This window comes from Ruicaihuangia caeni (assembly GCF_040536845.1).
Lineage (GTDB): Bacteria > Actinomycetota > Actinomycetes > Actinomycetales > Microbacteriaceae > Ruicaihuangia > Ruicaihuangia caeni.
Map to the genome: position 1 here is coordinate 115217 of NZ_CP159582.1, position 56658 is coordinate 171874.

General features: G+C 67.8%; 54 protein-coding genes (2 of these 54 only partly in view). 12 read left to right on the plus strand and 42 right to left on the minus strand.

Annotation, left to right across the window (positions count from 1 at the left end; all coding sequences use genetic code 11):
- Both recO and leuA read right to left on the minus strand, forming a co-directional pair.
- Positions 1-317 carry the 5' portion of a DNA repair protein RecO gene (recO, locus tag ABV606_RS00520; RefSeq protein WP_353987954.1) on the minus strand. It extends 445 nt beyond the left edge of the window, so 317 of the gene's 762 nt are visible here — the first part of the coding sequence; it begins with the start codon at positions 315-317; the stop codon falls past the left edge of the window.
- Between the two features lie 109 nt (positions 318-426).
- Positions 427-2193 carry a 2-isopropylmalate synthase gene (leuA, locus tag ABV606_RS00525; RefSeq protein WP_353987955.1) on the minus strand — a complete coding sequence of 589 codons (1767 nt, stop codon included), beginning with the start codon at positions 2191-2193 and terminating at the stop codon, positions 427-429.
- Positions 2194-2467: 274 nt separating this feature from the next.
- Between leuA and ABV606_RS00530 the strand changes: the two genes are divergently transcribed.
- Complete coding sequence (locus ABV606_RS00530; RefSeq protein WP_281487711.1) at positions 2468-3133, plus strand: hypothetical protein; 666 nt, start codon at positions 2468-2470, stop codon at positions 3131-3133.
- Positions 3134-3159: 26 nt separating this feature from the next.
- Here the strand turns inward: ABV606_RS00530 and era are convergent, their stop codons facing one another.
- Genes era through hrcA form a run of 8 tightly spaced genes read right to left on the minus strand, consistent with a single transcriptional unit; the run spans position 3160 to position 10179 of the window.
- Complete coding sequence (era, locus tag ABV606_RS00535; protein ID WP_281487710.1) at positions 3160-4047, minus strand: GTPase Era; 888 nt, start codon at positions 4045-4047, stop codon at positions 3160-3162.
- On the minus strand, positions 4044-5363 hold the full coding sequence (locus tag ABV606_RS00540; protein ID WP_353987956.1) for a hemolysin family protein: 1320 nt from the start codon (positions 5361-5363) through the stop codon (positions 4044-4046). Before ABV606_RS00540 ends, era begins: the two co-directional genes overlap by 4 nt.
- On the minus strand, positions 5363-5824 hold the full coding sequence (gene ybeY / locus ABV606_RS00545; RefSeq protein ID WP_281487708.1) for an rRNA maturation RNase YbeY: 462 nt from the start codon (positions 5822-5824) through the stop codon (positions 5363-5365). The genes ABV606_RS00540 and ybeY overlap by 1 nt, the downstream gene beginning before the upstream one ends.
- Positions 5821-6942 carry a PhoH family protein gene (locus ABV606_RS00550; protein WP_435415164.1) on the minus strand — a complete coding sequence of 374 codons (1122 nt, stop codon included), beginning with the start codon at positions 6940-6942 and terminating at the stop codon, positions 5821-5823. Before ABV606_RS00550 ends, ybeY begins: the two co-directional genes overlap by 4 nt.
- Positions 6932-7276, minus strand: a complete 345-nt coding sequence (locus ABV606_RS00555) for a histidine triad nucleotide-binding protein (protein ID WP_281487707.1) — start codon at positions 7274-7276, stop codon at positions 6932-6934. The genes ABV606_RS00550 and ABV606_RS00555 overlap by 11 nt, the downstream gene beginning before the upstream one ends.
- A gap of 51 nt (positions 7277-7327) precedes the next feature.
- Positions 7328-8050, minus strand: a complete 723-nt coding sequence (locus tag ABV606_RS00560) for a 16S rRNA (uracil(1498)-N(3))-methyltransferase (RefSeq protein ID WP_353987957.1) — start codon at positions 8048-8050, stop codon at positions 7328-7330.
- A gap of 3 nt (positions 8051-8053) precedes the next feature.
- Positions 8054-9151 carry a molecular chaperone DnaJ gene (dnaJ, locus tag ABV606_RS00565; RefSeq protein ID WP_353987958.1) on the minus strand — a complete coding sequence of 366 codons (1098 nt, stop codon included), beginning with the start codon at positions 9149-9151 and terminating at the stop codon, positions 8054-8056.
- The gene (hrcA, locus tag ABV606_RS00570; protein ID WP_281487704.1) at positions 9151-10179 is read right to left on the minus strand and encodes a heat-inducible transcriptional repressor HrcA; all 1029 of its coding nucleotides are present in this window, start codon (positions 10177-10179) and stop codon (positions 9151-9153) included. Before hrcA ends, dnaJ begins: the two co-directional genes overlap by 1 nt.
- Positions 10180-10496: 317 nt before the next feature.
- Here hrcA and ABV606_RS00575 point away from each other — a divergent pair, with 317 nt between their 5' ends.
- Both ABV606_RS00575 and ABV606_RS00580 read left to right on the plus strand, forming a co-directional pair.
- A complete protein-coding gene (locus tag ABV606_RS00575; protein WP_281487703.1) occupies positions 10497-10892 on the plus strand; it encodes a DUF4870 domain-containing protein in 396 nt (131 codons plus the stop codon).
- Positions 10893-10996: 104 nt separating this feature from the next.
- Positions 10997-11359 carry a DUF4870 domain-containing protein gene (locus ABV606_RS00580; protein ID WP_281487702.1) on the plus strand — a complete coding sequence of 121 codons (363 nt, stop codon included), beginning with the start codon at positions 10997-10999 and terminating at the stop codon, positions 11357-11359.
- A 35-nt stretch (positions 11360-11394) separates the two neighbouring features.
- Here ABV606_RS00580 and hemW read toward each other — a convergent pair whose 3' ends face one another.
- Genes hemW through tkt form a run of 4 tightly spaced genes read right to left on the minus strand, consistent with a single transcriptional unit; the run spans position 11395 to position 18420 of the window.
- Positions 11395-12621, minus strand: a complete 1227-nt coding sequence (gene hemW, locus ABV606_RS00585; RefSeq protein ID WP_353987959.1) for a radical SAM family heme chaperone HemW — start codon at positions 12619-12621, stop codon at positions 11395-11397.
- Between the two features lie 2 nt (positions 12622-12623).
- On the minus strand, positions 12624-14447 hold the full coding sequence (locus ABV606_RS00590; RefSeq protein ID WP_353987960.1) for a DUF1990 family protein: 1824 nt from the start codon (positions 14445-14447) through the stop codon (positions 12624-12626).
- Positions 14448-14449: 2 nt separating this feature from the next.
- The gene (gene lepA, locus ABV606_RS00595; protein WP_281487699.1) at positions 14450-16303 is read right to left on the minus strand and encodes a translation elongation factor 4; all 1854 of its coding nucleotides are present in this window, start codon (positions 16301-16303) and stop codon (positions 14450-14452) included.
- Between the two features lie 59 nt (positions 16304-16362).
- Positions 16363-18420 carry a transketolase gene (gene tkt, locus ABV606_RS00600; protein ID WP_353987961.1) on the minus strand — a complete coding sequence of 686 codons (2058 nt, stop codon included), beginning with the start codon at positions 18418-18420 and terminating at the stop codon, positions 16363-16365.
- Positions 18421-18556: 136 nt separating this feature from the next.
- On the opposite strand from tkt, the gene ABV606_RS00605 reads away from it, so the two are divergent.
- The 4 genes from ABV606_RS00605 to rpsT all read left to right on the plus strand — a co-directional run bounded on the left by ABV606_RS00605 (position 18557) and on the right by rpsT (position 21532).
- Positions 18557-19006 (plus strand): PTS sugar transporter subunit IIA, encoded by a 450-nt coding sequence (locus ABV606_RS00605; RefSeq protein WP_281487697.1) that lies wholly within the window; start codon positions 18557-18559, stop codon positions 19004-19006.
- 15 nt (positions 19007-19021) lie between these two features.
- Positions 19022-19291, plus strand: a complete 270-nt coding sequence (locus tag ABV606_RS00610) for a PTS sugar transporter subunit IIB (protein ID WP_281487696.1) — start codon at positions 19022-19024, stop codon at positions 19289-19291.
- 84 nt (positions 19292-19375) lie between these two features.
- Positions 19376-20974: a PTS ascorbate transporter subunit IIC gene (locus ABV606_RS00615; RefSeq protein WP_353987962.1), complete on the plus strand. Its 1599-nt coding sequence runs from the start codon at positions 19376-19378 to the stop codon at positions 20972-20974.
- 297 nt (positions 20975-21271) lie between these two features.
- Entirely contained in the window at positions 21272-21532 is a 261-nt protein-coding gene (gene rpsT, locus ABV606_RS00620; protein ID WP_353987963.1) for a 30S ribosomal protein S20, read from the plus strand.
- Between the two features lie 104 nt (positions 21533-21636).
- On the opposite strand, the gene holA is transcribed toward rpsT, so the two are convergent.
- The 5 genes from holA to ABV606_RS00645 form a co-directional block, all read right to left on the minus strand.
- Positions 21637-22713, minus strand: coding sequence for a DNA polymerase III subunit delta (holA, locus tag ABV606_RS00625; RefSeq protein WP_353987964.1), 1077 nt, complete (start codon positions 22711-22713; stop codon positions 21637-21639).
- Between the two features lie 82 nt (positions 22714-22795).
- Positions 22796-25180 carry a ComEC/Rec2 family competence protein gene (locus tag ABV606_RS00630; protein WP_353987965.1) on the minus strand — a complete coding sequence of 795 codons (2385 nt, stop codon included), beginning with the start codon at positions 25178-25180 and terminating at the stop codon, positions 22796-22798.
- Between the two features lie 13 nt (positions 25181-25193).
- Positions 25194-25853, minus strand: coding sequence for a ComEA family DNA-binding protein (locus ABV606_RS00635; RefSeq protein ID WP_353987966.1), 660 nt, complete (start codon positions 25851-25853; stop codon positions 25194-25196).
- A gap of 62 nt (positions 25854-25915) precedes the next feature.
- Complete coding sequence (gene leuS, locus ABV606_RS00640) at positions 25916-28420, minus strand: leucine--tRNA ligase (protein ID WP_353988748.1); 2505 nt, start codon at positions 28418-28420, stop codon at positions 25916-25918.
- A 115-nt stretch (positions 28421-28535) separates the two neighbouring features.
- Positions 28536-29909, minus strand: a complete 1374-nt coding sequence (locus ABV606_RS00645; RefSeq protein ID WP_353987967.1) for an anthranilate synthase component I family protein — start codon at positions 29907-29909, stop codon at positions 28536-28538.
- Positions 29910-29920: 11 nt separating this feature from the next.
- Between ABV606_RS00645 and ABV606_RS00650 the strand changes: the two genes are divergently transcribed.
- Entirely contained in the window at positions 29921-30817 is an 897-nt protein-coding gene (locus ABV606_RS00650) for an aminotransferase class IV (RefSeq protein ID WP_353987968.1), read from the plus strand.
- 165 nt (positions 30818-30982) lie between these two features.
- On the opposite strand, the gene ABV606_RS00655 is transcribed toward ABV606_RS00650, so the two are convergent.
- From ABV606_RS00655 to ABV606_RS00665, 3 genes are all read right to left on the minus strand, one after another.
- Positions 30983-31885 (minus strand): glycine betaine ABC transporter substrate-binding protein, encoded by a 903-nt coding sequence (locus tag ABV606_RS00655; RefSeq protein WP_353987969.1) that lies wholly within the window; start codon positions 31883-31885, stop codon positions 30983-30985.
- Between the two features lie 97 nt (positions 31886-31982).
- The gene (locus ABV606_RS00660) at positions 31983-32966 is read right to left on the minus strand and encodes an ABC transporter permease (protein ID WP_353987970.1); all 984 of its coding nucleotides are present in this window, start codon (positions 32964-32966) and stop codon (positions 31983-31985) included.
- Positions 32963-34258: a quaternary amine ABC transporter ATP-binding protein gene (locus tag ABV606_RS00665; RefSeq protein ID WP_353987971.1), complete on the minus strand. Its 1296-nt coding sequence runs from the start codon at positions 34256-34258 to the stop codon at positions 32963-32965. The genes ABV606_RS00660 and ABV606_RS00665 overlap by 4 nt, the downstream gene beginning before the upstream one ends.
- 443 nt (positions 34259-34701) lie before the next feature.
- On the opposite strand from ABV606_RS00665, the gene ABV606_RS00670 reads away from it, so the two are divergent.
- Positions 34702-35469, plus strand: coding sequence for a DedA family protein (locus tag ABV606_RS00670; RefSeq protein ID WP_353987972.1), 768 nt, complete (start codon positions 34702-34704; stop codon positions 35467-35469).
- 37 nt (positions 35470-35506) lie between these two features.
- Here the strand turns inward: ABV606_RS00670 and ABV606_RS00675 are convergent, their stop codons facing one another.
- On the minus strand, positions 35507-36184 hold the full coding sequence (locus ABV606_RS00675; RefSeq protein ID WP_353987973.1) for a TetR/AcrR family transcriptional regulator: 678 nt from the start codon (positions 36182-36184) through the stop codon (positions 35507-35509).
- Positions 36185-36312: 128 nt separating this feature from the next.
- On the opposite strand from ABV606_RS00675, the gene ABV606_RS00680 reads away from it, so the two are divergent.
- Positions 36313-37383 (plus strand): App1 family protein, encoded by a 1071-nt coding sequence (locus ABV606_RS00680; RefSeq protein WP_353987974.1) that lies wholly within the window; start codon positions 36313-36315, stop codon positions 37381-37383.
- 27 nt (positions 37384-37410) lie between these two features.
- On the opposite strand, the gene ABV606_RS00685 is transcribed toward ABV606_RS00680, so the two are convergent.
- Entirely contained in the window at positions 37411-38694 is a 1284-nt protein-coding gene (locus tag ABV606_RS00685) for a phosphotransferase family protein (RefSeq protein WP_353987975.1), read from the minus strand.
- A gap of 133 nt (positions 38695-38827) precedes the next feature.
- Between ABV606_RS00685 and ABV606_RS00690 the strand changes: the two genes are divergently transcribed.
- On the plus strand, positions 38828-39871 hold the full coding sequence (locus ABV606_RS00690; protein WP_353987976.1) for an FUSC family protein: 1044 nt from the start codon (positions 38828-38830) through the stop codon (positions 39869-39871).
- 4 nt (positions 39872-39875) lie between these two features.
- Here the strand turns inward: ABV606_RS00690 and ABV606_RS00695 are convergent, their stop codons facing one another.
- The 3 genes from ABV606_RS00695 to ABV606_RS00705 are packed head-to-tail and all read right to left on the minus strand — an operon-like array spanning position 39876 to position 44240.
- Positions 39876-41117, minus strand: coding sequence for a glycoside hydrolase family 3 N-terminal domain-containing protein (locus ABV606_RS00695; RefSeq protein ID WP_353987977.1), 1242 nt, complete (start codon positions 41115-41117; stop codon positions 39876-39878).
- A 16-nt stretch (positions 41118-41133) separates the two neighbouring features.
- A complete protein-coding gene (locus ABV606_RS00700; protein ID WP_281487679.1) occupies positions 41134-41598 on the minus strand; it encodes a hypothetical protein in 465 nt (154 codons plus the stop codon).
- Positions 41599-41654: 56 nt separating this feature from the next.
- The gene (locus tag ABV606_RS00705) at positions 41655-44240 is read right to left on the minus strand and encodes a DEAD/DEAH box helicase (RefSeq protein WP_353987978.1); all 2586 of its coding nucleotides are present in this window, start codon (positions 44238-44240) and stop codon (positions 41655-41657) included.
- 35 nt (positions 44241-44275) lie between these two features.
- Here ABV606_RS00705 and ABV606_RS00710 point away from each other — a divergent pair, with 35 nt between their 5' ends.
- Positions 44276-44515 carry a hypothetical protein gene (locus ABV606_RS00710; RefSeq protein WP_281487677.1) on the plus strand — a complete coding sequence of 80 codons (240 nt, stop codon included), beginning with the start codon at positions 44276-44278 and terminating at the stop codon, positions 44513-44515.
- A gap of 31 nt (positions 44516-44546) precedes the next feature.
- Here the strand turns inward: ABV606_RS00710 and ABV606_RS00715 are convergent, their stop codons facing one another.
- From ABV606_RS00715 to ABV606_RS00785, 15 genes are all read right to left on the minus strand, one after another.
- Positions 44547-45188 carry a vitamin K epoxide reductase family protein gene (locus ABV606_RS00715; RefSeq protein ID WP_281487676.1) on the minus strand — a complete coding sequence of 214 codons (642 nt, stop codon included), beginning with the start codon at positions 45186-45188 and terminating at the stop codon, positions 44547-44549.
- 2 nt (positions 45189-45190) lie between these two features.
- Positions 45191-45955, minus strand: a complete 765-nt coding sequence (locus tag ABV606_RS00720) for a DsbA family protein (protein ID WP_281487675.1) — start codon at positions 45953-45955, stop codon at positions 45191-45193.
- A gap of 74 nt (positions 45956-46029) precedes the next feature.
- On the minus strand, positions 46030-46260 hold the full coding sequence (locus ABV606_RS00725) for a carbon storage regulator (protein ID WP_281487674.1): 231 nt from the start codon (positions 46258-46260) through the stop codon (positions 46030-46032).
- Between the two features lie 9 nt (positions 46261-46269).
- The gene (locus tag ABV606_RS00730; protein ID WP_422785353.1) at positions 46270-48348 is read right to left on the minus strand and encodes a flagellar biosynthesis protein FlhA; all 2079 of its coding nucleotides are present in this window, start codon (positions 48346-48348) and stop codon (positions 46270-46272) included.
- A 50-nt stretch (positions 48349-48398) separates the two neighbouring features.
- Entirely contained in the window at positions 48399-49580 is a 1182-nt protein-coding gene (locus ABV606_RS00735; protein ID WP_353987979.1) for an EscU/YscU/HrcU family type III secretion system export apparatus switch protein, read from the minus strand.
- Entirely contained in the window at positions 49577-50338 is a 762-nt protein-coding gene (locus ABV606_RS00740; RefSeq protein ID WP_353987980.1) for a flagellar biosynthetic protein FliR, read from the minus strand. Before ABV606_RS00740 ends, ABV606_RS00735 begins: the two co-directional genes overlap by 4 nt.
- Position 50339: 1 nt before the next feature.
- A complete protein-coding gene (gene fliQ, locus ABV606_RS00745; RefSeq protein WP_281487670.1) occupies positions 50340-50612 on the minus strand; it encodes a flagellar biosynthesis protein FliQ in 273 nt (90 codons plus the stop codon).
- A complete protein-coding gene (gene fliP, locus ABV606_RS00750) occupies positions 50612-51445 on the minus strand; it encodes a flagellar type III secretion system pore protein FliP (protein WP_281487669.1) in 834 nt (277 codons plus the stop codon). The genes fliQ and fliP overlap by 1 nt, the downstream gene beginning before the upstream one ends.
- Positions 51446-51471: 26 nt before the next feature.
- Positions 51472-52077, minus strand: coding sequence for a flagellar biosynthetic protein FliO (locus tag ABV606_RS00755; protein WP_353987981.1), 606 nt, complete (start codon positions 52075-52077; stop codon positions 51472-51474).
- Positions 52078-52083: 6 nt separating this feature from the next.
- Positions 52084-52782: a flagellar motor switch protein FliN gene (gene fliN, locus ABV606_RS00760; protein ID WP_353987982.1), complete on the minus strand. Its 699-nt coding sequence runs from the start codon at positions 52780-52782 to the stop codon at positions 52084-52086.
- Positions 52779-53702, minus strand: a complete 924-nt coding sequence (locus ABV606_RS00765; protein ID WP_353987983.1) for a flagellar motor switch protein FliM — start codon at positions 53700-53702, stop codon at positions 52779-52781. Before ABV606_RS00765 ends, fliN begins: the two co-directional genes overlap by 4 nt.
- Before the next feature lie 111 nt (positions 53703-53813).
- Positions 53814-54629 (minus strand): flagellar motor protein MotB, encoded by an 816-nt coding sequence (locus ABV606_RS00770; protein ID WP_353987984.1) that lies wholly within the window; start codon positions 54627-54629, stop codon positions 53814-53816.
- Positions 54626-55417 carry a motility protein A gene (locus tag ABV606_RS00775; protein ID WP_353987985.1) on the minus strand — a complete coding sequence of 264 codons (792 nt, stop codon included), beginning with the start codon at positions 55415-55417 and terminating at the stop codon, positions 54626-54628. Before ABV606_RS00775 ends, ABV606_RS00770 begins: the two co-directional genes overlap by 4 nt.
- A complete protein-coding gene (locus tag ABV606_RS00780; RefSeq protein WP_353987986.1) occupies positions 55417-55689 on the minus strand; it encodes a flagellar FlbD family protein in 273 nt (90 codons plus the stop codon). Before ABV606_RS00780 ends, ABV606_RS00775 begins: the two co-directional genes overlap by 1 nt.
- A 718-nt stretch (positions 55690-56407) precedes the next feature.
- Positions 56408-56658: the 3' portion of a DUF4383 domain-containing protein gene (locus tag ABV606_RS00785; protein ID WP_281487661.1), read on the minus strand. 205 nt of this gene lie beyond the right edge of the window; the window shows 251 of its 456 coding nt (coding positions 206-456); its start codon lies beyond the right edge, outside the window; its stop codon occupies positions 56408-56410.

Here is a 56658-nt window from a genome sequence, read left to right on the forward strand (position 1 = left end):
GCATCCGAGAGCCGATCAGCGGTCTCGACAATGGCGCATGCTGCGGTGTAGCCGGCATAGTCGGTGGCGATCTCGGCACCGTACGAGGCGAGCGATTCCGCTTGCGTCACGGTGTCGAGCGACCGCCCTTCGTAGAGCTGCACATCGGCCACCATGAAGGGCTCGAGTCGTGCCCCGAACTTCGAGGCGGTGCGGCGAACGCCTTTGGCGACGGCCCGGATCTTGCCGTGACGGCGGCTGAGCATGGTGACGATGCGGTCCGCCTCACCCAGCTTGTGGGTGCGCAGCACGACGGCTTCATCACGATAGAGCGGCACACTCGATTATCGCCCGCCGGCCCGCCTGAGGCCTGTGAACCACTCCGTGCGAGCCGCGTCGCGAGAGCCGAGCGGTCAGCCGAGAACAGCCGCCCGCTCGGCGCCCGCGTCAGGCTGTGGCGAGGACCTTGTGCTCGTGCTCGGCCCGGACCGCCCGGTTGACTCCCGACACGATCGCCTTGAGCGATGCGGTCGAGATGTCGGCGTCGATGCCGACGCCCCAGAGCGTGCGCCCGTTCACGTTGAGCTCGACATACGCGGCCGCGAGAGCGTCACCGCTCGCGCTGAGCGCGTGCTCGACGTAGTCGTAGAGCTGCACGTCGACGCCCTGCTCGCGCATGACCTTCAGGAAGGCCGCGATCGGACCATTGCCCACTCCGGAAGCGGACTCGAGCTCGTCACCCACGCGCAGCTGCACGTCGAGCGAGACCTCGCCCGACAGGTCGCTGGCTGTGCGCGTCGACAGGAGCTCGAAGCGGCCCCACTTCTCGTCGGGGCGCTCGGCGGGAGCCGGCAGGTACTCGTCGCTGAAGATCTCCCAGATCTCCTCGCTCGTGACCTCGCCGCCCTCGGCATCCGTCTTCATCTGCACCACACCGGAGAACTCGATCTGCAGCTTGCGCGGCAGGTCGAGGGCGTGGTCGGCCTTCAGCAGATAGGCGACACCGCCCTTGCCCGATTGCGAGTTCACTCGGATGACGGCCTCATAGGTGCGCCCGACGTCCTTGGGATCGATCGGCAGGTACGGAACCGCCCATACCAAATCGTCGACGGTCACGCCGCGTTCCTCGGCCTCGGCGGCCATGGCCTCGAAGCCCTTCTTGATCGCGTCCTGATGCGATCCACTGAACGCGGTGTACACCAGATCGCCTGCCCAGGGGCTGCGCTCTGGAACACGCAGCTGGGTGCAGTACTCGGCAGTGCGGCGCACCTCGTCGATGTCGCTGAAGTCGATCTCGGGATCGATCCCCTGGGTGAAGAGATTCAGCCCCAGCGCGACCAGGTCGACGTTGCCGGTGCGCTCTCCATTGCCGAACAGGCAGCCCTCGATGCGATCGGCGCCGGCCATGTACCCGAGCTCCGCAGCGGCGACAGCCGTGCCGCGGTCGTTGTGCGGATGCAGCGACAGGATGACGTTCTCACGGTGGTTGAGGTGACGGTTCATCCACTCGATGGAGTCGGCGTAGACGTTCGGGGTCGCCATCTCCACCGTCGCGGGCAGATTGATGATGACCTTGCGCTCGGGCGTCGGCTCGAGCACCTCGAGCACCTGATTGCACACTTCGGCCGCGAACTCGAGCTCGGTGCCGGTGAAGCTCTCGGGCGAGTACTCGTAGAACACCTGAGTCTCAGGGATCGTCTTCTCGTACTCACGGCACAGTCTCGCTCCGTGGAGGGCGATGTCGATGATGCCCTGCTTGTCGGAGCGGAACACGACCTCGCGCTGCAGCACGCTTGTCGAGTTGTACAGGTGCACGACCGCCTGCTTCGCGCCGCGGATCGATTCGTAGGTGCGCTCGATGAGGTGGTCGCGCGACTGCGTGAGGACCTGGATCGTCACATCGTCGGGGATCGCCTGCTCCTCGATGAGGGAGCGCACGAAGTCAAAGTCGGTCTGGCTCGCCGAGGGGAATCCGACCTCGATCTCCTTGTAGCCCATGCGCACGAGCAGGTCGAACATGATGCGCTTGCGCTCGGGGCTCATCGGATCGATCAGCGCCTGGTTGCCATCGCGCAGATCGACGGCGCACCAGCGCGGCGCCTTCTCGATGCGCTTCGACGGCCATGTGCGATCCGGCAGATCGACCCGGATCTGCTCGTGGAACGGGCGGTACTTGTGCACCGGCATGCCCGAGGGCTGCTGGGTGTTCTTCATCGGTCTCTATCTCCTCAAGTCGTGTGTGTCAGCCATCGACGAACTCCGCGACGAGGGAGGCCTTGAATCAAGACTCGTCGCGGCAGCTAAGGAGGAGCAGACCGTGCACCCATCGAGCGTAACACCCGTGACCGCGCATGCGAAGACGAGCGACGAAGCGAACGGTGAGAATGCTCGGTGAGAAATGCTCGGTGGCCACGCTCGGTGGTGCGACGTGCAAGACGCGCAGAACGTTGGGTAGCGGTACGCCGTCACGATCGCGCACACTCGTGCCATGAATGATGGCGCAGCTCTTCCCCGTTGGCGCGGCGCGCTCGTCGCCGTCGGCGCACTCGCCCTTGCTCTGGGCATGACTGGATGCCTCGGCGCCTCCGCCCCCGGAGGCCCCGCAGCCGACGGTGGCACGCCGTCGGGTCCGCCCGCGACGATTCCCGCAGCAGATGGTGAGGTGATGGGGCAAGGCACTGTGCTGCAACGCGATGGCGAGACCGCCATGCTCTGCCTCGGCGCCGTAATGGAGTCGTATCCTCCGCAGTGCTCCGGTCCGGAGATCGCCGGCTGGGACTGGTCGAGCGTCGAGGGTGCCGAGAGCGCCTCGGGGGTCACCTGGGGCGCGTACGCCGTGCAGGGCACGTGGGACGGCGTGACGTTCACGTCGACTGCCGAACCGATCATGCTCGCGCTGTACGACCCGATGGTGGAGCCCGATCCCTTCCTCGACCCGGCCAACACGGGGGCATCGAGCGACGATGAGCTCGCCGCGGTCCAGGCCGAGCTCGACAACGCTGAACTCAGCGGACTGCTGAGCTCGTGGCCCCAGAACGGCTACCTGTTCGTGCACGTGGTGTACGACGACGGGTCGCTGCAGCAGTGGGTCGACGGCGCGTACGGCGCGGATGTCGTGCAGGTGCGTTCGGCGCTTCGACCGATCGCAGGATAGCCCGCCGCCGCGTCCGCGGCATCCGGTCAGAAGCCGAGGCGCCCGAGCTGCTTGGGGTCCCTCTGCCAGTCCTTTGCGAGCTTGACGCGGATGCTGAGGTAGACCTGCTGCCCGACGAGCGGCTCGATCTCGGCCCTCGCCCGGGCGCCGATCTGCTGGAGCCGCTGGCCACCCTTGCCGATGATGATGCCCTTCTGGCTCTCACGCTCGACGAACAGGTTGATGTAGACCTCGGTGAGCGCCTTGTCGTCGCGTCGCACGATGTCGTCCACGGTCACCGCGACCGAATGCGGGAGTTCCTCGCTGACCCCTTCGAGGGCTGCCTCGCGCACCAGCTCGGCGATGCGATCCTCCAACTGCTCGTCGGTCACCGCGTCGTCAGGGTAGAGCTGCGGCGATTCCGGCATCAACGCGATCAACTCGCTCACCACCACATCGAGTTGCTCGCCCGTGAGCGCCGAGACGGGGATGATCGCTGACCAGTCGCGCAGCGCGTCGACCGCGAGCAGTTGCGCCGCGACCGCCGCCCGGTCAGTCGTATCGACCTTTGTCACGAGAGCGACCTTCTTGGCCTTCGGGTACGCGTCGAGCTGGTCGTTGATGTAGCGGTCGCCGGGGCCGATCTTCTCCCCCGCCGGAACGCAGAAGCCGATGACGTCCACTTCGCCGAGCGTGGTCTGAACCACATCGTTGAGCCGCTCGCCGAGGAGCGTTCGAGGCCGATGGACCCCGGGAGTGTCGACGATGATCAGCTGCCCCTCCGGACGGTGCACGATGCCGCGGATCGCGCGGCGCGTGGTCTGGGGCTTCGAGCTCGTGATCGCGATCTTCTCTCCGACGAGAGCATTGGTCAGCGTCGACTTGCCGACGTTCGGACGGCCGACAAACGTGACAAAGCCCGCGCGATGGGTCATTCCCGTTCCTCCTCGAGTGACGACAGGCGCTCCGGCGCGAAGGCCGCTTGAGCGTCGATGAGCGCCTGGTCGCGCTCGACACGCACGGTGACAAGCGTCTTGCGCCGTCCCTCGGTGCGGTCGGCGGTCAGCACCAGACCGTTGGTGGTGGCGACAGAGCCCGCTACGGGCAACCGCCCGAGCGTCTTGGTGAGCAGACCGCCGACCGTATCGACGTCATCGTCATCGAGGTCCAAGCCGAACAGGTCTCCGAGCTCATCGATGGGCAGTCGGGCGCTCACCCGGTATGCGCCGCCCTCGAGCTCGGTGATCTCGGCCACCGTGCGGTCGTACTCGTCGGCGATGTCGCCCACCAGTTCCTCGATGAGGTCCTCGAGCGTGACGAGCCCAGCGATCCCGCCGTACTCGTCGACCACGAGCGCGAGATGGTTGCTCTCGAGCTGCATCTGGCGCAGTGCCGCGTCAGCGGGCTTCGATTCGGGCATGAAGAGCGCAGGTCGGAGCAGGTCGGCTGCGGTGACGCCCTCGTGGTCGAGCGGCTGCTCGTAGGCGAGCCGGGCGGCATCCCGAAGGTAGAGCACTCCGAGCACTTCGTCGGCGTCCTTGCCGACGACCGGGATGCGAGAGACGCCCTTGCCGAGGAACACGCTCATCGCGCTGATCACAGGGGTGTCGGCCTCGATCGTGACCATGTCGGTTCGCGGGATCATGACCTCGCGCACAAGCGTCTCGCTGAACTCGAACACCGAGTGGATGAGGGCCCGGTCGTCCTCTTCGAGCACGTCGAGCTCGGTCGCCTCGTCCACCATGCTCAGCAGTTGCTCCTCGGTGGAGAACTGCACGGTACGAGGACGGCCAGGGGTGACCCGATCGCCGAGCAGCACGAGAACGCGGGCCAATGGCCCGGTGAGCACGCGGATGCCGCGCACCAGCGTCGCTGTGCGACGCACCAGTGCGCGCGGGTGGTCGCGACCGACGCTGCGAGGGCTCGACCCGACGAGCACGAACGACACAGCCGTCATGATGAGGGCCGCGACGAGGAGCACCAGCCACCATGGCTGGAACAACTGGGCGAGCGCGAGCGTGACGAGCACGGCAGCAGTCGTCTCAGCGACGACACGGGTGAAGTTGACGGCGTTGACGTGGGCCCCGGCATCCCGCGCAATGGCCTCGATCGACTTTCGAGCCCGCGAGTGCGCTGCGACCTCCTGGAGGTCGTTACGGCTCAAGACCGACAGGGCCGCGTCGACGGCGGCCATGAGTCCGCCAAGTGCGACCAGCAGCCCGGCGACACCGAGGAGCAGTGCGGGCATCATCACCTTCGCCGTTCGGCCAGAGCGAAGCCGACCAGCAGATCGCGCTGCAGGCCGAACATCTCCTTCTCCTCATCGGGTTCGGCGTGGTCGAAGCCCAGCAGATGCAGCAGGCCGTGCACGGTGAGCATGAGCATCTCGTCGAGCATGCTGTGACCGGCCGCTTCGGCCTGGGCCTTGGCAACCTGCGGACACACCACGATGTCGCCGAGCAGCCCGGGCGGGGTGACCATGTCCTCAGTGCCGGGGCGCAACTCGTCCATGGGAAAGCTCAGCACGTCGGTCGGGCCGGGCTCATCCATCCACTGCACGTGCAATTGCTCCATGGCGCCCTCGTCGACGAGCACGATCGCGACCTCGGCGTCGGGGTGCACATGCAACTGGTCGAGCGAGTAGGCGACGACACGCTGAAGGGCGCCCTCGTCGAACTCCACCGACGATTCGTTGTTCACTTCGATGCTCATCGGTGACCTCCACGGGAGTCGTCGCGGTTGTACTGGCGATCTCGCTGCTGGCCCCCGCGCTGCTGGCGATCGCGCGGCTGCCGTCCGGGATGCTGAGGCTCGCGCATCCCCTGCTCGCGCTCGAAGCGCTGCGCCTGCTGCCCCGCGTCGTACTTGGTGTACGCGTCGACGATGCGCCCCACCAGGGTGTGGCGCACCACGTCATCGCTCGTGAGGCGAGCGAAGTGGATGTCATCGATATCGCCCAGGATCTTCGTCACCAACTGCAAGCCGCTCGCTCCAGTGGGCAGGTCGACCTGGGTGATGTCGCCGGTGACGACCATGCGAGAGCCGAAGCCGAGGCGGGTGAGGAACATCTTCATCTGCTCCGGCGTCGTGTTCTGCGCTTCATCGAGCACCACGAAGGAATCGTTGAGCGTGCGGCCACGCATATACGCCAGCGGCGCCACCTCGACGGTTCCGGTCGCGAGCAGCTTGGGGACGAGCTCCGGATCCATCATCTCGTTGAGCGCGTCGTAGAGCGGCCTGAGATAAGGGTCGATCTTGTCGGTCAGCGTGCCCGGCAGGAAGCCCAGCCGCTCGCCTGCCTCCACCGCGGGCCGCGTGAGAATGATGCGGTCGACCTCTTTGCGTTGCAGCGCCTGCACCGCTTTTGCCATCGCCAAGTAGGTCTTCCCCGTACCGGCCGGGCCGATGCCGAAGACGATGGTGTTGAGGTCGATCGCGTCGACATAGGCCTTCTGGCCCAGCGTCTTCGGGCGGATGCTGCGGCCCCGCGTCGTGATGATCGCCTGCCCGAACAGGTCTGCAGGGCTGCCCTCGCCTCGGTTCAGCACGCGAGCAGAGCTCGCGACATCCGAAGGGTCGAGGTCGACGCCCTCCTGCACGAGCCGAACCAGCTCGCTCACGAGGCGCCGCGCTCCAGCGACTTGCGAGGGATCGCCGTCGAGCGTGATCTCATTGCCGCGAACATGCAGCCGGACGTCCGGGTACTCGCGCTCGAGCGTGGTCAGCAGGCGATCCTGCGGGCCGAGCAGCCGCACCATGGCGACGCCGTCGATAGTGATCGCCTCATGTGCCGGGCTCGGTTGACGCCCGGTCTCTTCGCTATCCGGCAAGGGATCCTTCCTCGAGCCCGCCGCCGAGCACGTGCGCGTGCACGTGGAAGACGGTCTGGCCAGCGCGTTCGCCCGTGTTGAAGACGAGACGGTACTGCCCGTCCATGTGCTCGTCCGCGACCGCCTGCGCAGTCGTGACGAGCTCCGCGAGCAGATCCGCGTCGCCTGTGGCGAGCTCGGTCACGTTCGCGTACTCCTCGGTCTTCGGCACGACGAGGATGTGCACGGGCGCCTTGGGGGCGATGTCGCGAAAGGCGATGAAACGGTCGTTCTCGAGCACGATGTCAGCGGGCAGTTCGCGGGCGACGATGCGGGAGAAGATCGAGGCGGTCATGCTCTCATCTTAAGCCGCGCGCCGTGGCGGACACGGCCGAGATCACCAGGGTCACCATCGCTTCAGGCGTCCGCTCAGCGCTGCGATCGCCGCCGGTCCTGCGGTCGAAGTGCGAAGCACATGCCGTCCGAGCCGCGCGAACTCGGCGCCGGCCTCGGCCAGCATGCGGAGCTCCTCGGGGCTGATGCCGCCTTCAGGGCCCACCACAAGCGCGAGATCGCGACCGTCCGGTTGCACGTCATCGATCGATGCGGATGCCGTGGGCTCGAGCACCACGAGGCGCTCGGCGCGCCGGCTCACGGCGCGGGTGTCGTGCACCGGGTGGATCTCCGGAACCCAGGCGCGGAGCGACTGCTTGCTCGCCTCGCGCGCGATCGTGCGCCAGCGCGTCACGCCCTTCTCGGCCTTGGGCCCCGCCCAGCGGCTGATCGAGCGGGCCGCCTGCCATGGGATGACCGCGTCGACGCCGAGCTCGGTCGCGGCCTGCACAGCCAGTTCATCGCGGTCGCCCTTGGCGAGCGCTTGCACGAGCAGCAGCTTCGGAACAGGGGCGGGTTCCATCACGACCTCGTCGACCTCGAGCAGCAGCGTGGCGGCATCCGCCTGCGTCACCGCGCCATGCGCGATGAGACCTTTCCCATTGCCGATCTGCAAACGCTCACCGACGCGCACCCGACCGACTGTGACCGCATGACGAGCCTCGGCACCGGTTATCGCAACGTGATCGCCGACGGCAGCGGTGTCGAGCGACTCCGAGAGGTAGAGGTGCGCCACGGCTCAGAGGTTGAGGAAGCGGTCGCGCAGCTTGGCGAAGAGCCCCTGCTGGAAGTGGGCCAACTGGGGCGGGTCGTCCTTGCGCTTGGCTGCGAACTGCTTGATGAGCTCTTCTTCCTTGCGGCTGAGCTTCGTGGGGGTGACGACGTGCACGCCGATGCGGAGGTCGCCGCGGCCAGCGCCTCGGAGTCGGGTGATGCCACGGTCTTTCACTGTGATCACCTCGCCGCTCTGAGTGCCGGGCTTCAGCTCGACGTCCACCGGCCCGTCGAGGCTATTGAGGGTGACGTGCTTGCCCAGGATGGCGTCAGCCATGTGCACTTGCAGCGTCGCGAGCAGATCATCGCCGTTGCGGCTGAAGACGTCGTGGTGACGCACCTTGATCTCGAGGTACAGGTCGCCGGCGGGGCCTCCCGCTTGACCGACCTCGCCCTGGCCCGGCAGCTGGATGCGAAGCCCGGTGTCGACGCCGGCTGGGATGTCGACGGGAATGGTGCGACGGGCGCGCACCCGGCCCTGTCCGGCGCACGTGGGGCACGGGTCGGTGATGATCGTCCCGTAGCCGCGGCAGCTGCCGCACGGGTTCGACGTGACGACGTTGCCGAGGAGGCTTCGCACGGTGCGCTGGATGCTGCCCGTGCCGTGGCAGATGTCGCAGGTGACCGGCGACGTGCCCGGCGCGCAGCAACTGCCGGCGCATGTTTCGCAGAGCACGGCCGTATCGACCTCGAGATCGCGCTTCGTGCCGAACACGACCTCGTCGAGGTCGACCTCGACGCGGAGCAGTGCGTCTTGTCCGCGCTCGCGGCGGGATCGCGGACCGCGAGCGCCCGCTGCTGCTCCCCCGAAGAACGTTTCGAAGATGTCGCCGAAGCCGCCGAAGCCGCCGAAGCCCTGCTGCGGGCCGGCGTCGTACTGCTGGCGCTGCTGCGGGTCGCTCAGCACGTCATACGCGTGCGTCACCAGCTTGAACCGCTCGGCCGCATCGGCGCTCGGATTCACGTCCGGGTGCAATTCACGTGCCAGTCGCCGATAGGCCCGCTTGATGTCGTCCGCGGATGCGTTCCGGTCGACGCCGAGCACGTCGTAATGATCTGCCACTACCTGGTTTCCTCACCGAGCAGCCGCGAGAGGTAGCGGGCGACCGCCCGCACAGCTGCCATGTTGTTCGAATAGTCCATGCGAGTCGGACCGAGTACCCCGAGCCGCGCACTCGACGCCCCCGAGGCCTGATACCCGCTGCTGAGCACCGAGGCATCCGAAAGGCCGAATTCGGCGTTCTCGCGTCCGATGCTGACAGCGACCGCGTTGGGGTCGAGTTCCATCTCGTGGAAGAGCTTCAGCAGGGTGACCTGCTCCTCGATCGCGTCAAGCACCGGGTAGAGGTTACCCGCGAAGTCGTGCTCGGTGCGCAACAGGTTCGCCGCGCCCGACATGACGAGCCGATCCTGCCGGCCGGCAGTGAGTTGCTCACCGATCGCCGACGCGACGGCGCTGACGAGGGCCGCGCGCTCAGGCGTGAAGCGCCCGCCGATGGATGCCAGCTCGGCCTGGGCGTCTGCGAACGACTGACCGGCGAGAGCGGCGTTGAACTTCGCGCGCAGCTCCCCCAGCAGAACCTCATCGACACCGTCGCCGTGCTCGATCACGCGCTGATCGACTCGCCCGCTATCGGTGATGAGCACCGCGAGCAGCCTCGTGGTGCCCATCGGCACCAACTCGACGTGCTGAACCCGGCGGCCGCCGAAGCTCGGGTACTGCAGGAGGGCGATCTGATTGGTGAGCTGACTGAGCAATCTGACCGCACGGCCCAGCACGTCATCGAGGTCATTCGACGCCCCGAGGAACGTCTCGATCGCGGCGCGTTGCGCTGCGGAGAGCGGCTTGAGATCGGCGAGTTGATCGACGAAGAGCCTGTAGCCCTTATCGGTGGGCACGCGCCCCGATGAGGTGTGGGGAGCGGCGATGAGCTCTTCATCTTCGAGCATCGCCATGTCGTTGCGGATCGTCGCCGCCGAGACGCCGAAGTTGTGCCGCTCGACGATGGATTTCGATCCGACGGGTTCGCGCGATGCGACGTAGTCCTGCACGATCACCCGAAGCACTTCGAGCCCGCGTTCCGAGACCATGGTTCACCGCCTTCTGCTTGATGCCGCGATTGCCGCCGTGCTGCTGCATGCGACACGGCTGGCACTCCAGCAGCACGACTGCCAATTCTAACGCGCTCCGCCCGATTCGACCTGTGGCTCGGATCGGGTCGACACCCGTGTCGTCGATTGGGCCCAGAGCCCGCGTGCTGCGCCCCGAACGCGGGCGGCGCCAGGCGGCGTGTTCGTTGTGCCCTGACGCGCCGAAGCGATAATTTGTCGCCATCGGCCCGACGTCCGTGCCGGTCGAACCGGGGTGCCCGCACCACGGCGAAGCGATCGTTACTGAAAGGCTCACCATGACTGATCCGAACGCATACCCGGCCGCTCCGCAGCCGGCCGCTCCGCTGACAGAGTCAGAGGACCGCCAATGGGCATCGTTCGCTCACCTCGGCGGCATCCTGAGCTTCCTGCCCGCGCTCATCATCTACCTGGTCTTCAAGGATCGAGGCGCTTTCACCAGGCAGGAGAGCAAGGAGGCTCTGAACTTCCAGATCACGCTCGTGATCGCCTACGTCGCGATCTGGGTCCTCACTGCCATCATCACGGTCGTCACGTTCGGGCTCGGCGCCTTCTTCGGGCTGCTCACCTGGCTCGTGTGGATCGCGGGCGTCGTCTTCTCGATCCTGGGCTTCGTCTCGGCGAAGGACGGCAAGGCGTACCGCTACCCGGTGAACATCCGCTTCATCAAGTAATCGGGGAGAGCCGAGGCAGCAGTCGACGCTGATCGATGCAAAGAACGCGCGACGCGCGGGATGCCGGGTAGAGAATTGCCCGGCATCCCCCATTTAATGGAGCCATGACCAACGAATTCCAGCAGCCCCAGCCCCTCTCGCCCGCCGACGAGAAGCTTTGGGCGACGCTGGTTCATCTGGGCGGCATCTTCTTCGGCTTCGTGCCGGCCCTCATCGGCTACCTGGTGCTCCGCGACCGTGGGCCGTTCGTGCGGGAGCACACGCGTCAGGCGCTCAACTTCCAGATCTCGCTCGCGATCTACGCGGCCGGCCTGTTCGTGCTGACGCTCATCACGCTCGGGATCGGCGGGCTGCTCTTCATCCCCTTCGGCATTGCGGCGCTGGTGCTGATGGTCATCGCAGCGGTCGCCGCCAACAAGGGCGAGTGGTACAAGTACCCCCTCACCATCGAGTTCATCAAGCAGTGAGCGTCAGCACGGTGGGGTTCAGTCCGGGCGCTGCTTCAGTCTGAGAGCAGCGCCCGCACCACCGCATCCGCGAGCAGTCTGCCGCGACGGGTCAGCACGATGGTCCCCCGGAAGGCCGCGCGGGCTTCGACGAGGTCATCAGCGATGAGCGACGCAACGCTCGTTCGCCCGGATGCCGTCAGCATCGCGCTCGGCACTCCTTCGCGCAGCCGCGACCGCAGCAGCACCTCCTCGATGCGCCGCGTCTCATCATCGAGTGTCTCGCGGCCCACGGCGGGCGATTCTCCCGCGGCGAGCCGCTGCGCGTATGCCGCAGGATGCTTGGCGTTCCACCATCGCACACCGCCGACGTGGCTGTGAGCACCCGGACCGACGCCCCACCAGTCTTGACCACGCCAGTACGAGAGGTTGTGCCGTGACCGCGAGTTCTCATCGCGTGACCAGTTGCTCAGCTCGTACCACTCATACCCCGCCGCCCCGAGCTCGGTGTCGGCGAGCTCGTACATCTCCGCTTGCAGATCGTCCGAGGGCGACGCGACCTCGCCCCTTCTGATCTGACGTGCGAGTCGGGTGCCGTCTTCCACGATGAGCGCGTAGGCGGAGACATGGTCGGGCGCCTGCTCGATCGCGGCGCCGAGCGAACGCTTCCAGTCATCGATCGATTCGCCGGGGGTGCCGTAGATGAGATCGAGGCTCACTTGCAGCCCGGCGGCGCGAGCGGCCGCGACGACCTCTGGGATGCGGGCGGGATCGTGCGTTCTGTCGAGTGTCGCGAGCACGTGCGGCACCGCCGACTGCATGCCGAACGAGACGCGCGTGAAGCCTGCGTCGCGCAACTCGTGCAGATAGCGCTCGTCGACCGAGTCCGGATTGGCCTCGGTCGTGACCTCGGCACCGGGTGCGAGGCCGAATCGCTCGTCGACGGCCTTGAGCATGCCTGCCAGCTGTGCGGCGGGGAGCATGGTGGGGGTTCCACCGCCGAAGAACACGGTGGATGCAGGGCGCCGCTGCACTCCGGCCTTGTGGAGCACTTGTGAGGCCAGGTCCAACTCGCCGACCGCTTGCGATGCGTAGTCTTCGCGCCGTGCACCCCGGAGTTCCTCCGCGGTGTACGTGTTGAAATCGCAATAGCCACAGCGCACCCGGCAGAAGGGCACGTGCACGTAGACGCCGAAGTCGCGTTGCTCCGCTCCTGCGGCGACAGAGGCGGGCAGTGCGCCGTCACGCGGTGCTGGATCGGCGAGCGGAAGAGCGCTCGGCATGGTCACTGGTCTTTCGGGTCCGACGCCGGGCCGGATGCCGAGTCGGAGCCCTCGTCGCCAGCGTTCGCGGCAGCATCCGTCGACTGGTCGGATTCGGCGGCGTCGGTCTCGGCGGTCCTCTGAACCGGCTGATCGCCCGGAGCGGCGGTGGCCCCTCCACCGCTCCGAAGGCCGGCGTTGCGGAGCAGCCCCAGCGTCGGCAGTCCGTCGAGAAGCGGCCGATCGAGCGGCCGGCCGAGCAGGCTGATTCCACCGGTGAGCGGTGAGCCCGGGCGGGGCGCGTTTCCGGACGCCTGGTGCTCGGCCTCTGCCGTGGTCTCGGCGGTATTGGCGGTCTCGGCGCTGAAAGGTTCGGCTGCAGCGGCCTCGCGAGTGGCTGCAAGTGCGGCCGGTGCGTCTGCGGCTTCTGGGCCTGGCTCAGGCTGGGGCTCTATTGCGGGCTCCTCCGCGGGCTGCAGCTCGGAATACGGCACCGACTCCGACACCGATTCCGTCTCCTGCTCCGCAAACTCCGTCTCCTGCTCTGCAAACTCCGGCTCCTGCTCCGCAAACTCCGGCTCAGCAGGCTCCGGCTCGACGAGCGGCTCGCTCCCTGGCTCAGCGAGCACCACCGGCTCAACCACGGGCGCGGCCCGCTCGGTCACCGGGTCAGTGAGCACGACCTCCGGCTGAACGACCTCCGCCTCCACATGCTCGGCATCCACCGAACCCACAGGCTCGTCCACCGGTTCGATGTCGCGCACCACCACCGGCTCGAACGGAGCTTCGATGGCCGACGGCACGGCGTCGTGCAACTCGTCGTCTGCGCGGTCGACCATCGGCGCTGCGTCGAAGACGATCGCCGTGAAGTCATCCGTCACGCCGGAAGCAGCGAGCGATTGCGGCTCGATCTCAGGCTCGGCCGGCGGCGACTCCACGAGCACCGGCTCGGGCTCCACCACATCGCCTCGCCGCTCCGCTTCGACCCTCGCGACCTCTGGCTCGGCCGAGTCGAACGGAAGCTCCGAGTATGGAGAAGGCGCCTGCTCGAGTTCCGCTTCCCCGAGACCAGCACCGGCACCGGCGTCGAGCGACGACGCTGCTGCCACCTCCCGCTCGCCGACGGCCTCTGCGACAGGCGCCTGGGCCGGTGTGCCCTCGGCGCCCTGCTCCGGCTCCGCGGCCTGCACCGCGGCATCCGTCGCCGCCTGCAATGCCCTCAAGTACCGGGCGATGTACCGCTTTCGCAGCAGCGCGATCAGCGGGTAGAACGGCCGCCAGAACGCACTGCCGGGGCGCCAGAACATTCGCAGGTGAATCCACACCGCGCCGTCTTCACCCTGCTCGATGACGAAGCTCTCTTCGCCGGAGAGCGGATGGCCCCGCATGGTGCCGGTTGCGAACCCTTTGCGGTTGGGCTCGTCGATCAGGAAGACCACGCGGGTCGGCAATGAGAACGGGATGCCCAGCACCGGCACGACCAGCGTCGCGGTGGTGCCAGCCACCAGCAGCGGCTCACCCTCTGCCGAGTACTCGACCTCATGGCGCATCGCGCGTTCGCTCGGCGGGATGGGAGCCCCGTCGGCGTCGAAGCTCACCGGCACGTAAGAGGTCTCATCGCGCGGAGGCACATCGAGCACTCGCACGCGGATGCCGCTGCGCTGCTGGATCTGCCAGGTCAGCGCCTGCTCGACGGCCGCCCTGAAGCGCTGCTCACCGTGCCCGATGCGAGTGCGGAACTCGGCAGCGTGGAAGCCCTTCGGAGGGTAGGCGAGCAGGTCAGGCGCCTGCGAGGCGCCGATGGCGCCGTAGCTGACGTTCGAGACCTGCCAGGTGGAGCGGGGCACGCTTACTTCTTATCCTTCGCTTTCTCGGTATCACCCGAGAGTGCGGCGATGAACGCTTCCTGCGGCACCTCGACGCGGCCCACCATCTTCATGCGCTTCTTGCCCTCTTTCTGCTTCTCGAGCAGTTTGCGCTTGCGGGTGATGTCACCGCCGTAGCACTTGGCGAGCACGTCCTTGCGGATCGCGCGGATGTTCTCGCGAGCGATCACGCGCGCGCCGATGGCCGCCTGGATCGGCACCTCGAACTGCTGGCGAGGGATCAGCTCCCTGAGGCGCCCCGTCATCATGACGCCGTAGTTGTACGCCTTGTCGCGGTGCACGATGGCGCTGAAGGCGTCGACCTGTTCGCCCTGCAGCAGGATGTCGACCTTGACCAGATCGGCCTCCTGCTCGCCCATCGGCTCATAATCGAGGCTCGCGTACCCCGCTGTCTTGCTCTTCAACTGGTCGAAGAAGTCGAAGACGATCTCACCGAGCGGGATCGAGTACTTGATCTCGACGCGGTCTTCGCCCAGGTAGTCCATGCCGAGCAGGCTGCCGCGACGGCCCTGGCACAACTCCATGATCACGCCGACATAGTCCTTGGGAGCGAGGATGGCGGCGCGCACCATCGGCTCCGTGACGCTGTGGATCTTGCCCGCCGGAAACTCGCTCGGGTTCGTCACGGTCACAGTGTTGCGATCTTCGGTCGTGACCTCGTACACCACGCTCGGGGCGGTGGTGATGATGTCGAGGTCGAACTCGCGGCGCAGCCGCTCGGTGACGATCTCGAGGTGGAGGAGCCCGAGGAACCCGCAGCGGAATCCGAAGCCGAGGGCGACCGAGGTCTCTGGCTCGTAGTTGAGGGCGGCGTCGGACAGCTTGAGCTTGTCGAGCGCCTCACGAAGGTCGGGGTAGTCGCTGCCGTCGATCGGGTACAACCCGGAGAAGACCATCGGCTTCGGGTCGGTGTAACCGGGCAGCGGTTCGGATGCCGGCTTCACAGCGTTCGTGACGGTGTCGCCGACCTTCGACTGGCGCACGTCCTTCACGCCGGTGATCAGGTAGCCCACCTCGCCGACGCCAAGCCCCTTCGTCGGGATCGGCTCTGGCGACGAGACGCCGATCTCGAGGAGTTCGTGCGTGGCACGCGTCGACATCATCTGCAAGCGCTCGCGCGGAGTCAACTGACCGTCGACCATTCGCACATAGGTGACCACGCCGCGGTACGAGTCGTACACGGAGTCGAAGATCATGGCGCGCGCGGGCGCGTCGGCGTCTCCCACCGGGTTCGGCACGCGCTGCACCACGCGATCGAGCAGTTCCTCGACCCCCACACCCGTCTTGCCACTCACCCGGAGCACATCGTCGGGGCTGCCTCCGATGAGCCCAGCGAGCTCCTTGGCGTATTTCTCCGGGTCTGCCGCGGGAAGATCGATCTTGTTGAGCACAGGAATGATCTCGAGATCGTTCTCGAGCGCCAGGTAGAGGTTCGCGAGCGTCTGCGCCTCGATCCCCTGTGCCGCGTCGACCAGCAGAATCGCGCCCTCACAGGCGGCCAGCGACCGCGACACCTCGTAGCTGAAGTCGACGTGACCGGGGGTGTCGATCATGTTCAGCGCGTATGCCTGCCCGTCGACCGCCCACGGCATCCGCACGGCCTGGCTCTTGATGGTGATGCCGCGCTCGCGCTCGATGTCCATGCGGTCGAGGTACTGGGCGCGCATGGCGCGCTCTTCGACCACGCCGGTCATCTGCAGCATCCGGTCGGCCAGGGTCGACTTGCCGTGGTCGATGTGGGCGATGATGCAGAAGTTGCGGATGAACTCGGGGTCGGTCGACGCCGGCTCAAGGGCGGTCACTGCTCGTGGGCTCAACGGTCCTCAATCGGGGCTGACTCGGGGATGTCTGACGGGCGGATGCCGCGGCATCCGCATCAGTCGATTGTCCCATGCCGCGCGAGCACCCGTTCCGCCGCGGCGATTATCGCCTCGGCAGTGAAGCCGCGTCTGCTCATGAGTTCGGCGCCGGAACCGGATTCACCGAACCGGTCGACGCCCAGCACCTCTCCGTCGAGTCCCGCGAAGCGGTACCACCCCTCAGGCGAGGAGGCCTCGATCGTGACCCTGGCCCTCAGCGCGTCGGGAAGCACCCGCTCGCGCCACTCGGGTGACGCCTGCTCGAACCACTCGACGCACGGCATCGACACGACGCGCACGGCGATGCCCCGGTCGGCCAGGGTGCGGGCAGCGTCGACCGCGAGGGACACCTCACTGCCCGTAGCGATCAGGGCGACCGCGTCGCCGTCGCCGTGCTGCCACACGACGTAACCGCCCTGCTTCACTCCCTCGTCGAGGCCTTGCCGTTCGGGCAGCACAGGAACGTCCTGACGAGAGAGCACGAGCGCGGCCGGCATGCGATGGTCGGCCAGGATGCGGCGCCAGGCGGCCACGGTCTCGGGACCGTCTGCCGGGCGCACCACAGCGAGCCCGGGCATCGATCGCAGCGACGGCACTTGCTCGACGGGTTGGTGGGTGGGGCCGTCTTCGCCGACGGCGAGCGAATCGTGGGTGTAGACGAACACCACGGGAAGCTCCATGAGCGCGGCGAGCCGCACTGCGGGCCGCATGTAGTCACTGAATACGAGATAGGTCGAACCGAAGGGCCGCCAGCATCCGTGCAGCGCGATACCGTTCAGCACCCCGGCCATGGCGTGCTCGCGGATGCCGAAGCGAATGAACTCCCCTGCCGGACGGTCGGCCGAGACAGCCTGCCCCGGCACAGCGACGTTGGTCGACGACGCCAGGTCGGCGGAGCCGCCCCAGAGCGTGCCGCTCGATTGCATGGCCTTGATCACGGCGCCGCTCGCCTTGCGGGTGGCCTGCGGCTCGCCGACTCCTGGGAGCGCGATGTCATCGAGCGGCGCGAGGTCGACCTCGCCGTCGCGCAGCCGCTGCCAGCGACCCGCTTCCTCCGGATCGGATTGACGCCACTCGTCGAAGCAGCGCTGCCACTGCGCCTCTGCTTCGGCACCACGCGCGATCGCCTCGCGAGTGAACGCCAAGACCTCGTCGGGCACGAGATCCTCGAGCTCGGCGTCGCGTGCGAAGCCGAGCAGTTCAAGCACCTCCTGCACCTCTTCTTCCCCGAATCCGCCGTAGTGCGCCTCGGGCCGGCCGGAGTATGCGGGTGAGGGGTCACCGATCACGGTGCGCAGCGCGATGAAGACGGGGCTGCCCCGGTGCTCCCGCGCGGTCTCGAGCGCGGCCTGCAGGGCATCGACATCGCGATGGTCCTCTACGTCGATGACATGCCAGCCGTAGGCCCGGTACCGAGCGCGCACGTCCTCGGTGAACGCTTCCTCGGTGAGCGCGTCGATGGTCACGCGATTGTCGTCCCACACCATGACGAGGTTGTCGAGGCCGAGCGTGCCGGCAAGGCTTGATGCCTCGGCGGAGACGCCCTCCTGCAGGCATCCGTCGCCCGCGACGACCCAGACGGTCGTGTCGAACAATCCGGTGTCGGCGCCGAATTCGGCCGCCTCGCGACGGGCCGCGAGCGCCATGCCGACTCCCATCGCCACGCCCTGTCCCAGTGGGCCCGTGCTCGCCTCGATTCCCTCGGTGTGACCGTGCTCGGGGTGGCCAGGTGTGAGCGAGTCGAGCGAGCGCGCCGCGCGAAGGTCGTCGAGGGTCAGACCGTAGCCGGTGAGGTACAGCTGCACGTACTGCAGCAATCCCGCATGGCCCGCACTGAGCACGAACCGATCGCGCCCGGGCCAGAGCGGATTCGCCGGATTGTGCCGCATGACACGCGAGTACAGCGTGTGGGCGAGCGGCGCGAGGGCCATCGGTGTTCCGCCATGCCCGTGGCCCTTCTGCTGCACGAGCATCGCCGGAAGCGCGATGGCCGCCGCGACCGCCCTGCGTTCCAGTTGTTCGCGCGATGCGTCGTGGCCGGTGCCGCCCGGAGTGGCTCGTGAGCTGGTGTCCATGCCGCACACGGTACTCGCCGCGCCGCAGCTCGGCGCAAGGAAATCGGGGATATCGGGCGAGTCGAGGTATAGGCTCTGCACAACCTGAGATGGCCGAAGTGACTCACGGCTCTCTGGCCGGAGTGGGGGCTCGCATATGGATCTGCTCGATGCGCTGAAGTCGATCGAGACCGGGCAGCACGCCACGAACTGGCGTGAGGCGATACGCCTGGCCGGAAAAGGCCTGGTCGAGAGCGGCGCAACCACCGACGAGTACACCGACGAGATGATCGAGGCCGTCGAGCAGAACGGTCCGTACATCGTCATCGCGCCCGGCCTCGCGCTCGCCCATTCACGGCCCTCGCCAGCAGTGCTGCGAGCCGGGTTGAGCTGGGTCGGACTGACTGAGCCGGTCGAGTTCGGTCATGCGACCAACGACCCGGTCCGCCTCATCATCGGTCTCGCGGCGCTCGATCACGACGCGCATCTGGAAGTCATGTCGACGCTCGCGCTCGCCCTGAGCGACGAGACCCGCTTCGAGCGTCTGCTCGGGGCGACCTCGCCCGGTGAGGTACGAGCCCTGCTGGCCGAATCGGCCGGGAACTGAACGGAAAGGCTGTCCATGAAAATCTTGACGGTGTGCGGAATGGGCATCGGCACGTCGATCCTGCTGAAGATGAACACCGAGAAGGCCCTGAAGGCTCTCGGCGCGTCAGCGGACGTCGAAGCGTCTGACATCGGGTCGGCGCGCGGTGCGGCGCGGACCGTCGACATCGTGCTCATCTCGCACGACCTCGCCGAGCAGCTCGGCGATGTTCCCGCAAAGGTGATCGAGATCCAGAACTTCCTCTCGGTCGACGAAATCTCGCAGAAACTCGCTCCAGAGGTCTGATCGCCCGCAGGGCGCCCGCCGCGGCATCCGCCTCGGCCTCCCCCGACCAATCGATCCCCGAATCACGAGACAAGGAGCCCCACGATGGAGTGGCTGGTTGTAGTTCTGACATTCATCGGGCAGCAGATCCTGAACGTGCCCGCATACCTGATCGGCATCATCACGGCGATCGGTTTGATCGCGCTTCGGCGCACACCGGGCCAGGTGGTCGGCGGCGGCCTGAAAGCCGCGCTGGGCTTCCTGATCCTGGGCGCCGGTGCCGGCGTCGTGGTGTCGTCGCTCGATCCCCTCGGCAAACTCATCCTCGAGGTGACGGGCGCTCAGGGGGTGATCCCGACCAACGAGGTCATCACCGCTCTGGCTGCCGAGCAGTACGGCGCCACCAGCGCCTACGTGCTGGTGCTCGGCTTCATCGTGATGCTGCTGCTGGCACGCTTCACTCCGCTGAAGTACATCTTCCTGACCGGTCACCACATGGTCTTCATGTCGCTGCTGCTGGCCGTGGTGCTGTCGGTCGGCTTCGGCGAAGACCTCGGATGGCTCGTGGTCATCATCGGCGCGCTGCTGCTCGGCGTGATCATGGTCGTGATGCCCGCATTCGCCCACCCGTGGATGAAGAAGATCACGGGTGATGACACCATCGCGATGGGGCACTTCGGTTCAGCCGGCTACATCGCGGCAGGCGCTGTAGGCCAGGCGGTCGGCCGTCGCAGCCACTCGACCGAGCGCATCAACTTCCCGCAGGGCCTCGGGTTCCTGCGCGATTCGATGGTTGCGACGGCGCTGTCGATGGTGCTGATCTACCTCGTGTTCGCGATCTGGGGCCTCATCGCCCTGCCCGCTGACACCGCACTGCCGATCCTCAACGCGGCCGACGGCGGTGCCTTCATCATGGCGGCGATCATGAACGCTCTGCTGTTCGGCGTCGGCGTCGCGATCATCCTCTTCGGTGTGCGCACTGTGCTCGGCGAGCTGGTGCCGGCGTTCCAGGGCATCGCCGAGAAGGTCGTGCCCGGTGCGCGTCCCGCGCTCGACGTGCCGATCGTGTTCCCCTTCGCTGCGAACGCGGTGCTCATCGGCTTCCTCACCTCGTTCCTCGGCGGCCTCGTCAGCCTCGCGCTGATCGCGATCTGGCTCGGCCCCGCGTTCGGGTTGGCCCTGATCCTGCCCGGAATGGTGCCGCACTTCTTCACGGGTGGTGGCGCCGGAGTGTTCGGCAACGCGACAGGTGGCCGCATCGGCGCCATGGTGGGCGGCTTCGTGAACGGCGTGCTCATCACGATCCTCCCCGCCCTGCTGCTGCTCGTGCTTGGTGAGCTCGGGTTCGCGAACACGACCTTCGGCGATGCCGACTTCGGCTGGTTCGGCACCTTGATCGGAGTGAGCCTGCTCGGCGGACCGGTCATGGGCGTCATCCTGACGGTCGTGATCGGTGCGGTGCTCGTGATCGCGGCGTCGCTGTGGCAGCGTCGGGTCGTCGACACCGGCTGGATTCCAGGAGCGCGCCGCGAGGAGTGGCTCGTGGAGCAGGAAACCGCGGAGCGCGCCATGGTCACCGACGCGGGAACCGCGCGCACCACTGGCTCGACCGGCGCCACGGGTTCGACCGGCATCACTGGCTCGACCAGCACCACTGTCACGGACCCGGAGACCGACACCGGTCGACACGCGCGCCGCGACTGAGCAGCGCTCGAGCCGGTTCAGTGGAGGGCGTCGGTTGGCCGGCGCCCTCCACTGCTGTCTCTCGGCCTACTGCCTTTCGCCAGCTGCAAGGCGCTTGGCGCAAACCGCATCGGCAAGGCGCCACGCCGTCTCACCCTCCGCGTTGAGCCGCACCACTCGAACTGGTAAAGTTTCCTGTTGGCTTGCACTGTCCCGACGCCTCGCGACGGAACGTGAATTGCGGCCGAGAATCATCATCGGGAGTCCATACCCTCCTCGGCTGCCCGGAACTGTCAACGCAACAAGAAGGTTAACCACGTGGCAAACATCAAGTCGCAGATCAAGCGCATCCTCACCAACAAGAAGGCTCACGACCGCAACAAGGCGGTCAAGAGCGAGGTGAAGACCCACATCCGCTCGGTGCGCGAGGCTGTCGCCGCTGGCGACAAGGACAAGGCTGTGGCCGCGCTGCAGCTCGCTTCCAAGAAGCTTGACAAGGCTGCCAGCAAGGGCGTCATCCACAAGAACCAGGCTGCGAACCGCAAGTCGGCCATCGCCAAGCAGGTCGCATCGCTCTGAACTGAGCTTCGCCGCTTCTAGCGGCTCTCGAAGGGTCCGTCTCCGCAGGGAGGCGGACCCTTCGCCGTTTCAGCCGCGAGCAGCGTGCTCCGCGAGGCGCTCGCTCAGCGGCCTCGGGCGGCGATCACGGTCACGAGGCGTTCCAGGGCGAACTCCGGGTCGTACGCGGCGCCCTTGACCGCAGCATCCGTTTCGGCGAGCAGTTGGATCACGCGGGCGAGCCCTTCGTCGCTCCACCCCTGGAGGTCTCGCTTCGCGCGATCGACCTGCCAGGGGGCGAGGCCGAACCGTGACGCGAGCTGCCCGGGCGGCCCGTATGCGCCGGAGAGCTTCGCCATGGTGCGTACCTTCGCCGCGAACGCGGCGACCAAGGGCACCGGGTCTGCGCCGGTCGCGAGGGCGTGGCGCAGCAGCCCGAGCGCCTCTCCGCGGTGCCCGGCGATCGCGGCATCCGCCACTTTGAACGCGTTCGTCTCGACCCGGCCGGAGTAGTAGCGCTCAACCGTGCGCTCGGTGATCTCCCCCTCCGAGTCGGCGATCAACTGCTGGCAGGCGGCGGCGAGCTCCGCAAGTTCACCAGTGAATGCGCTCACGATGCCGCGGAGGGCTCCGGGAGTGACCGAGCGCTGCGCCGACTTGAACTCCGCCATAGCGAAGTCGTAGCGATCGCTGTCCGTCTTGAGCTCGGCGCAGACGATCTCGATCGCGGTACCGCTCGCGGCACGGATCGCGTCGAGCAACTTCTTGCCGCGCTGACCGCCCGCGTGACGAAGCACGACGACGGTGTCGTCGGCCGGCGAATCGAGGTACTCGAGCATCTCGGCGAGGAAGTCATCGGTGCACTTCTCAACGCCGCTCACACGGATGAAGCGAGGCTCGGCGAAGAGCGAAGGGCTCGCGAGCGTCAGCAACTCGCCCGGCGCGTACTTGTCGGCTTCGAGCTCGCTCGTCTCGAGCGCCGGGTCGAGTTCGGCGAGTTGCGACCGTATCGCGCGCGCGGCGCGGCCGGCGAGCAGTTCCTCGGGACCCGTGATGAGCACGACTGGGGCGGGGCGAACTCGGTTCCACGGCAGCTGCTCGATCGCAACCTTCGCCTTGCCTCCCCGGGTGCCACCTCGCGCGCTGGGCCCGGCGCCTGAACGGGAACTGGAGCTCGATCGAGCAGAACCTCTCGCCGCCATGTGGCTCCTCTCGACTGCAAAGACACGATGCGCGCCGGCACCATCTCGTGGATCGACTGGTCGGGGGTCGGTCTCCTCAAGACTAATCGTCGGCACCGTCACCGCGGGATGCGGCCTCCCCCTTCGACCCGGGGTCTTCGCCGCCGCTCCGTTCGCGCCACACGTGCACGCCGTCGGCCCTGGGAGCGATGAGCACCATTCCGTCAACATCCGTTCGCGCGATAGCGCCGTCGCTCTCCTCCAACAGGCGAAGCACCGCGGGAGCAGGGTGTCCGTACCCGTTGTCGGCTCCCACCCCGATCAGCCCCAGCCTCGCGCGGATCGCTCGATACAGCGGCGGATGCTGATCGGCGGAACCATGGTGACTCACCTTCACCACATCGAAGCGACCGAGTCGGGCGGATGCCGAGAGCATCACCTGCGCGTCCTGCCCGAGGTCGCCGAGCCACAAGGAGCTCAGGCATCCGTTGGTACAGCCCGGCAGCGGTGTGATGGAGATGACGACGCTGCCGTCGTTGCCCTTCGAGGGCCCGTTGCCGCTCGGCCAGAGGACGCGCCACTCGTGCGATCCCAGAGTTCCGCTTCTGCCGGCTCGCACCAGCTCCACCGCCGCGCCAGATGCTCGGAATGCCTCCAGCAACTGCGCGTCGGCGTCGTCCTCGGGGTCGCTGGCAATGACGAGGTCGCTGCGGGCGAGCACGGCGTCAGCTCCACCTGAGTGGTCGTGGTCGAAATGAGTGAGCACCAGCACGTCGAGCCGTGTCACGCCGAGCCAGTGGAGGCAGTCCGAGAGCAACTCTGGTGAGGCTCCCGTGTCGACGAGCAGCACCTGGTGGCCGTCGCGCACCACTGCAGCGTCGCCCTGCCCCACGTCGCAGAGTGCGATATGCCAATCGGACGGTCGTCCCATCGCTCGGATCGAATCCGCGACCGCCGTGGCGCCCGCGGTGGCCGCGAGCACGATGATCGCCGTCATCGCGAGCTCCCGCTTGCGGCGATGAGACAGTGCCGCCGCGAGCACGAGTCCGGTCAGCAGCGCAAGCAGCGCCGCACCGACCCAGCCCTCCGGCCAGGACAACCGCGCGAGCGGCAGCGCGGCTGACACGTGCGCGACTGCGGCGATCCAGGCAGAAGGCAACCACGCGACCCACGCAAGCGCTCCAGCCAGCCACGGCAGCGCCGGCAGCAGCACGCAGGCGAGCGAGCCGAGCACGGTCGCAACTGGCGCGGCAGGTCCTGCGAGAAGGTTCGCCGGCACGCCGTAGAGGGGGATCGACGGCTCGAGCAGGATCAGAATCGGCTGACAAGCGAGTTGAGCCGCCGTTGGGATGGCGATGACCGCCGCGAGGCGCTCCGGCATGCACCGGGAGAAGAAGCGGCCGATCGGTACTGACAGCAGCAGCAGGCCCGCTGTGGCGGCGACAGAGAGCGCAAAGGCGTAGTCGCGACTGAGCCAAGGGTCATGCAGCAGGAGCGCCGAGACCGAGCAGGTGAGCACCGGGACGCCTCGCTGGGGTCGACCCGTGGTCAGCGACACGAGAACGATCGTCGCCATGACCGCTGCCCGAAGCACGCTCGGCTCCGGTGTGACCAGCACGACGAAGCCGAGCAGCGCTGTCAGCGCCGCGATGACACGCCACGCTCGCGACCACCCGAGCGCAGTGCCGAGTGCGACCAGCAGCCCCGTGACAATGGCGCAGTTCGCGCCGGAGACCGCGGTGAGGTGGCTCAGTGAACTGTCCTTCATCGCTCGGTCGAGGCGTTCGCTCACGGCCGTGGTATCGCCGATCGCGAGTCCCGGCAGCAACCCTCCGCCGTCGCCGGGCAGCTCCTGCGCGAGGTCGCGGAAGCCTTCGCGGAGTTGCTCGGCAGCGCCGAGCAGAGGAGGCGGCGCGAGCAGCATCTCGAGCGAGCGCGCGCGAAGCAGGATCACCGCTCGGTCACCGGGTTCGGCTTCGCGGGCGGAAGCCGACGACACCGCCAGCACCGCTCCAGGCGCTGTTCCGGCGGGTGGCTGTGTGAATACTCGCACCGGCAGAACGGTCGTCGGCGCCTCGACAGGCCTGAAAAGCCCGTCCACGCGATCCGGTCGCGCCGTGGTGACTTCCAGTGCCCCGCTCAGCTGTACGGGCAGATGCCCCCCGGACGGCAGCGCGCGCGCTTCGTGATGCACAGCTGTCGCGGTCGCCATCGCCGCGCCAGCAGCGAGCAGCAGCACAAAGGTGCGCCAGAAGGCGCTCACGATCAGTGCTCGTCGAGTGCCGCGATCCGCGCGCTCCCCTCGGCTTTGAGCGCCTCGAGCGTGCAGTGCCCTCGCCACCACCAGCACCGACAGTGCGGAGCCGAACCCGACTGCGCACCAGGCGGCGGCTTGCGGGAGGGCGATCAGCACTCCCGCCGTCAGCCACGCCGACGCGGCCACGATCGGTATGACGAGTCGAGTCGATGCGAGACGCGGACGAATCATGGGAACACGCGCATCACACCGTGACCAGATCGCGCAGCCCGTCGAGCAGCTTCTCACCGATGCCACTGACGGCAATGAGGTCGTCCACGGTGCGGAACCGACCATGTCGCTCCCGCCACTCGATGATGCGCGCGGCAAGCGCGGGGCCGATTCTCGGCAGCGCTTCGAGTTCCGTCGCGGTAGCGGTGTTGACGTTGACCACAGCTCCCCCGGTGCCTGCCGACGCCGACCCGACGGCCGGCGCGGCCGGTTGGGCTTTCGCCTCGGCCGCGGTGAGCACCCGGAGTTGCTCACCGTCGACAACGGGGCGGGCGAGATTCACAGCGCCGAAGTCAGCCTCGGCCGCGAACCCGCCAGCAGCGGCGATCGCGTCCACAGCGCGATCGCCAGGCTGCAACCGGTACAAGCCAGGCGCGTTCACGGCACCGAGGACGTGCACGTACACGACAGGAGCCTCCTCGTCGTACGCCGCCCCAACACCTTCGAGAGCGGAGTCGCGAGTACGGTACGTCGCCGCGGAGGCCGCTTCCGCGGCGGGCAAGACGCTCGTGCCGCCACCCGGTGTCACCGCCACCGTGAACACCGCGACGCCGAGCGCGACCAACGCCACGACGACCGCGGCACCCACGAGCCTTCGCACAGCGGCGCGGCGCGGATCGGTGAGCTGCGTCATGCCGCGAGGCTAGGCGCGCACGCCCAGCCTCCGCCGTTGCGTCAGAGCGGGCTGTGTCCCGCTCAGCGCTTCGTGGCGATGTTGACGACGCGTGGCGCCCGCACGATCACGTTCGCGATCTCGCGATCGCCGATCGCGCGCACCACGCCCGACGACTCGCGCGCCAGCGCCTCGAGCGCCTCGGGTGCGATGTCGGGCGACACCTCTGCCTTGCCGCGCACCTTGCCATCGACCTGGAAGACGGCCGTGAGGGTCTCCTCGACGAGCAAGGAGGGCTCGGCATCCGGGAGTCCTGCGAACGCCACAGAGGGTTCGTGCCCGAGCATCTCCCACATCTCTTCCGCGGTGTAGGGCGCGAAGAGACTCAGCGAGATGGCGATGACCTCAGCGGCCTCGCGAACGGCCGGATCGGCGGCGCCCGCTCCGGAGTCGATCGTCTTGCGGGTCGCGTTCACCAACTCCATGATGCGGGCGACCGCAACGTTGAACTTGAACGACTCGATGAGGCCGGGGAAGTCTGCCAGCAGGTGGTGCGTCGCTCGGCGCAGGCCTGTGTCGCCACCCTCCGGAGCCGTACCGGGCTCGCTCGCCACATCGTTGGCGACGCGCCATGCCCGGGCGAGGAACTTGCTGGAGCCCGTGGGCGAGACCTCTGCCCAGTCGATGTCATCCTCCGGCGGGCCGGCGAAGGCCATCGTCACTCGCACAGCATCCACACCGTGCTTGTCGACCTCTTCCGAGAAGAAGACGATATTGCCCTTCGACTTCGACATCTTGGCACCGTCGAGGATCACCATGCCCTGGTTGAGCAGTTCCTTGAACGGCTCCTCGAACGGCACGAGGCCGAGGTCGAAGAGCACCTTGGTGATGAAGCGGGCGTAGAGCAGGTGCAGGATGGCGTGCTCGACGCCGCCGACGTACTGGTCGACGGGCGCCCACTTCGCCACTTCCGCTGGGTCGAAGGGCTGGTCGGGGTCGTTCGGGCTGAGGAAGCGGAGGAAGTACCAGGAACTGTCGACGAACGTGTCCATGGTGTCGGGGTCGCGCTTCGCCGGTGATCCGTCGACAGGGTTGGTGGTGTTCACCCAATCTGTGGCGCCCCCGAGCGGGGAGCTTCCCTTCGGCTGCAGATCGAGCCCCTCGGTGGGAGGCAGCGTCACCGGCAGTTGCTCGTCGGGCACTGGGATGAGCTCGCCGTTCTCGCCGTGAATGATCGGGATGGGCGTGCCCCAGTACCGCTGGCGCGAGATCAGCCAGTCGCGCAGACGGAAGTTCTTGGCCGCGCGACCGGTGCCGCGCTCCTCGAGGATCTCGATCGCTCGGGCGATCGCCTGCTCCTTGGGCAAGCCGTCGAGCGGGCCGGAGTTGACCAAGCGGCCGTCGCCGACCAGGGCCACGCCCGTCGATTGCGGGTGCACTTCGGCGAGTTCTTCGGCATTCGCGGTCGGATCGACGACGAGTCGCACGGGAAGGTCGAAAGCGCGAGCGAACTCGAGGTCGCGCTGGTCGTGCGCCGGCACGGCCATGATCGCCCCGTGACCGTAGTCGGCCAGCACGTAGTCCGCCGCCCACACCGGCAAGCGCTCGCCGTTGAGCGGATTGACGGCCCACCGGCCGAGGAAGACGCCGGTCTTAGGCCTGGCCGCATCCTGTCGCTCGATCTCGCTCGACTTCTGCACCTGAGTGAGATAGTCGGCGAAGGCCTGCTGCACGTCGGGAGCAGCACCCTCGACCAACTCGGCGGCGAGGTCGCTGTCGGGAGCCACCACCATGAAGGTGGCCCCATAGAGCGTGTCAGGCCGGGTGGTGAACACCGGCACCTTCTCGTCACGACCCTCGATCTCGAAGTCGACGTCAGCGCCCATCGAGCGGCCGATCCAGTTGCGCTGCATCTGCAGCACCTTGTGAGGCCACTTGCCCTCGAGCTCGTCGAGGTCGTCGAGCAGGCGGTCCGCATAGTCAGTGATCTTGAAATACCACTGGGTCAGCTTCTTCTTGACCACCACGGCGCCGCTGCGCTCGCTCGTGCCATCGGCCAGCACCTGCTCGTTCGCGAGCACCGTCTGGTCGACCGGATCCCAGTTGACCCAGCTGTCCTTGCGGTACGCGAGGCCCTTCTCGAACATGCGAAGGAAGATCCACTGGTTCCACTTGTAGTAGGCGGGGTCGCTCGTGTGGAGCACGCGGTCCCAGTCGAACGACGCCGCGTACTTGCGCATCGAAGCCTTCTGCTGCTCGATGTTCGCGTAGGTCCAGTCGCGCGGGTTCGCGCCGCGCTTGATCGCCGCGTTCTCGGCCGGCAAGCCGAACGAGTCCCACCCGATCGGGTGCAGCACGTTGTATCCGCGCTGGCGCCAGTAACGCGCGAGCACATCGCCGAGCGCGTAGACCTCGGCGTGGCCCATGTGCAGGTCGCCTGACGGGTACGGGAACATGTCGAGCACGTACTTGCGGGGGCGCTCGTCGTCGACACCGAGCGTCGAGAAGGGCTTCAGCTCGTCCCAGATCGCGAGCCACTTCTCCTGGATGCGGGCGAAGTCGTATCCGCGCGCGTCGTCGTGCCGCATGTCGTCGTGCTCTGCCACCGAACTTCCATTCATCGCAAGACTTCGGGCCCGAGACTCGGGCCTGAGCATGGGCCGCAAGGATCGCGGATGCCGCGAGCAAGCCCGACAGACAAGCTTAGTGTCGAGCGACCCCGAGGCTCGCGAGCAGCGGCGCGGCCTTGATCTTCACCTCTTCGAGCTCGGCTGCGGCATCCGAGAGCGCTGTGATGCCGCCTCCGGCGCCCACCGTTGCACCGGCTGCATCGATCACGATGGAGCGGATCACCATGGCGAGGTCGGCGCTTCCATCGGCGCCGAGGTAGCCGAACGCTCCCGAGTAGATGCCGCGCGGCCCGTCTTCGAGCCGGTCGAGGATGCGGGTGGCGCTGAGCTTGGGCGCGCCCGTCATCGATCCGCCGGGCAGACACGCCATCACGACGTCGATCGCGTCGAGGCCTTCCGCGAGGCGTCCGCGCACGCGGCTGACGAGCTGGTGCACCTGCGCATAGCTCTCGATCGCGAGCAGCCGTGGCACCTCGACCGAACCGATGCGGCACACGCGCTGCAGATCGTTGCGCATCAGGTCGACGATCATGAGGTTCTCGGCGCGCTCCTTCTCGCTGTCGCGAAGCTCGCGATGCAGCCGCTCGTCTTCGAGCGCAGTGGCGCCTCGACGACGCGTTCCCTTGATCGGGTGCGTCTCGACCGAGCCATCGGCTGTGACGAGCAGGAACTGCTCCGGCGACGCGCTGAGCAACGAGACGCCTCCGATGCGCACGAACCCTCCGTGGTGCGCGGGGCTGGCCTGGCGCAGCGCGAGATACCTGGCGACTGCGTCGAAATGCCCGTCGACCGTCGCCTCATTGGTGAGGCACAGCAGGTATGCGTCGCCGGCGCGGATCGCGGCGCGACACTGCTCGATGAGGTCGAGGTATTCGGCATCCGAATGCCGCCACTGAACCAGCGAGCGGGCACTCGAATTCGTAAGCACCTGCGGCACGGCACGGGTATTCGAGCGCGAAGCCTCGATGTGCTCGAGCATCTCAGCTCGCCACTGCACCAGCTCGGCATCCCACCCGTGCCCGATCGCGACCAGCGAAACGCGTCCCGACTCATGATCGACGACGACAGCGCGGTCGACCCAGAGCAGGGCGAGGGGCGGATGCCGGAGCGCATGGCGCTGCGGCTCCCCCATTGTCACCGCTCGTAGCTCATACCCGAGCCACCCCACCCAGCCGAGTGGCAGACCTGGCACGTGCAACGCCGTGTCGCTCACGTCCTCGGCGCGAGGCACCCGTCGTAACCGCTCCCGAAGCGCCGCGAAGTCGCTGGCGTTCGGCTCAGTGCTCACATACCGGTCAGCAGACCAGCCGAGCACACTTCGCCCAACCGCGGCATCCGGGCCGCTGTCCAGCCAGAACACGTCGTCGTGCGCCTCCGCGATGGCCTCGAAGAGCGCGGCGGAGTCGATGCCGCCGGTGACCTCCCAGGCGAGCAGTGGCGGACGCATACGCTAAGACTATGAGCGCGCCGGAGCACGACCTCTTCGAGTGGACCGGTGACGGGTTCCGCTCCGCGCCGCACCGCGAGCTGCCGTTGCTGGCAGCCGACTCCTGGTTGGTCACCGAAGGGGCAGCGCTGGCGGTCGAACTGCACCGCGAGCGCTTCTCCACCGCTGTGGCGAACGTCGTCGATGCGGTCGAACCGGGCCACCCGCCGCACGGTTCGGAGGAGCCTGCGCTCGACGTCGATGCCTTCTTCGACGCGCTGCTCGAGTCGATTCCTGAGCAGGAGCAATGGTTTCCACGCGTTGAACTCGTCGCCCGCTCGATCGGCCCCGGCGCGGATGCTGTCGAAGATGCCGCGGCGACGCCGGTGTCGGTGTCGGTGGCCGACCTCCGACTCCGATGGCGCCTGCGACCCGCACCAGAGCTGCGACGCAGCGTCGTGCTGAGCACGTGGAGCGGAGCCGACCCGAGGATGGCACCGTCTGTCAAGGGCCCGGACATCGGTCGGTTGGCAGCGGCGAACGCGGCAGTGCGGGCGAGCGGCGCGGACGAGGCGATGTTCACCGACGCGTCAACCGGCGCCGTGACCGACGGCGCCACCAGCGCGGTGATGTGGTGGCGCGGCGACGCCATGGTGTTCCCCGACCAGCGACTGCCGCGCGTCGCCAGCGTCACGGCCAGAGTGCTGCGCACCGTCGCGGCCGCGCGGGGGGTGGAGGTGCGCGAGGAACTCGCGTCGCCCGAGGAACTCGACGGGCTCGAGATCTGGACGCTCAATGCGCTGCACGGTCTGCGCATCGTGACCGAGTGGCAAGACGGACCTCGCTCAGCCGAACAGCCCGGGCGCCTCGAGGCGTGGCGCGCGGCCCTCGGCTCGTTGCGTCGTCCGCTGCGCCGACCGCCGCAGTAGAGACCGCTGGAGGAGCGATCGCTGCAGCAGAGACCGCTGCAGCAGAGACCGCTGCCGCGACGATGCGCGCGAGCCCGCTTGAGGCCGCTGTGAACCCGTCCCCGACAGCGGTGGCCGGGCACCTCGCGGGCCCGGCCACCGTTGATCTCGGTGTGGTTCGAGACGTCAGCTCGTGAGGCTGTCGACGTACTCCTGGTTGTCGGCGATCCACTGCTCGACGATGGGACCGAAGTCGCTGCCGTCGTAGTCGACGAACATCGCCTTCTCGAGCGAGTACAGCGTGTCGAGGTCCATCTCGAAGTCGGCGAGCCACTCGGCGACCTGCGGGAAGTCGTCCGCGAAGCCGGCCTTGCCGTAGGTGTGGATGCTCTCCACCGTGGCGAGTGTGCCTTCCGGGTCCTCGAGGTTGCGGATGGGGAACGCCCCGTACGCCCAGTGCGGCTCCCACAGCGTGACGACGATGTTCTCGCCGTTCGCAATGGCGGTCTCGAGCTCCGTGAGCATCGCAGCGGTCGACGAGGTCATGTACTCCATGCCCTCGAGCCCGTACCCGGGAATGACCCGCTCTTCGGTGGCCTTGGTGAGGCCCGCACCCGGCTCGATGCCGATGATGCGGTTGCCGAACTCGTCTGCGTGCTCCGCCAACTCGGCGAGCGAGTCGATCGGCGCGTCCTCGTTGACCGCGAGGGTCAGCTTGGACTCGTTGTTCCAGGCGCCGAGATCGGCGATCTTGTCGCCGTACTCCTCGAGGTAGCTGGCGTGGGTCTCGGGCAGCCAGACGTCGAACGTCGCGTCGTAGTCGCCCTCCGAGAGTCCGACGAACACCGGCGCCGGGTCGGCGTATTCGAGCGTGACGTCATAGCCCTGCTCGGTGAGGATCGCCTTCCAGAGCTCGGAGACGGCGATGCCCTCGTCCCAGCCGTTGAACACGGCGATCGTGATGTCGGTCTTGTCGCCTGTCTGGCTGTCCGCACCGGGTTCGGTTCCGGTGCCGCTGCTGCTGCAGCCGGTCAGTGCGAGCGCCGTGATGGCTCCCGCTGCGATGAGCGACGTCATGCGCTTCTTCATGGGTCGTCCTTTCTGGCCGTCAGGAGACGGCTTTGGTGACGGTCGGCACGCAGGATCTCTGCGCACACGGTTCACGGATGCCGAGGCATCCGCGAGTTCAAAAGGCGGTGGGGGCGCGCCGCGGCGAGGCGGTCGCGACCTCGACCTCGTCGACTGGCACTTCGCCGTCCACCACGCGGTCAGCGGGCGCCGAGCCACCTGCCCGCTCGGCGCGGCGACGCTTCGCGGCCGCATCGATGAGCTTGCCGAGCACGGTCTGGTTGGCGCCGAGCGCCGCGGTGAGCCGGTCCAGGAAGATGGCGAGGATCACGACGGAGAGGCCAGCTTCGAAGCCGAGCGCGATGTCGATGCGGTTGAGGCTCGCGACGATCTGACCGCCGAGTCCGCCGGCGCCGACCATGCCGGCGATGACGACCATCGACAGCGCCAGCATGATCACCTGGTTGACGCCGGCCATGATGGTCGGCATCGCAAGCGGCAGCTGGATCTGACGCAGGATGCGCCCTGGAGACGAGCCGAACGCCTGCCCGGCCTCGACCACCTCGCTGTCGACCCTGCGGATGCCGAGCTCGGTGAGCCGCACTCCAGGCGCGAGCGCGAAGATGATCGTCGCCACGATGCCCGGTGTGACGCCCACCCGGAAGAGGATGAGCGCCGGAATGAGGTACACGAAGGCGGGCATGGTCTGCATGAAGTCGAGCACCGGGCGGATGATGCGCGAGGCGACATCCGACTTCGCCGCAAGGATGCCGAGCGGGATCGCCAGCGCGACAGCGATGACACCGGCCACGACGACGAGCGCCAGCGATTCCATTGCGGTGGTCCACTGGTCGACGGCGACGATCAGCATGAAGCCGACCGCTGTGCCGAGCGCGAACTTCCAGCCCTTCACGGCCAGGGCGATCAGCACGAACACCGCGATCACGACCCAGAAGGGGGGCGTCGTGAGCAGCCAATCCAGCCCCTCGTAAAACGCGAGGAAGCCGGTGCGGATGCCGTCGAAGATGCCGGGGACGGCGGCGATGATGCCGCGCACGATCGTCTCGACCCATTCGCCGAGGGGAATCCTCAGGTCGCTCATGCGAGCACCCCCTTCCTGTCGTCACCCTGTTGGTCGGTGGCGAGCACCGCGTCGATCGTGTCGACCGGCACCGTGGGCGGAGGCTCCACAGCGGGGATCTCGCTGGTGTTGCTCGACACATTGCCGAGCGCAGCGAGCAGCGTCACTCGGGGCACGACCCCGACAAGACGGTTCCGCTCGTCGACCACGGCGACGGGCAGAGCGCTCTCGACGGAGGGTTCGAGCAGCGTGTTCAGCGCGGCATCCTGCGTGACGACCGCGTAGTCATCGGTGATGATCGAGGCCAGATCGCTCGAACCGCGGCGGACCAGTCGCATGGCATCGCGATCGCGCACAACGCCCCGAAGCGCTCGGTCTCGCCCGATCACGAAGGCGGCTGAGGTCTGCAGATCGCGCATGGTCTTCAAGGCCACTCGGGGGCCGGCCGTGACCGACACCACCGACCTCGGCGGCTCCATGGCGCTGGCGGCGGTCAGCACGCGCGACCGGTCGACGTCTTGCACGAATTGCGCGACGTAGTCGTTGGCCGGATCGGTGAGGATCTCCTCGGGTGTGCCGATCTGCACGATCCGGCCCGCGCGCATGACGGCGATCCGGTCACCGAGGAACATCGCCTCGTTCAGGTCGTGAGTGATGAACACGATCGTCTTGCCGAGCTGGCTCTGCAACTCGACGAGCTGCTCCTGCATCTCTCGACGGATGAGCGGGTCAAGAGCGCTGAACGCCTCGTCCATGAGCAGCACGTCGGTGTCCGCGGCGAGGGCGCGGGCGAGCCCGACGCGCTGCTGCATTCCGCCCGAGAGCTGCGACGGCAGCTTCTGCTCCCAGCCGGCCAGCCCGACGAGCTCGATGATCTGCCGAGCTCGCTCGTGACGCTCCGGCCTGCCGATCCCCTGGATCTCCAGCCCGTACGCCACATTGTCGAGCACGGTGCGGTGCGGCAGCAGCGCGAAGTGCTGGAACACCATCGAGACGCGCTTTCGCCGGATGCCTCGCAGTTCGGCGCCGGTAGCGCCGGTGACGCGCTCTCCGGCGATCGTCACGCTGCCCTCGGTCGGTTCAAGCAGCCCGTTGAGCATCCTGATGAGCGTGGACTTGCCGGAACCCGACAGTCCCATCACGACGAAGATCTCTCCGCGGCGAACCTCGAAGCCGGCGTCGATGACGGCGGCGGTCACGTCGCGCAGCTCGTCGCGGGCTACTCCACGGCGAAGCTGCTCGACGGCATCCTTCGGGCGGCGCCCGAACACTTTGTAGAGACCATCTGCTTTCAGGGCGATGTCTTCGGTCACAATGCTCCGTACCGACGCGACGGCGTCGGTGCTGAGTCGGCGGTCCGGGTCAGGACTGCGGCGCACCAGCCCGGAAGAGCAACAGGCAGTGCGTCTAGGGCGCGCATTCGGTAGCGAGCCCGCGCTGTTCCCGACCATACGCACGGCGCGGTGGCGCCGGTCGCGGCCTGGGGCGGGTGCTCCTCACCGCGAACCTCTGGTCCGCGCCCGGAGCGCAACCACCGTAGCAAGCCGTTCGAGCGGCCTCCAGTTCTGCCGGATCGGAGCGAACTCTGCCGGATTCCGCATGATTCCGCGGCAGAACAGCTCGTTCTACCGGTAGTGAGCAGGGTTCAAGACGTTACAGCACTGTTACCTGAGAAGGACTCAACTGGCGGCCCGCGCTGGTTCTGGCGCGAAATCGGCTCTGTGACCCGCTCGGATGCCGCCGCTAGGCTCGTGGCGTGAACGACGCCCTCTCGTGGCTGCTGCAGCTCGTCGACAGTGTCGATCCGGTGCTGCGCGTCGTGCTGGCGGGGGTCGGCATCATGCTCGAGACGTCGGTGCTCATCGGGCTCATCGTGCCCGGCGACTCGATCGTGGTCGTCGCAGCGCTCGCGACCGAGAACCCCCTGGTCAACCCTGTGATGTATGTCGCGCTCATGCTGGCGGTGATCGTGGGGGCGCTCATCGGGGAGAGCGTCGGATTCGCACTGGGCCGTTACTTCGGCCCCTGGATCCGCCGCAGCAGGCTCGGCCGTCGAATCGGCGAGTCGAACTGGGTGCGCGCCCAGCAGTATCTCGACCGTCGCGGCGGCATCGCGGTGTTCATCTCGCGGTTCCTCCCGGTGCTGCACTCGCTCATCCCGCTCACGGTCGGCATGAGCACCATGCGATACCGGCGTTTCATGGCGTGGACGACGCCCGCGTGCGTGCTGTGGGCGTTCGTGTACGTCACGGTGGGCGCCACCGCCGGGAACGTGACGCGCGAGCTGATCTCGAAGCAGCTGCACTTCGCGGGCTATGTGCTCGCCGGCATCCTGATCGTCTTCTTCGTCGTCGTCCTGCTCGTGAAGCGGGCGCTCTCCCGCAGTGCGAACCGGCACATGCTCGTGGTGGTCGACCCCGTCACCGGCGAAAGCACGCCGGTCGACCAGGCGGATGCCGACACTGCGACAAGCAGCGACTCACCCTCTGAGGAGGATGGTCGGCCGAGTCCCGAGCAAGGGTGATTCAGCAACCATTCACCGGGCGAGCCGTCGACCGGGTTCAGCGCTTGACAGACCCGCCGAGATGCCGCTGCATCGCCGCTGACATCAGCGTGCGTCCAGCCTCGAGGTGCCGCTTGTCGCCCTTCGGGTCGCGTGCGAACGCACGACCGAGCAGGGCATCGGCCAGAGCGAGGCACACGTGGAAGTCGAAGCGCGCATCGTCGCTGATCGTCAGTCCGAACGATGAGGCGATGCGGTCGAGCGTCTCGTCGGCGATGCGGTCGTAGGCGGTCGCGTCATGGGCGGGCGGGCGCAGATCGAGCACGTCGCCCACGCGCAGCGATGCGAAACTCGGCTCGGTGCGGAACGCGTCGGCGAGGGCGTCGAACACCGCCGTGAGCGCCTCGTCCCAGTCGCCGTGGCCTTCATCGGCGAGCACAGCGTCGAGACGCGCGAGCAGCCTGTCATGGTTGCGCTGCGACAGCGCCTGCAGCACCGCGATGCGATCCGGGAAGTACCGGTACACCGTGCCGATCGAAGCGCCCGCACCCTCGGCCACCATGGCGGTCGTCAGCCGCTCGTACCCGATCTCGTCGATCACGGCGGCGGCCGCGTCGAGCAGCGCGTCCAATCGGGCGGCGCTTCGAGCCTGGACGGGTTCATTCCTGATGAGGGCCTCGTTGCGGGCGGCAGAGGCCTTCTTCGTTCGGGTTGCGACGGAATGCTGTTGGGGCACCGCAGACTCCTATCGTTGTGAGGAAAATATACATCCCCAGTTCTGGGGCGACAGGGGGCTACGGCTGAGAGTTCGAGGCGCGCCACGCGGGTTCGTCGCGCTCGGATCACTCATGCGAGACTTGGGCAATGCCCAGAGCCAGAACGTCGAAGGCGATGCGTGGGCAGCAGGGCCCGATCATGCACTGGGCCGCGCGCATGGAGGACCGGTTCCACCGGTTCCGACTCCGCCGCGGTCGGCGCCGTGGCCTGGTCACGACGGTGATCCCCTACACCGCGTATGGGCGCACCGCGAACGACCGTCCAGGCTGGGTGCGCGTGCTGTGCCGGGTCGTGCTCACCAGACCGGATGCCGCTGATACCGAGCGCTACCGCAAGGTTCGCGGTTGGCGCGCGTTCTTCAGCATCCCCGTCGGCGACACTCCAGTCATCGTCGACATCGACGGCGTCGAGGTGGAACTCCTCGCCGACCGCGGTGGCGTGATCGACGCACGGCTCGAATCGACGCTGGCGGCCGGCTGGCAGCAGTTGACGATCAGAACGAGCGACACCGAACCGGTGGTGGCACCGGTGTACGTCGTCGACGACCAGGCGCGCCTCGGCATCCTCTCCGATGTCGACGACACCGTCATGGTCACAGCGCTCCCCCGGCCGCTGCTCGCGGCCTGGAACGCCTTCGTGGTGCATGAGCATGCCCGTCGCGCGGTGACCGGGATGCCGGTGCTCTATGACCGGCTCGCCCAGGCTCACCCCGAGGCTCCGTTCATCTACCTCTCGACTGGAGCGTGGAACGTCGCCCCGGCGCTCGGCCGGTTCCTCGACCGCAACATGTACCCCCCGGGGCCGCTGCTGCTGACCGACTGGGGTCCGACGCACGACCGGTGGTTCCGCAGCGGCCGTGCGCACAAGCAGAAGAACCTTGAGCGTCTCGCCGAAGAGTTCCCTGACCTCAAGTGGCTCTTGATCGGCGACGATGGCCAGCACGACGAGTCGTTGTACAGCGACTTCGCAGAGCAGCATCCGGATGCCGTGGCGGCCATCGCCATCCGCCGACTCTCGCCCTCCGAGGCAGTGCTCGCGGGAGGTCGGCACAAGAGCGAGCCTCGCGACGACCGCGCCCCCTGGATCTGGGCTCCGGACGGCGCAGGTCTCGCCGATCACCTCGAGGAATTGGGCATTCTGCCGGCAACGCCGAACTGATCGCGTAAGCAGTCATCCCGGCTGGGGTCAGTCCGCCTGGACGACCGCCTCCTGCTGCAACTCGGCCGCGAGAATTCCGGCGGCGTGCAGCAGGTACTCGCGGGGCACCGCATCGCTCAGCGCGTGCGCGAGGAGATGCGTCGCCGCGATGGCCTTCGCGCGCAACGCGAACGACCGGTCTGCCTTGGGCCACCGCCTGATCCAACGCGACGCCAGTTCGGACGCTGTCGCGGCGAGACGCGGCTGATCGCGGTGATACAGGGCCGTGACCACGAGATGGGCGTAGAACGCGGCCGCATCGTCTGCCGGGTCGCCGAGACCCGCCGTATCGATGTCGAGCACGCCGCAGACGTCGCCCCGGCCATCGATGAAGACCTGGCCGATGTGCAGATCGCCGTGCACCGTGACAGGAAGCGCAGCAGGCGTGGCAGCCAGCGTGCGGGCGACCACTTGCCCCACGCTGCCGATGCTCGCGCTGTGCTCCGGCATGAGTGCTGCGAGTCGCTGCTCGTACCAATCCACGCGAGTCGCGAGGGAGGGTCGGGCGAGCTGGGCGCTTGGAACCGCGGCGATCGCTCGCTGCAGCGCCACGATCTCATCGAGGAAGCGGTCGTGGTCGTCGATGCGGTCAAGACTCGCCGCTGCGGTCGCGCCAGGCAGCGCCGCGAACGCGATCAGGCCTCGGTCGCTCCAGCCCAGCAGCCTCGGCGTAGGCAGGCCCGACTCGTGCCAGGTGGTGTACTTCTCGACGAGAGCGGCGGTCGAGCGCGGGGCGAACACTTTGAGGAATGCGTCCACGCCCTCGGCCTCCGCCCGCACGACAGCGCGCTTCCCCGGCCGGTAGGCAATCAGCGAGAGGGTCAGCTCACGGCACAGCACGCCCATATTGGCCAGCAGCCCCGCAGCCGACTCCGGATAGACCGCGGCAGGAAGGGCGGGCAGCTCGGGATCGCGCGGATACAGCCACACCGCGACCGAGGTGCCGTCGACGTCGCGCAGACTCAGCACGCCGTCGCGCTGCACGGATTCGGGCCGCGTCTCGAGGTACACGACCTGCTGCTGCGTCCCGCCCTCGGGTTGCTCGAGCTCCAGGCGGAAGCCTTCGACGAAGCCGTCTCCGCCGACCTCCAGACCCAGCGAGTGGCCATCGACGAGTCGTCGGCCGAGGGTGTGCGCGATCCGGTCGAGCAGCGGCCAGCGCTCGCTCACCGCGGGGTCGTCGGTCGGCGCGGGTGGCGCGTGGTCGGGGCTTGAGACGCCGCCGGGCGCGGAGTCGCGGAATCCCGCGGGTTCAGTGCTGTGGGTTGGCACCAGCGATGTGGTCCTGATTCGTCGGGTCGGCGTGCGCTGCGAGGCCTCTCAGGCACGAAATGACGGGGCCGTCACTCCATTGTGACCCGAGTTGCGCCACTCGGGATGCCGCGACGCGATCTACGCTGACGTGATGAGCGACGCCCCGGGCTTTGCGAGCACCCTGCGCGCTGAGACGCGCTCCCCTCTGCTGCAAGTGCTGAAGACCTCACTCGCGGCTGTGACGGCCTGGTTGCTGTCGAACCTGCTGCTCGGCCAACCGCTTCCGATCTTCGCAGCTATCGCCGCCCTGCTGGTGGTGCAGCCGAGTGTCACCCAATCGATCACCAAGGGCATCGAGCGCAGTGTCGGAGTGGTGCTCGGCGTGCTCCTTGCATCAGCCGCGGGCGCGCTCTTCGGCGGCTCTACCTGGGTCGTGCTGTCGGTGATCGTGGTGTCGCTCATCATCGCGTGGGCGCTGAAGCTCGGTTCGGGCTCGTCGAACCAGATCCCCATCAGCGCGATGCTGGTGCTCGCGCTCGGGTCGACGCCGGGATACGGGCTCGAACGCGTGGTCGAGACGGTGATCGGAGCGCTCGTCGCACTGCTGGTGAACCTCGCGATCGTGCCACCGGTGGCTACTGAGCCTGCGCACCGCGCCACCACGCGGCTCGTGCTCGCGATCGCCGACTCGCTCGACGACCTCGCTGCGGCCCTGGGCGCACCCCGCACTCGGGAAGACGTCGAAGCGATGTATGCGCGGGCTCGGCGTCTGCGCGAGTTGCAGCGCGATGCCGACACCGCCCTGCGGAAGGGCGAGGAGAGCCTCATGCTCAACCCCCGACGCGGACGGCACCGCCGCAGGCTCGAGGAGGACCTCGCCATGCTCACACGCGCGAACCCCCTCGTGACAAGAGTGCTCGGCATGGCCCGAGCGACTCGTGATCACTACGACCGCGCGCTCCCCGAGATACCCGCAGTGCAGGCGATCGTCACTGAGCTCGAACGCGCCGCCCACGACCTGCGCCTGCTCACCACCCCGGCCTCGTCGTCGAGCACCACGATCGAGCTCCCCGCGTTGACCGCGCCGATCGTTGTGCTGCATCCCGATCCTGCGCATTGGATCGTGGTCGGCTCGCTCATGGAAGACTTGCGGCGCGTGCGCGAGGTGATCGTGGGCGCTACCGACGCGGCGTGACGCCTCAGCCGATCGCGCGCTTGCACGACGCGTCGCAGTGCACGAGCACCCCTTCGGATGCCGCGAGCCCCCGCCGCAGCGCGAGCACCCGTTCCGCGGCTTCATCGAGCCGCCTCCCGTCGATCGCCCCCGTCTCGGCGGCAGCGATGAGCCCCTGGCGCAGGGTCTGCGGCTCCACGCCGCCGACGAAGAGCAGGAGGTCGGTGCCCGCATTGAGTGAATTGACCGCGTTCGTCACGGCGTCAGCGAACTCCGGGGCGCCTGAGGCGGGCAGCATGTTGAGATCGTCGCTGACGATGACTCCGTCGAAGCCGAGCTCTTCACGCAGCACCTCGTGCCAGCGGGCCGACATCGAAGCCGGTGCGGGGTCGATCGCGTCGAAGCGGAGATGGCCCATCATGACCAGTTCCGCTCCAGCATCGATGCCGGCGGCGAAGGGCTTCGCTGCCGAGTCGCGCCACTGATCAAGCGTGATGCCCGTGGAGGGGATGCTGGAGTGGGAGTCGCCGGCCGCGACGCCGTGTCCCGGAAAATGCTTCAGCGTCGAACGCACCCGGCCCTGCTCCCCCGCGACCGCCCTCGCGACGCGGTCGGAGGCGGCCGTGGGCTCGGCGCCGAGCACCCTTGAGCGGATGAACGAGGAGGGGTCGTCGGTCACGTCGGCGACGATGCCGAAGTTCACGTTGACCCCGAGCGACCGCAGCAGTTCCGCCCGCGCGCGGAAGCTCTCCTCGGTCGCCTCAGGCGGAAGCGATGCGAGCTCCCTAGCAGGCTTTCCGGGGTCCGGCCGCACCCGCTCGACCACACCGCCCTCCTGGTCGATGGCCACAAGCGGAGGCAGGTCGTCGTCTGCAAGGCCAGACGTGACGGTCTGCAGGCCATCGATGGATGGTTCGGGCATGTTGTCGCCCATCAGAATCACGCCCGACAGCTCATTTGCCTCGACGAAATGCGCGAGGGCGGTCTGATCGGTGCCGGGGAGGTGCAGCATCAGCACCGCACCGACCTTTTCTGAGATCGTCATGCGATCGACCGCCTGGCGCGCGAAGTCGGCCGCCGGCGGGGCCGGTCCGTGAGCGGGCTCCGGCACCGGCAGGAGCCCGTGGTGCTCGGTGTCCGAGCCGTTCGACGCGCGAGTCACGTCCGCGTCGTGCGCGGGCGTGCAGCCTCCCAGGACCAGCGCCGTGAGCATCACGGCGATGGACGACACCGGCCAGACAGTCCGGGGGCGACGAGCAACGGGCATCCTGCGAGGGTAGCCGTCAATTCCAAGTGAGCGACGCGAAGTCCTCCGGGCTCAGCCCGAGAGGCTCTGTGCGTGCGGAGACAGTCGCGCGCAAGTCGTCGACCTCGACACCGTCGCGCCGGCAGATGAGAATGCTGTCGGGCAGCGCTCGGAGCTTCGCCATCCTCACCACGATGTGATCGCGGTCGGGGCTGATGCCAGTGATGTGCCAGTGGCCCCAGCGGAACGGGGTCAGGGCTCGCGAGCGTGTGCGGAAGCGGGTGCCCACCCACCGATCCACGCCCCCGATGCGCTTCACGCGGCCGTCGCGCGACTCGACGACGATGAGGTGCCGAAGCATGAGCGGATCGTGCTTGACCACCTCGATCTCGACGCTGAGCCCTGCCGCGTCGGCGCTCACCCAGACCGGGAGGTTGCTGGCGCTCACGTGCCAGGTGCCCGGCAGCACCTCGGCGAGGAGCGCCGGGTCATCGTTGGCCATGCCGACTACCGTACCGGCGCGACGTGCCCGCTTCGCGGACGCCGCGCCCCGAGCCGCTACAGGCGCACGACGGCGACTACCTCGACGATCGCTTCACCTGCGTGATCGCTCTCCGCCAGGTCGACTTCGGCTTCGATGATCCAGTCGTGGTCGCCGACCGGGTCCGCCAGCGTCTGGCGTGCTTTCCAGCGCCCCGGCTCCTCAACGATCGTGATCATGCCCGGGCCGCGGGCGGCGGCATCCGTGCCGATCCAGTCATGCTCCGACCAGTACGGCTCGAGCGCCGCCTGCCACTGCTCGGCCGACCACCCTCGCTCCTCGAGCGCCGCGAGAGCGTCGTACCGCCGCAGCGCCGCCAGTTCGACTCGGCGGAAGAGCTCATTGCGCACCAGCACGCGGAGCGCACGCGCGTTGCTGCTGAGTGCTGGAGGCGCAGGCGGCACGATGGCCTCCTCGCGCGCCGCATGGAGTGCCGGATTCGACAGCTCGGCCCACTCGTCGAGCAGGCTCGAGTCGGTCTGCCGCACGAGTTCGCCGAGCCACTCGATGAGCTCACGAAGCCGCTCACTCTTCAGATTCTCGGGCACCGTCTGGCGCACGGCCCGGTAGGCGTCGCTGAGGTAGCGCAGCAGCACGCCCTCGGAGCGCGCGAGCTGGTAGTGCGACACATACTCGGTGAAGCTCATCGCACGCTCGGTCATGTCGCGCACAACGCTCTTCGGCGAGAGTTCGAAGTCACGCACCCACGGCTGTGACGCCGCGAAGGTCTCGAACGCCTGCTCGAGGAGTTCGGCGAGCGGTTTCGGGTGCGTCACGTCTTCCAGCAGCTCCATGCGCTCCTCGTACTCGATCCCGTCAGCCTTCATCGCTGCGACGGCCTCGCCGCGGGCCATGAACTGCTGCTGGTTGAGCAGGGCGCGGGGGTCGTCGAGCGTGGCCTCGATGACGCTGAGCTGGTCGAGCGCGTACGTCTCGGCATCCGGATCGAGCAGCTCGAGCGCGGCGATCGCGAACGGCGAGAGCGGCTGATTCAGGGCGAAGTCCTCCTGCAGGTCGACGGTGAGGCGAATGCCGTCGGCGCCCGTCTGCAGCAGGTCGGCGGCGCGCAGGGTGCGTGCGATGCTGAGCGCGCGTCGCGCGAGCGCGTACTGGCGGACGGGCGGCTCATGATTGTCGAACACGAGCCGTCGGAGGTGTGCGAGCACGTCGCCACCGCGCGCGATGACGTTGATGATCATGGCGGCTGAGATCCGCATCGAACTGCGAAGCGGCTCGGGCTCGGCAGAGATGAGCTTCTGCATGGTCTGCTCGCTCCACGACACGAACCCTTCGGGCGCCTTCTTCCGCACCACCCGTCGCTGCTTCTTGACGTCGTCGCCGGCCTTGCGAATTGCCCGCGCGTTCTCGATCTCGTGCTCCGGCGCCTGAACGACCACGGTTCCGGCAGTGTCGAACCCGGCGCGGCCCGCCCGGCCGACGATCTGATGGAACTCTCTCGCGCTGAGTCGGCGTGTCTTCGTGCCGTCGAACTTCGTGAGGCTCGTGAGGAGCACAGTGCGGATCGGCACGTTGATGCCGACACCGAGTGTGTCGGTGCCACAGATGACGCGCAGGAGCCCCCGCTGGGCCAGTTGCTCCACGAGCCGACGGTAGCGAGGGAGCATCCCGGCGTGGTGCACGCCGATGCCCGCGCGCACGAGCCGGCTGAGCGTCTTCCCGAACCCGGTGGTGAAGCGGAAGTCGCCGATCGCAGCAGCGATCTCATCGCGCGCTTCCCGACCGATGATCCGCGTGCTGAGCAGCGCTTGCGCGCGCTCGACGGCAGCAGCCTGAGCGAAGTGAACGACGTAGACCGGTGCCCGATGGGTCGAGAGCAACTCTTCGATGGTCTCGTTGATCGGGTCGAGCGAGTAACTGAAGTGCAACGGCACGGGACGCTCGACACCGGTCACCAACCCGACCTCGCGGCCGGTGCGGCGCTCGAGATCGTCACTCAGCGCCGTGACGTCTCCGAGCGTCGCCGACATCAGCAGGAACTGCGTCTTCTCGAGCGTGGTGAGCGGTACCTGCCACGCCCAGCCCCGCTCGGTGTCGGCGTAGAAGTGGAACTCGTCCATCACGACGACGTCCGCGCCCGCGGCGTCGCCGTGCCGCAGCGCACGGTTCGCGAGGATCTCGGCCGTGCAGCAGATGATGGGCGCGTCGGGGTTCACGGCGGAGTCGCCGGTGACCATGCCCACGGCATCCGTTCCGAACAATTCGACCAGGGCGAAGAACTTCTCGCTGACGAGCGCCTTGATCGGAGCGGTGTAGTAGCTGCGGCGTCCCTGCGCGAGCGCGGCGAGGTGCGCACCGATCGCGACGAGCGACTTGCCGCTGCCCGTAGGGGTCGACAAGACCACGTGATCGCCGGCGAAGAGGTGCAGAAGGGCGTCTTCCTGCGCGGGATAGAGACGGATGCCGCGGGCCGAGTTCCACTCGGCGAACCGCTCGAGCAGCTCATCGAGGTCGACGCCGACGCCCTCGCTCGGCCCACCGTCGGCTCGCGCATCACCAGTCTGCTCGGCGGCGGACGAGTGGAGCGAGCGATTCAGCAGGGCGGTCAGCGGCGCGGTTTCGCGGTCGCCGCTGTGGTCGGTCATGATTAAGCGATCATCCCAGAAGGAGCACCACCCCCGTGAATCACTCGCGCCTCAAGTCACTCGCCCTCATCAGCGGCATCCTCGCCTCCACAGGGATCGCGCTGACCCTCGGCGGCGTGGTGTGCGTGATCATCGCCGCAGTGCAGGGGTCGTTGCCCTGGGTGATCGGCGGTGCGGCGGCCCTGGTGATCGGCGTCGGCTCGTACGTGGGCGCGCAGCGGCTGGCGTTCAGCGTGACCCGGTCACGCCGGCAGGCACAGGCAGACGCTCGCTGACCCGCGGGTCAGCGCCGGCGGTGCAGCTCGATCAGAGCGCTACGCCGAACCACATCAGCGCGAACTCGCGGTAGAACTTCAGCGCGATCGCGAGGATCACCACGAGATACCAGAGCACGATGATCATCCATCGGTACTCCTGCATCCAGCGGCCGAGACGTCGACCCCTGGTGTTGCCGAAGCGGCCGTACGCGAGCGCGTGGGCGGTCGTCAGCACGATCAGCGGGATCGTCATCGCCCACACCACCATGCACCAGATGCAGAGCGACTCGATCACGTAGAGCGTCTGCGTCTGCAGCCACGTGATGAATACGCCGGCGAGCGTCAGCCCGATCTGCATGCCGATCCAGAACCAGGGACGCAGACGCGCCCCGGCGAGCAGCGCCATGCCGGAGGTGATCATGATCATGAAGCAGGCGACACCGAGCAGCGGGTTCGGGAAGCCGAACAGTGCGCCTGCGGGCGATTCCATGACCGGACCGCACGCCACGAACGGGCTGATGTCGCAGCCGAGTTCGGTGTTCGGGTCGGCGAGCAGGCGATACCGGTCGATCGCAAGAATCATCGAGGCGACGAACGCCACCGCGCCGAGCACGACCCACGCGATCGCGAGTCGGGTCAGCGCGGCTCCGCCGCCCTGTGCCCGCGTTGAAGCTGCTGCTTCTGGGCCCACGGTCAGCCGGCCAGCTCGGCGACCCGCTCGCGGAGGGCGTCCCCGCTCAGCAGCTCAGTGGCCTCGCCGTTGATGAAGAGCGCCGGAGTGCCCTGCACGCCTCGCTTGTTGAGCGCGTCGGCGGTGTTGTCATCGATCCAGCCCATGTACCGGCCGTCTTGGATGCACGAGAGCGTGTCGGCGTCGTCGACGCCCAGGCTCTCGGCGAACGAGCGGAACTCGCCGGTCTTCCAGCCGTCGGTGGACTGGTCGTGGTTCGCGAAGAGCGCGTGGTGCACGGTGTTCCAGAGTTCGGGCTGCCCGGTCGCGACGCAGACCGCGGTGCTGCCCGCGCGCTTGCCGTAGGGCGTGACGATGTTGATCGGGTGGTGCTTCACGACCACCTCGCCACTCGCAGACAGCTCGGAGAACACGTCGCCGACAGCCGCGTCGTAGTCCTTGCAGTGGGGGCAGGAGTAGTCCTCGAAGATGTCGATCTCCACCGGTGCGTCCGGCTCGCCCACCTGAACCGCAGTGCCCTCGATGGCGAACGGCACCTGGTCATTGCCGCCGAGCGACACCGTGGTGTCGACCTCGGGTGTGGCGCCTCCGCCGGCCGGGCGGTTCATGAGCACGACTGCCACGACGATCGCCGCGACGACGAGCACTGCGCCCACCACGACACTGATCTGCGTGATGATGCGCCGGCGGCGCGCAGCTTCTTGCTGCTTGCGGCGCTGCTCATTGACACGCTGCCGTGCCGCGATCTTGTCGTCGTTGCCTGCCACTGCGAATCGCCCTTCGTGTCCCACGAGTCGGATGCCGCGCGCTGCGGCCCGCTCCATCGTATTGGTCGGCGGGGTTACGACTTGCCGAGAACGGCGCGCAAGCGCGCCTCGGCGTCATCACCGGGTGACGCCGCTGCAGCGTTCGACTGCTCGACGGCCTTCACGACCTCGTCGCGTTGAATCCGCAGGCCGCGTGGCGCCTCGATGCCGATGCGAACGCCGTCGCCTCGCGACTCGAGCACCGTGATCACGATGTCGTCGCCGATGAGCACCCGTTCGCCGGGCTTGCGCGTCAGGACCAGCACTTCGCCACCCTATCCCAGCACGCTCGCGGGAGAGCCGGAGGGAGACCCCGAGGGAGACCCCGCTTGTCCGACGGCGATCGCAGCCGGGGCCGCCTGATCATGCACTGGACGTGCGCCCCGCACGACGCCCACGGTCTCGATCGCCACCGAGGCCGACGAGACCTCCTGGTACGAGAGCACCGGCGTACCACCGGCTTGCGCCGCGATGAGGCGCCGCATCGCCGGCCGGAGGGCCGGCGCGCACACGATCGCCGCCGTGTGGTCGCCCGCACCCGATCCGGCCCGTTCGACCGCGCTCCGAACCTCGTCGAGGAAGCCCTCGAGCCGAGAGGGTTCGACTAGCAGTTGGCTTCCGGCATCCGACGGCCGAAGCGACTCGAGCAACTGCTGCTCGAACAGCGGGTCGAGCATGATGACCCGCAGCGTGCGATCGCTGGCATGCGAGGCCACGATGGCCGGGGCGACAGCGGCTCTCGCCGCTTCGGTCAGGGCTTCTGGGTCGGTCGAGGCGCGGGCCCGGAGTGCGATGGCCTCGTAGATTCGGGACAGGTCGGTGATGGCGACCTCCTCAGAGAGCAGATTCTGCAACACGCGCTGCACCTCGGCGAGGCTCAGCGGGCTCGGGGTGAGCTCCTCGACCGCGGCCGGGTTGATACGCTTCACACCCTCGGTGAGCTGCCTCACGTCTTCGCGGGTGAGCAGTCGGGCCGCGTTGTCGGTGATGACGCGCGAGAGGTGCGTCACGAGCACCGACACCCGGTCGATGACGGTGGCTCCAGCCACTTCTGCCGAGTGGCGGAGCTCATTCGGCACCCAGCGGCCGGGCAGCCCGAAGACCGGTTCCACCGTGGGGGTGCCCGCAAGACCCTCGAGCCCATCCCCAAGCGCGAGCACCGTGCCGCGCGGCGCCGAACCGCGGCCGGCCTCCACGCCGGCCACGCGGATCACGTACTCGGATGCCGCGAGCTCCACGCTGTCGCGGGTGCGCACCGGCGGCACGATGATGCCGAGTTCGAGCGCGAGCTTGCGCCTGAGCGCCTTCACGCGGCCGAGCAGATCATTGCCGGCGCCCGAGACCAGGTCGACGAGATCGGGGGCCAGCAGGATCTCGAGAGGATGCACGCGCATCTGCTCGATGAGTTCCTCAGTGGTGTCGGAGGCCGGTGACGGCGGCGTGATCGCCTCGAGGGCGTCAGCCCGTGCGGCATCCGCCGCCTTGATGCGCTGGGCGGTGAAGATGAGCAGGCCGCCCGTCAGCACGAACGGGAGGATCGGCATGCCGGGGATGCAGGCCATCACGATGGCGGCGGCGCCAGCGATCTGCAGGGCGGTGCGCGATTGACCGAGCTGCGCCGAGGCGGTCGTCCCCAGGTCGTTCTCGGCGTTCGAACGGGTGACGATCATGCCCGTCGCTACCGCCATCAGCAATGCGGGGATCTGGGTGACGAGTCCATCGCCGATGGTCAGCAGCGTGTAGGTGTTGACCGCATCGCCGAGCTCCATGCCCCGCTGCGCCATGCCGAGCGCGATGCCACCGACGACATTGATGATGATGATCACGATGCCGGCGATCGCGTCGCCCTTGACGAACTTCGAGGCGCCATCCATCGCGCCGTAGAAGTCGGCTTCCGCCGCGACTTCGGCACGGCGCGCGCGGGCCTGCTCCTCGGTGATCAGCCCCGCGTTCAGGTCGGCGTCGATCGCCATCTGCTTGCCCGGCATGGCGTCGAGCGTGAAGCGGGCACCGACCTCGGCCACGCGCTCGGCACCCTTGGTGACCACGATGAACTGGATGACGACCAGGATGAGGAAGACGACCGCTCCGATCACGATCGATCCTCCGACGGTGATCTGTCCGAAGGCGGCGATCACCTGCCCCGCGTAGGCATCTCCCAGCACGAGCCTTGTCGATGCGACGTTCAGACCGAGCCGGAACAGCGTGGCCGCGAGCAGCAGCGACGGGAACACCGAGAAGTCGAGGGGCTTCTTCGCGAACATCGTCGTGAGCAGGATCACGAGCGCGAGCAGGATGTTGATGATGATCAGCACATCGAGCATCGGCGCGGGCACCGGCACGATGAGCAGCATCAGGATGCCGACCACCCCGACGGGAACGAGCAGCCTCGAGTAGTTGCGATTCACCTGGTACCTCCTGGAACAGGGTCTTCGGCTGGAGCGTCGTCTTCAGCACGGATGCCTGCGGCGACGTCTTCGGTGGAGAGATCAGTGGCGGGCAGTGCGGAGCCGCCCGGGTCGATGCGGTGCACCCCGCCTTGCGAGCCGCGGCGTTTCAGCGCCATCACGAAGGCGAGCACGGTCGCCACCGCGTTGTAGAGCTCGATCGGGATCTCGTCTCCGATGTCGCACACTGAGTGCAGCGCGCGGGCCAGGGGCTTGTCGTGCACCATGGGCACTCCGTGCCGCTCGGCCTCGGTTCGGATGCGGGCCGCGATCACGCCTCGACCCTTCGCCACCACGCGAGGCGCCGACTTGCCCTGCTCATAGCGGAGCGCAACAGCGAGATGCGTCGGGTTCAAAAGCACCACATCGGCCCCCGAGACCGCAGCGATCATGCGGTTGCGGCTCATCGCCAACTGCCTCGATCTGCGCTGCTGCCGGATGAGCGGGTCGCCCTCGCTGTTCTTGTGCTCGTCGCGCACCTCACGCTTGGTCATGCGTGTGTGCTTGCGATTGCGTCGCGCGACGACGAGCACGTCGACGATCGCGAGCGCGATGCCGGCGATCACAGCCGCCTGGATGAGTGCTCCAATACCGGATGCCGCAGCATCCAGCAGTGCGGCGATCGGCAGCGCCCCTGCCGACAGCAGGTGCGGCATGAGCCCCTGCACCACTGCGACCAGCACGAGCCCGACGACGGCGGTCTTCAGCAGAGCTTTCGCGCCCTGCCAGAGCGCCTGCGTGCCGAAGACCCGCTTCGTGCCCTTCACGAGGTCGAACTGCTCGAACCGCCCTCGCAGGGGCTTCAGATGCACGCCGCCTTGCACTGCTGCCCCAGCGACGACGACCGCGGCGACCGTCGCGAGCAGCGGCAGCATGATGCTCCCCGTCGCCCCCAAAGCCTCTTCGAACACCGCGAACGCTCTGGCCGGTTCCGGGTTCGCGATCACTCCCCCAGTGCGCAGCACGGAGTCGCCCATCGCTCCGGCTCCCAGCACGACCGTGCCGGGGAGCACCGCTCCCCCGGCGGCGATGCCGAGCCAGGCGGTGAGGTCTTGTGAGCGGCTGAGCTGTCCCTTGCGCCGAGCCTCACGCATCCGTTTCGGCGTGGCTTGTTCGGTGCGCTCCCCGGTGTCGGTCATCGGCCCGCCCCCGGAAGCAACGCGAGGGCGTCACTCGTGAGCGAGTCGATCACATGCGGAATCGCGACGACCACGATCGGCACGAGCATCAGTGTCACGAGGATCTTCAGCGGGAACCCGAGAGCGAAGGCGTTCAGTGCCGGAGCCACCCTCGTGAGCAGTCCGAGCCCCGCATCGGCGAGGAACAAGACGATCAGGAGCGGGCCGGCGATCTGCACCGCGGCGAGGAACAGCTCGGTGACAAGCGTTGCAGCGAGCGCCACCGGGTCAGAGAACTCGACCGATCCTCCAGGCGGCACGGCGGTGAAGCTGCGCGCGAGCCCGGCGAGGATGAGCTGATACCCGCCGGTGACGAAGAGCAGGGCGAGCGCGACGAACTGGAACAGCCGGGTGAATTGCGCGCCATTGACCATCGCCTGCGGGTCGAAGGCTTGCGCGAGTTGGAACCCGCCGAACACGTCGATGAGGTTCCCGGCCGACTGCACCGCGGCGAAGACGACCATGACGAGCAGGCCCAGCACGGCGCCCCCCACCGCCTCGAGCGTCAGTGCCGTGATGAACTCGCCGGCGCCCGCCGCGCCGGCCGGTGTCGCGAACTGGGCTGACAACGCGAGTGCGAGCCCGATGGCCAGCATCGCCTTCACCCGCGCGGGGAATCCCCGGTAGGCGAATGGCGGTGCGATGACGAGGAACAGGGTCACTCGCACGGCCGCGAGCATGAACTGCTGCAGCCACCCGTAGTCGATCGAGATCGGCATCTCAGCCGCCGAGCAGGGTCGGGATGCGGGCGAACAACTCGTGCGTGAACGAGACGAGCTCGGAGATCATCCAGTGCCCCGCCACGACCAGCGCGATGGCGACCGCGACGGCCTTGGGAACGAATGAGAGGGTGATCTCCTGGATCTGCGTGATCGACTGCAGCAGGGAGATCGCGAAGCCGACGACGAGCGCAGTGATGAGGATCGGCGCAGCGAGCTTGGCCGTGATCTCGAGTCCGCGGAGCGCGATGTCGAGGACCGCCCCTCCGTCCATCAGCGGGCCCCCATGTAACTGCCGACGAGCGCCGTGACGATGAGCCCCCAGCCGTCGACGAGCACGAAGAGCAGGATCTTGAACGGCAGCGAGATCATGACCGGGGGCAGCATCATCATGCCCATCGACATGAGCGCGGCCGCCACGACCAGGTCGATCACGAGGAACGGGATGAACACCACGAAGCCGATGATGAAGGCCGCGCGCAACTCGGAGAGCATGAACGCCGGGATGAGTGTGGTGAGCGCGACGTCGGCAGGGCCCTCCGGGTTCTCGAGGCCTCCGACGCGAGTCATGAGCGCGAGGTCCTCTTCTCGTGTGAAGGCGAACATGAACTCCCGCAGTGGCGCGACGCCGAGCTCGAGCGCCTGCTCGAAGGTGATCGCGCCGTTCATATAGGGCTGTGCGGCGACGTCGTTGATCTCGCCGATGACCGGCGCCATCACGAATAGCGACAGGAACAGCGCGAGCCCCGCGAGCACCTGGTTCGGTGGAATCGAGGGCAGCGACAGCGCGTTCCTGGCCATGGCGAGCACCACGAAGATCTTCGTGAACGACGTCATCATGAGCAGCAGCGCCGGCGCGACTGAGAGCAGCGTGATGGCGATCAGGGTGACGACGGCCGCCGAGGGTTCGCCATCGGGCCCGTTGATCTCGACGCTGAAGCCGTTCCCCGTGCCTGGGTCAGCGGGGGCGGTGGGCGGTGTCGGAGCGATCGGCTCATCCGGGTCGCCGGGCGCGGCGTACGCGGCCGGCACTGCTCCCGCCAACAGCAGAAGCAGGGTGATCGGAAGGATGCCGGCGAGCAGCACCCCGGCACGGCGAAGTGTCATCGACCTTGCCGTCATCGCCCTCGCCGTCATCGCCCTCGCGCCACTCGGAGCAGTTCACCGCCGTATGCGCGCCAGCCGACGGTCTCGGGCGTGATGCGTCGGCGGTTGTTGCGCGGCCGGCGCAGCGGCTCTCCGTCCGCCTGCTGAGCGGTGGGCTGCGGGGCTCCACGGTTCGCGGCAGCTCCATCGCGGTTCGCGGCCGCTCGGGCCAGCGCGGCTTCGAACGATGTCACATCCGCCAGAGCGGGGGGAAGCTCGGCGTCCGCAGCGTCGGATGCGGCGAGGTCGGATGCGGCGAGGTCGGATGCGGCGACGGAGGGTGCGAGCGTCAGTCGGGCTCGTCTCGCCACATCGTCGGCGGACGAAGCAGTCTCAGCGGGCGGCGCATCGGCATCCGCGTGCAGCACTGTCACGGAGTGCTCGGTCACGCCGAGCAGGAGCCGACGGCCATCGGCCTCGATCATCACCGCTTGGGCCTTCGGGGTGAGCGCCTGCCTGCTGACCACCGCGATCGCAGGCGCTTCAGGCTTTGCCGCTTGGCGCCTGGCGACCCGTCGCTGCACCCACCACAGCACGGCGAGCAGGGCCGCCAGGGTGAGCAGCACGCGGAGTGCGAGCAGGAACTCGTCCAATGCGGCTCAGCTCAGCGTTTCGGCCGTATCGAGGATCTCGGTCACCCGAACGGCGTAGTCCTGATCGATGACGACGATCTCGCCGCGCGCGATTAAACGGCCATTGAGCAGCACATCCGCCGGTGCGCCGGCGGAGCGGTCGAGTTCGACCACCGCTCCGGGCTCCAGGCCCAGCACGTCGCGCACCGACATCCGCGTGCGCCCGATCTCGACAGTCAGGGCCATCTCGACGTTGTGAATGCGCGCCAAGCGATCGAGCGATGGCACCGCTCGCACAGGCGACGCCGATGGCTGCTCGCGCAGACGAAGAGCGAACCAGCCCGCGGGCCGTCCTGCGGCTGCCAGCTCGAAGAGCACCGTCTGGGGGTCTGCGATGAGGTCGGAGGCGTCCCCGCTCGCCGGCTCACCGAGCACACCTTCGCCGAGCACCGCCGCCGCCGCCTCGAGCGCGGGACGCACGACATCGGCGCTCGACACGAGCGGTGTCGTCGTGCCGGCGATCGCTGCAAGGTCGCCCTCGGGAGCGAGCACGATCGCAAGCCTGGCCGATGCCGTACCGACGAAGTCCGCGGTGATCGCACTGGCTGCGCGCTGGGTCACGAGCCCGCGGTCGTCGACCGGGACAGCCTGAAGGGGCACAGTGCTCGGCAGCAGCCGGACGAGCGCGTCAGCCGCGTCATTGTGAAGGGTGAGCGTGGGACTCATGCGGGGTTCTCCACTCGTGTGTTCTCTTCGGTGCTGACGACGATGCAGGCGAGCCGGGTGCCGCTGCGGCCCACTGCCGCGGTCGCGAGGGGTTCGCCGTCGACGGCGAGCCTGAGCGGGCGGTGCTGCGGATGGGGCAGGCGCAGGACATCGCCCACCGCGAGCGAGAGCACCCGCTCGGGTGTGATCGTGACGGGGGCGAAGCGGGCACCGACCGTGACCGGCACCTCGCCGAGCTGCGACCGAAGCGCGGCGTGCGATTCGGCCTGGTTCACCGCGATGGCGGCTCCCCCCAACTGCGGCAGGATCGTGTCGGCCGGGATCGCGACCGTCGCAGGCGCGAGGTTCTCCCCGACTCGGATGAAGAACCGGGCGACGATCATGAGCTCTGCCGTAGGCGCCGCCTGGGCGAATTGCGAGTTGTAGTGCACCTTCTCAACCGCGAGTGCAGCCGGAAGCAGCGCCCCGAGGCTGTAGCCGAGGTCTTCGAGCGCTTGCTCCATCACCTTGCCGAGCAGCGCCTGCTCGACCGCGGTGAACTGCCGCTCGGGCACCGCTCCGGTGACCGTGCCGCCGAGCATCGAGCCGATCCACGAGAGCCCGGCGGAGGTCGGGAACTGCACGACGGCCTTCGACTGGTGCCCCTCGATGGTGCAGAGCACCATGGCGGTCGTCGGCGGCAGGGATGCCGCGTAGTCGTCGTAGCGGGTCATGATGACCTGCTCGCAGCTCACCTGTGCCATCGCGCGCACGCGGCTCGTGAGTTGAGTGCCCCATTGGCGTGCGAAGGTCTCGAACGCGAGCTCGAGCACGCGACTGTGCTCTCGGGCGAGGGTCGACGGGCGCCGGAAGTCGTACAGCTCAATGCTGCGCAAGGGGCTTGCGGGCACGCCGCCGCCCACGTGTTCCTGGACCGTCACATGCGCGACTATCGGCCGCCGAGCGGCGTTGGTTAGCCGCGGCATCCGCTCGATCGGCTCCACCGGAGGGCGTCGGCTCTGGATGCGCGGAGCCGACCATCGAGGCGGCGGTCAGTCGAGGAGCGCCGGGATGAGGTTGCGGACCTCTTCCGACTCGTCGGAGAGCACGACGATGTCGACACGGCGATTCAGTGAGCGGTCGGCGGCCCCATCGGTTTCCACCGGGCGTGCCGAGCCGTAGCCGATCGAGCTGACCCGAGTCGCCGCGATCGACAGACGCTCGACCATGTGGCGAAGTACTTTGGTCGACCGGTCGGCGGAGAGCTCCCAGTCGGTCGCGTACGGCCCCGAGTCGCCCTCGGGCTCGGCGTGCCCCTCGATCGAGACCTGGTTCGGGATGCCGGAGATCGCCGGTGCGATGACTCCGAGCACGTCGCGCGCGAGCGGCCGGAGAGCCGCGCTGTTGCCGTCGAAGAAGGTCTCAGCACCGACGAGGCGGATCGTGAGGCCGCGGGAGTCGATGTCGAAGCGCACGTTCTCGGCGATGCCGTGCCTGGTGAGGTCGGCGCTGATGCGGTCGCGCAACGCGATGAGGTCGTGAAGCTCGCGCTCAGCGGCTGCACGGAGCGCTTCCTCGTCGTCCTCCACTGTCTCCGGGATCACGGTTGTCACGGGGATCGCGTCGGGGTCGTCGCTCTCCTCGATGCCGAAGCCGTTCTGCAGCGACGCGCGCAGTTCCTCGTACTTCTCCTGGTCGACCGTCGACATCGCGAAGAGCACGATGAACAGGCACATGAGGACGGTGACCATATCGAGGTACGACGCCATCCAGCGCTCGTCCGGGCCATCGTTACCAGCCCCCTCTCCGCCGTAGCGGCGGCGCGTACGCCCCGCCTTCCCCGCACTCCGCTCTCGGCGCACGGTCACGCCGCTTCTTGAAGGCTGCTCTGCTTTGCCGGCGCGGCGGAACTGCGATCGGGCGCCATGGCGCGCAGCTTCTCAGCGAGGAGCCTGGGCTGGGCGCCTGCCTGCACGGCCATGACACCCTCGAGCACGAGACTGAGCTGGTCGACCTCGAGGTCTGCCAGGCGGCTGAGGCGAGTGCCGATCGGCAGCCAGATGAAGTTCGCCGAGAGCAGGCCCCACAGGGTCGCGACGAACGCCGTCGCGATGGCCGGGCCGAGCGTCTCGGGCGACTCGAGGTATTCGAGCACGTGAGTGAGCGACACGACCGTGCCGATGATGCCGATCGTGGGCGCGTACCCGCCCATGACGCTGAAGAACTTCGCTGCCGTGCGGTTCTTGCGGTCACGAGTGTCGAGCTCGTCTTCGAGGGAGTCGCGGAGCTCCTCGGCATCCGTGCCGTCGGCGACCTGCTGAAGGGCCCGCTTCAGGAAAGGATCATCGACGCTCTCCGCTTCTCGCTCCAGTGCGAGCAGCCCCTCGCGACGAGCGACCTCGGCAAGGTGCACCAGCTGCTCGATGAGCGCGTCGTTCGAGGGCAGCTTGCCGCGGAAGGCGTGCGGCAGGGTCTTCACCGCGAGGATGCTGTCGCGAATCGTGGAACTCGCGATGGCGACCGCGATCGTCGCACCGAAGACGAGGATCATCGGCGCTGGGATGAGCAGCGAGGTGACGCTCGCTCCCTCGAGGAAGATCATCGCGAGCAGCGAGCCGAAGGCGAGTGCGAGACCGATGATCATCGCGGGATCCATCAGCGCACCCCCTCTGGAGCGGACTGAGCTTCGAAGGACTGAGCGCCGAACGACTGAGCGCCGAACGACTGAGCGCCGAACGAGAGCGCGCGCGCAAGCACGCGGGCCCGCTGCGCTTCGGCGCGGTCGATCACCTCGGCCACGGTCTCGGCGACGATGTAGCGCGAGCCGTCGATCATGACGATCGTGGTGTCGGGCGCGGCGTGCACCCGTTCGATGAGGTCAGGGTTCAGCGCGAACCGACTCCCATTGAGCCGCGTGACCTCGAGCATGCCTCTTCTCCCGCAGGGCGTGGAACGTAGCCGCCCGGCACTCCCTACTCTCGGTCGCTGAGTACGGAGCGTTAGCAGGAGCACAGTTGGAGCGTGTAAGGAGTCGCGGGGCGGCGCCGGAGCAGCCGATGGGGCTATGGATTAAGGAAGCATCGGCGCGCAACCCAGGATGGCGTGACCGCGTTCGTCGATCTGATGACGACCCGGCGGGCTGTCGGAGTGCTGGGCTGCCCCGCCGTCGACTGACCAGAGCAGTCCGTCGAAATTGTCGCTCGTGGCGTCGCTGTCCGTCGACCATATTCCAAGAGCACCTTCGCTCGCGCCTGCTGGGCCCGTGTACGCACCGACAATGAACCAACTCCCCGTTGCAGCGTCGTGGCGAGCAAGCGCCGTTTGCAAGGAGTTACGGGCATCCCGGTTAGCAATCGACGTGTTCAACGCGGCCAGCGTCGCTTGGGACACCACAACGCACGGCTCGGCTGCAGGCTTCTCGGAAGGTGGCCTCGGACCTGAGTGCCCACCTTCATCGTGGACCGCACCTCTGGCACAGCCGGACAAGAGCACCACGAGCATCAAGCTCAGCGCGACCCGCATGCCGTGATGCTAGCGAAGAAGCGATGCCCGAGCGGGCAGTAGGGCACGGCCCTCCATCGGCTTTCAAAGGCGAGCACGAGGTAGCGACCGACGTCCGGTCAGCCTGCGAGGCTGGAACGCAGCTCTACACGGTCACGTCGCGCGTGCGGGTATCGCGGTTCAGCAGGAGGCCGAAGAGCAGCATGGTGACGGCGAGGATCAGGTGCAGCCAGTTGTCCGCGTTGTTCAGGGGCACGAAGTTTGCGACGTGCTCGCCCTGGAAGAACAGGCCGTAGAGCCACAGCACCGCGTAGATGACGCCGCCCCAGATCAGAAACCCGCGCGAGCCGGTGACACTCCGTGCGAACGCGAGGCCCGCGATGCCGAACAGAATGT

Coding starts and splice junctions, on each gene's coding strand:
- ABV606_RS00635 (WP_353987966.1), bottom strand. CDS start 25,853: ATGACGCAGCTCACCGATCCGCGCCGCGCCGCTGTGCGAAGGCTCGTG.
- ABV606_RS00540 (WP_353987956.1), bottom strand. CDS start 5,363: ATGATGCCCGCACTGCTCCTCGGTGTCGCCGGGCTGCTGGTCGCACTT.
- ABV606_RS00575 (WP_281487703.1), top strand. CDS start 10,497: ATGACTGATCCGAACGCATACCCGGCCGCTCCGCAGCCGGCCGCTCCG.
- ABV606_RS00555 (WP_281487707.1), bottom strand. CDS start 7,276: ATGACCGCCTCGATCTTCTCCCGCATCGTCGCCCGCGAACTGCCCGCT.
- tkt (WP_353987961.1), bottom strand. CDS start 18,420: ATGGACACCAGCTCACGAGCCACTCCGGGCGGCACCGGCCACGACGCA.
- ABV606_RS00655 (WP_353987969.1), bottom strand. CDS start 31,885: ATGAAGAAGCGCATGACGTCGCTCATCGCAGCGGGAGCCATCACGGCG.
- fliP (WP_281487669.1), bottom strand. CDS start 51,445: ATGACACTTCGCCGTGCCGGGGTGCTGCTCGCCGGCATCCTTCCGATC.
- ABV606_RS00580 (WP_281487702.1), top strand. CDS start 10,997: ATGACCAACGAATTCCAGCAGCCCCAGCCCCTCTCGCCCGCCGACGAG.
- hrcA (WP_281487704.1), bottom strand. CDS start 10,179: ATGGTCTCGGAACGCGGGCTCGAAGTGCTTCGGGTGATCGTGCAGGAC.
- ABV606_RS00605 (WP_281487697.1), top strand. CDS start 18,557: ATGGATCTGCTCGATGCGCTGAAGTCGATCGAGACCGGGCAGCACGCC.
- ABV606_RS00705 (WP_353987978.1), bottom strand. CDS start 44,240: ATGACCGACCACAGCGGCGACCGCGAAACCGCGCCGCTGACCGCCCTG.
- ABV606_RS00680 (WP_353987974.1), top strand. CDS start 36,313: ATGCCCAGAGCCAGAACGTCGAAGGCGATGCGTGGGCAGCAGGGCCCG.
- ABV606_RS00700 (WP_281487679.1), bottom strand. CDS start 41,598: ATGGCCAACGATGACCCGGCGCTCCTCGCCGAGGTGCTGCCGGGCACC.
- ABV606_RS00690 (WP_353987976.1), top strand. CDS start 38,828: ATGAGCGACGCCCCGGGCTTTGCGAGCACCCTGCGCGCTGAGACGCGC.
- ABV606_RS00740 (WP_353987980.1), bottom strand. CDS start 50,338: ATGCCGATCTCGATCGACTACGGGTGGCTGCAGCAGTTCATGCTCGCG.
- fliN (WP_353987982.1), bottom strand. CDS start 52,782: ATGAGTCCCACGCTCACCCTTCACAATGACGCGGCTGACGCGCTCGTC.
- leuS (WP_353988748.1), bottom strand. CDS start 28,420: ATGCGGCACGACGACGCGCGCGGATACGACTTCGCCCGCATCCAGGAG.
- ABV606_RS00775 (WP_353987985.1), bottom strand. CDS start 55,417: ATGGATCCCGCGATGATCATCGGTCTCGCACTCGCCTTCGGCTCGCTG.
- ybeY (WP_281487708.1), bottom strand. CDS start 5,824: ATGAGCATCGAAGTGAACAACGAATCGTCGGTGGAGTTCGACGAGGGC.
- leuA (WP_353987955.1), bottom strand. CDS start 2,193: ATGAAGAACACCCAGCAGCCCTCGGGCATGCCGGTGCACAAGTACCGC.
- ABV606_RS00660 (WP_353987970.1), bottom strand. CDS start 32,966: ATGAGCGACCTGAGGATTCCCCTCGGCGAATGGGTCGAGACGATCGTG.
- hemW (WP_353987959.1), bottom strand. CDS start 12,621: ATGCCGAGCGCTCTTCCGCTCGCCGATCCAGCACCGCGTGACGGCGCA.
- ABV606_RS00645 (WP_353987967.1), bottom strand. CDS start 29,909: ATGCGTCCGCCACTGCTCGCCTGGGAGGTCACCGGCGGCATCGACTCC.
- ABV606_RS00530 (WP_281487711.1), top strand. CDS start 2,468: ATGAATGATGGCGCAGCTCTTCCCCGTTGGCGCGGCGCGCTCGTCGCC.
- ABV606_RS00780 (WP_353987986.1), bottom strand. CDS start 55,689: ATGCTCGAGGTCACGCGGCTCAATGGGAGTCGGTTCGCGCTGAACCCT.
- ABV606_RS00650 (WP_353987968.1), top strand. CDS start 29,921: ATGAGCGCGCCGGAGCACGACCTCTTCGAGTGGACCGGTGACGGGTTC.
- ABV606_RS00615 (WP_353987962.1), top strand. CDS start 19,376: ATGGAGTGGCTGGTTGTAGTTCTGACATTCATCGGGCAGCAGATCCTG.
- ABV606_RS00630 (WP_353987965.1), bottom strand. CDS start 25,180: ATGATTCGTCCGCGTCTCGCATCGACTCGACTCGTCATACCGATCGTG.
- ABV606_RS00730 (WP_422785353.1), bottom strand. CDS start 48,348: ATGCTGCTCATCGTGCCGGTGCCCGCGCCGATGCTCGATGTGCTGATC.
- ABV606_RS00695 (WP_353987977.1), bottom strand. CDS start 41,117: ATGCCCGTTGCTCGTCGCCCCCGGACTGTCTGGCCGGTGTCGTCCATC.
- fliQ (WP_281487670.1), bottom strand. CDS start 50,612: ATGGACGGAGGGGCGGTCCTCGACATCGCGCTCCGCGGACTCGAGATC.
- ABV606_RS00610 (WP_281487696.1), top strand. CDS start 19,022: ATGAAAATCTTGACGGTGTGCGGAATGGGCATCGGCACGTCGATCCTG.
- ABV606_RS00735 (WP_353987979.1), bottom strand. CDS start 49,580: ATGACCGACACCGGGGAGCGCACCGAACAAGCCACGCCGAAACGGATG.
- era (WP_281487710.1), bottom strand. CDS start 4,047: ATGACCCATCGCGCGGGCTTTGTCACGTTTGTCGGCCGTCCGAACGTC.
- holA (WP_353987964.1), bottom strand. CDS start 22,713: ATGGCGGCGAGAGGTTCTGCTCGATCGAGCTCCAGTTCCCGTTCAGGC.